This is a genomic window from Saccharopolyspora antibiotica, assembly GCF_047200635.1.
GTDB lineage: Bacteria > Actinomycetota > Actinomycetes > Mycobacteriales > Pseudonocardiaceae > Saccharopolyspora_C.
On the sequence record NZ_JBJZOI010000025.1, the window covers coordinates 1 to 56,193 of the forward strand.

A 56,193-nucleotide genomic window follows, 5' to 3' on the forward strand; every position below is an offset into this window, starting at 1 on the left:
GCAGAAAGAAATCTACACACCCCGCGAAACGGCCCGAACACCACCCCCCTCTTAACGTGAAAACCGCTGGTCATCACGCTTTCACCCGGATGGCGGCTTGTATGCGCCCGAGCGTTCGGCGGTCCGGGGCGACCACCTTCGAGTGATCACCCTGCGTTCTCCGGGTTGGGGCCGGTTCCCGCCGGTAACCTGCTCGCCGATGAAGAGGCAGGGGGTATCAGTGGACGCGACACCGATCTACACGGAGCTGCAGCAGCAGCTGATCGACCCGGAGGCCGACAACTGGGGCCTGAGCTCCCCACCGGAGTTCGCGGCGGCGCTCACCGAGAGCGCCGAGTCGGGCGCGGCCGCCGGCACCGAGCAGCGGACCGACGCGGGCACGCGCGCGAAGGGGCGCAGGCACCGCGCCGCCGACTGAGGTCCGGCGACCACCTCACCGGGCCAGCCGAACGCCTCGGCGTGAGGGCGCGACGCCCGTTGCGGGAGACCGGCGCCCGGCCGGCCGCGCGAATGCCTCCGCGCGGGAGCGCGCGAGGACGAGGTGCGCGGGCGGATCGGGGACACGCGCCCGGCCATGTGGCCGAACGGGTCAAGACGTGCAGAACCGCATCGCGGATGACCACGATGCGGTTCTCGTGTGCTCGGGTCCGAACGCCGAGCGCGGGTGTTCGCGGAAACCCCTCCCGTCCGGCGGCGACCTCTCGGTGCGCCTGGGCCCGGGACCGGGGATCCGGGTTTTCAGTCCACGGCGGAGGAGAATTGCGGCAGCGACACCGAAGGAACGGCGGCGTTCTGGCGCTCGTCGAGGGGTTCGGAACGCCGCTCGGAGATGACCTGTTCCGGCTCGCGATCTTCGAGGCGCACCGGGCTCGCGGAAGCGGAGTCGGCGGTGGGTTCCAGATCGTTCTGCTTGCTGAGCCGATCCTTGCTGCGTTGCGCCGCGCCGCGAATCTGTTCGGTCAGCTGGCGGTTCACCTGGCGGGCATCCCGATCTTCCCGTTCCGGGCGCTTCGCCGGGGCAGCAGCGGGTCGCTCCCGCTCCGGTTCCCGCGCGTGCTCGATGTATCGAGCGAACACCCCGCGCAGGCGCTGCGCGTGCCGTTCGCTCAAGTCGATTTCGTAGGTCACACCGTCCAGCGCGAAAGTGACGGTCTGCTGGGCTGGCGACCCGTCAATGTCGTCGACGAGTTCGACCTGAATCCGCTCGGCCATGATCACCTGTCTCGGGAACGTGCCCCGTCTCGATCCGCGACACCTGCAGGCGAGACACCTGCGACCCTGACCCACGTTGTAGCACGCAGCATCGCTGTTGTCTCGCGTCAACGATAGAACAGCACCACCGGCGGCTGAGAACCGCCGTGCGGGGGCACCGTCGACCCACGATCCCGGGCCACCGGGCGAACCACCCGCGACACACGGTAGCGGATCGGCCGCGAAATCGAGAAAGTAATCTCAGGCACAACGGGTCGGCACTTCCCCGTTCCGGTGCCGGTAGCAGCGTCTGGGAGACCCAGGGTGGCACATTTTCGCAACAACGGTTTATTGTTCTGATCGTTCTTCGTACGCTCTTGCGCGAAGGTCAGCAATAACGAACCGGAATCGAGGGTTTTCCAGTGGCGCAGAAGGTCACCGTGCAGCTCGTCGACGACGTCGACGGGTCGGAAGCTGAGTCGACGGTCGAGTTCAGCCTGGACGGCGTCGACTACACCATCGACCTGTCGGCCGACAACGCCGCCAAACTGCGGGACTCGCTGGCGTCGTACGTCTCCAATGCGCGCCGGACGGGCGGTCGCAAGCGCTCCGCGGGGAAGGTCGGCAAGGCCGCCGCGGCTCCGACGGCGGCCGACCGGGAACGCAACCAGGCGATTCGGGAATGGGCCCGGGAGCAGGGCATGCAGGTGTCGGATCGGGGACGCATTCCCTCGGAGATCGTGGACGCCTACGACAAGGCTCAGTGAGCAGGTCGGGATGCCGCGCGGTGCGGCCAGCGCGAGGCCGGACATTTCCGGTCCACGTGGCACCGCGCGGCATTCACGTCTTCGCTGCCGCCGCGGTCAGCCGCGCTCGTTCCGGAAGCGCGTGATCTCCTGCGCGGTCGGCATCGACGCCATGGCGCCGTGGCGGCCGACCGCCAGCGCCGAGGCGGCTGACGCCTCCCGCAGCGCGTCGAGGGCGTCGTACCCCGCCGCCCGCCTGGCCGCGAGGACACCGACGAAGGTGTCGCCCGCCGCGGTGGTGTCCACCGCCCGCACCTGGTGCGCGGGAACCTCCCGCACCTCGCCCGTCCGATCGCCGTGCAGCGCTCCGGCCGATCCGAGCGTGATCACGACTTCCGGAACCCGCCGCAGCAGTTCCGCCAGCGCGTCCCTCGGGCCCGCCCGTCCGGTGAGGACGGCCGCTTCGTGCTCGTTGGGCACCAGCAGGTCCACGTCGGCCAGCAGCCGGTCCGGCAGCTCCGCCGCGGGCGCCGGGGTCAGCACGACCGGCACTCCCGCGGCGCGCGCGGTCGAGGCGGCGGCCGCGACCCCGCTGAGCGGGATCTCCAGTTGCAGCAGCAGCACGTCCGCGCCCGCGATGAGTTCCGCGTCGCCCGGGGCCAGTCCGTCGACCGCCGCGTTGGCCCCGGGGACCACGACGATGGAGTTCCCGCCCTCGTCGTCGACGACGATGTGCGCGGTTCCGCTGCTGCCGGGGGCGGTGCGCAGGCCTCGGGTGCCCACTCCGTAGCCGCGCAGGGCTTCGCGGAGCGCTCCGCCGAAGTCGTCCTCACCGATCGCGCCGATGAGCAGCGACTCGGCTCCGGCCCGCGCGGCCGCGACGGCCTGGTTCGCGCCCTTGCCGCCGGGCGCGGTGCGGAATTCGCGGCCGAGCACGGTTTCCCCGCGTTCGGGCGCGGTTCCGACGTAGGCCACCAGGTCCATGTTGCAGCTGCCGAACACCGCCACCGTCGTCGTCACGCGGCACATGATCCCCCATTCAGCGCGGCGGCGGGTGCGTACCATGCCGAGGATCCGGGGAAGGAGAGGACGAGCAGCGGTGGACTACGTGGTGACGGCGGAGCTCGAACCGCCGGGGACTGTGCGGGGACTCGACGAGTTGCAGCAGCAGGGGGTGGTGGCGCTGCTGGACCGCAGGCTCGCGCTCGTGGAGGGCGTCACCGGCCCGGAGCAGGCAGACATCGACGTGCTGGACTACCGCATCACGCCGGCCTCGGACCGGGCGACCGTGGTGCTGGTGCTGGACTCGCCGTCGCTGGTGTCGGCGGAGTGGGCCGCGGCGACGGTGCTGGACGAGCTGCTCGGTGAGATCGAGCCGCTGAGCGGCTGGACGGTGGCGGACTCGAAGGTGCGGATCACCGAGGACGAGTTCAACCAGAGCCTCGCGGCCGCCGACGTGCTGGCCCCGGAGGATTCCAGCGCGCTGGAGGCGGCGGTGGAGGCCGCGCTGGAGGATTCGGCGGAGCCGGCGATGGAGTCGCGGCAGTGGCGGCGGACGCTGCTGGAGTGCGCGCCGCGGTTGCGGGCGTTCGGCACCGAGGCGTTCGCCGCGGCGGGCGTGGACGAGGTCACGGCCCGGCTGGCGGCGGGGGCGCTGGTGCACGCGGTGTGGGTGGTCACCGACGAGATCTTCTACGACGAGCTGTCGTTGTCGATCAACAACGCGACCGTGGACGAGGCGCGTGGCCTGCTGGTGCTGGAAGAGCTCCCGCCCTGCTACGACGACCGCTACGACTCGGCGTTCGCGCGGGCGTTCCTGCTGGCCTCGGCGGCGGTGACGACGCGGCTGGCGGATCCGGTGTGGACGCCGCCGCGCTGCGTGGCCGAATCGCTGGCGCTGCGGTTGGTGGTGCACGAGGCGCAGGTGCTGCTGGAGGCCGCGGAGTTGCTGGAGTGGTCGGAGAGCACGCCGATCTACGCGCGGTTCGCGGCGGCCGCGTTCCCCGGCGCCGCGCACGACGAGCTCTACGACGTCGACGTCCGCCCGGACGAGGGCTCGGCGGAGTCCGCGAGCGCGGCGGCGGGGGCGCGGTTGCGGGAGCGCGGGCTGGCTTTCGAGCAGTGGTTCGGCCCGAAGGAGGGGGCCGAGGGGCTGCACCCGTACCTGCAGTTCCTCTGAGTTGGCCGGGGCGATGCCGAGGGCCCGCCCGATCGCGCGGATCGGGCGGGCCCTCGGAGTCACTGCTCAGTCCTGGTTGCGCACCGAGTGCGGTGGGACGGTGCTGCCGATGAGGCTGGCGTCGTCGATGGTGCGCGGCTGGTAGGGGCTGTTCGGCAGGTTCTCCAGCATGAGGTTCGTCGGGTCGTCGACCGGTTCGGCGCGGCCGAACAGGAACGCCCACTCGTGCTCGTCGGAGCCGAAGTAGGTGACGGTCTCGAACACCGAGCGGAACCGGTTGTAGGCGCGGACGAGGGTCTCGTTGCGCCACACCGTCGGGCAGCCCGCCTGGAAGGCGACGACGCCGCCGGGGGCGAGGACGGTCTGGCAGCGCTGCAGGAATTCGAGCCCGTAGAGCCGGTTGTGCTGGCCGTCGGCGTCGTCGGCCCGCTCGTCGGGGAGATCGACCACGACGAGGTCGTAGCCCTCCGGCGGGGCCTGCTCCAGGAAGGCGACGCCGTCGCCGAAGTGCAGCGCGATCGGGCCCTCGCCGCGTTGCAGCGCGGGCAGTTCATCGGTGGTGTAGCCGTAGGGCAGGTGTTCGGCGCAGGCCCGGACGCACTCCTCGTCGATGTCGACGTGGTCGACCCGGGTGGCTCCGGCGGCGACGGCGAGCTGGCTGGCGACGCCTTCGCTGGAGCCGATGATGAGCACCCGGTCCAGCTTCGCGGCGAGCAGGAAGCCGGGGACCAGCATGGCCTCGTGGTAGACCAGCTGGGAGAACTCGGTGCTCTGCCGGTCGTCGTCGCAGAACAGCGACACGCCCTGCGAGGTGCGGGCGATGAGCACGTGCTGGTAGGCGGTGTCGCCTTCCCACACGACCTCGTCCACGCGCCACAGCCGCCGCAGGTCGGCGCCCAGGGGTTCGTCGACCCAACGCTGCCCGTCGATTTCGATCAACGGTGCTCCTCCTCGAAACGTCGCCCAGGGTGGGCAGGAACGCACTTCAGGTGTCCATTGTGGAGGGATTGCTCGCCGGCTCGCGGGTGCGCGAGCCGGCGAGCCGGTCACGACAGATCGGGATCGTAGTCCCGTCCGCGGCGGATGGTGCGGGTGTTCACCGAGCCGGGGCGCAGGGCCTCCGCGAGCAGCTCCACCGCGCGTTCGGGCTGCGCGGTGTTCCCGCAGGTGAACACGTCGATGAAGATCGAGCCCTCTTCCGGGTAGGTGTGCAGCGACGCATGGGATTCCGACAGCAATGCCAGCACGGTGACGCCCTGCGGCTCGAACCGCTTGGCGATCACCTGGCACACCGTGGCCTGCGAGCGGCTCAGCGCGCTGTGCAGGGTGTCCCGGAGGAACTGCTCGTCGTCGAGCAGCTGCGCGTCCACTCCGTCGAGCTCGGCGAGTACGTGCTGCCCGGTGAACAGACCGACGGGTTGCAGGGTTCCGGCATCAATCGACATCTATCGACCTCCCAACATTTCGCAGATTTCGCTAGGAACGTGCTCGTTCGAGGGCGGCGTGCGTCCGCTGCGGCGTGCGTCCGCAGCGGTCAGGATCGCTCGTGCCCGTCGATGCAGTAGGTCGGCAGCGGCGGGAAGCCGTTGAAGCCGACCGAGGCGTAGCTGGCGGTGTAGGCACCGGCGCTGAGCAGGTCCACCGCGTCCCCGGGACGCAGGGTCAGCGGCAGCTCGTAGCGGGTGCGCTGGTAGATCACGTCGTCGCCGTCGCAGGTGGGTCCCGCGAGCACGACGGGCCCGGTGGGATCTCCGTCGCGGGAGGTCCGCAGCCGGTAGGTGATGGCCTCCCCCTCGGTCTCGGCGAGCCCGTTGTAGCGGCCGACGTCGAGGTACACCCAGCGCCGGTCGGAGCCGGTCTCCTCGGTGACGAGCACGACCTCGCCGCGCAGCACGCCCGCGTCCCCGACGAGGCGGCGCCCAGGTTCGACCAGGAGCTCCGGGCGCCGCGCGCCGAACTCGCGGTCGAGCGCCCGCTCGATGCTCCGCGCGTAGTCCGCCAGCGGCGGCGCGGCGTCGGTGTAGTGCGCGGGCAGGCCGCCGCCGAGGTTCACCATCCGCGCGTCGACGCCGAGCTCGGCGAGGCCGCGGAAGACCTCGCCCGCGGCGCGGATGCCGTGTTCCCAGGCGGCCGTGTCGTGCTGCTGGGATCCGATGTGGAAGGACACGCCGAACGGGTCGAGCCCCAGCTCGGCGGCGCGGTGCAGCAGCCGGACGGCCGTCTCGGGCGGGCAGCCGAACTTGCGCCCGAACGGGGTGCGGGAGCCGGTGTTGTCCACCAGGACGCGGCAGAACACCTGGGCGCCGGGGGCCTCCTCGGCGATCGCGGTGAGGTCGGACTCGCTGTCGGTGGCGAACAGCCGGACGCCCAGCGCGTGAGCGCGGGCGATGTCGGCGCGCTTCTTGATGGTGTTGCCGTAGGAGATCGCGCCCGGGTCGGCGCCCTGCGCCAGGCAGAGGTCGATCTCGCCGGGGCTGGCGACGTCGAAGGACGAGCCGAGGGCCGCGAGGGCGGCGACGACCTCCGGTTGGGGATTGGCCTTGACCGCGTAGCAGATCCGCGCGTCCGGCAGCGCCGTCCGGAGTTCCGCGTAGCGCTCCCGCACCGCCGCCAGGTCCAGCACCAGGCAGGGGGTGCCGGGTCGGGCGGCGTCCAGGTGGGCCCGGACCCGGTCAGCGGAACGTGCCGCGGTTCCGGCGACGTCGCCGTCGCTCGGGCGGTCCGTCACACCGGTGGTGGCGGACAGGTCGGTCAATCCCGTTACCTCCGTGTTCTCCGGGCCTCGCGCGGCGTGCACCGCCGGGCCGGGTGGGTGGGCGGCCGAGGGCCGACCAAGCACGGTACCGGTCGACGCAGTGGATTACGAACCGATCGGGTGAAACACCCGGGGCCGCGGGGACGAATGTGACCACTCACACGAGAGGTGGGCCGGGCGCTGCAGGCGGGTCGTCGACGAGGTGCAGCGCGAGGTGGAAGTCGACCCGCGCCGGGAGGTTTCCCAGTTCCCGCCCGGTGATCTGCTCGATGCGGCCGATCCGGTAGCGCAGCGTGTTCACGTGCAGGTGCAGCGACCGGGCGCACCGGGACCAGGAGCCGGAGCAGTCGAGGAACACCCGGAGGGTGCGCACCAGCTCGGCGTCGTGGGCGGCGTCGTAGGCGACGAGCGGGCCGAGCAGCTTGTCCCGGTAGGACCGGCGCAGGTCCTCGGGAACGGCGGCGAGCAGCACCCGGTGGGAGGCGAGGGCGTCGGCGGTGACGACGCTGCCCGGGTCGTGCTCGGCGAGCTCGCGCGCCTGCCCCGCCTCCTCCAGCGCGGTGCGGAGCCCGGCGGCGGTGCCGGTGTCGCTGATGCCGGTGCACAGCCGGACGTCGGGGGCGGCGAGGGCGGCGAACTCGCGGAACAGCCCGGGCAGCGCGGCGAGCTGGTCCGCGCCCGCGGCGAACACGGCGGCGGCCGCGTCCCCGAGCGGCGTCGCGGCGGCGGGCAGTCCCGTGGCGGTGGCGAGCTCGCGCAGCACCGCCCCGGCTGCCGCGCCCCGACCGCCCGCGGGCGCGGGGTCGGTCGAGAGCCGCACCACGCGGAGGGGTTCACCGGCAGGCAGACCAGCGGCCTCCAGGCGGGCGGCGATCTCGGCCGCGCTCGCGCTGCCGTCGAGCAGGCCGCGCAGCGCGGCTTCCGCGGCTCGGCCGGCGAGCCGCCGGGCCTGGTCGACCCGGCCGCGCACGAGGGCGACGGCGGTGGCCAGCTCGGCGAGCGCGTCCCTCGGCACGGTCCCGGCGGGGGCGAGGACGAACCAGCGGACGAGGCGCGGTTCGCCGCGGTCGCCGACGACGTGGAACTCCGCGGCGCGCGGCGCGCCGGGCCCGCCCGGGGCCGGCACGGAGCCGGTGTCGGCGGTGGTGCCGTGCAGGGCGGACAGCAGAGCGGCGCGGTCCGGCGGATCGGGGGACCCGGCGAGCACGGCGCCGCTCCCGGACAGCACCCAGCAGCGGGTGCCGAGCTCGGCGGCGGCGAGGCCGAGCACCTGCTCCAGGTCGGCGCCCGCGGCGATCGCGGCGACCCACTCCCGCCCGGCGCCGCGGTGCGCGCCCATGACCCGTTCGGACAGGGTCCCGAAGCTCAGCGCGAGGGGGACCTCCACGAGCGGCAGCCCGTGCGCGCGGCAGGCCTCCACGAGGTCGGCGGGGGTGCTTCCGAGGTGCGCGGTGCCCGCGGCGATCGCGGCGACGCCCGCGTCGGCCAGCGCGGCGGCGAACTCGGCGGAGTCGGCCGGTCCGGTGCGCCACATCAGCCCGGTGAGCACCAGCTCTCCCCCGCTGAGGTAGCGGCGCGGGTCGAGCAGGTCGGTCGTGCAGACGCCGCGCACCACCCGGTCGGCGTCGCCGGTCAGCAGCGTCAGCCCCAGCGCCGGGTCGGAGAGCAGGTCGCTCAGGTGCACGCCGCTCACTGTGCACCTCCGCGGCGCGCCCCGGGAGGCCCGGGCGGATTCACCCGATCGTCATCCACCCGGGCGATCTTCGTAGGAACGCACGAGGGCGCCCCGGTCACCCGTCCGGCATTTCGGGTGTTCCGCCGCTGGTCCTGCCCGGCCCGGCGGTTGTGTACTGGGACCTGACGATCCCCCGACGGAGAGAAGGGCGCCGTGGACTTCCTGCGTCCGGCCTCGTGGCGCGAGGCCTTGGAGATCAGGGCGGCCCGCCCGGAGGCGACCGTGCTGGCCGGCGGCACGGACGTGCTCGTCGAGGTCAACTTCGGGCACCGGCGCCCGGAGGCGCTGCTGGACCTGACGGGGGTGGCGGAGCTCCGGGACTGGGCGGAGCCGGGCGGGCGGGTGCGCGTCGGCGCGGGCGTTCCCTACGCGCGGCTGATCGAGGAGCTGGGCGACCGGCTGCCCGGGTTGGCGATGGCGGCGCGGACCGTGGGCTCCCCGCAGATCCGCAACCGGGGGACGCTCGGCGGCAACCTCGGCTCCGCCTCGCCCGCCGGCGACGGGCATCCGCCGCTGCTGGCGGCGGGGGCGGAGGTGGAGCTGGCCTCGGTGCGCGGGACGCGGACGGTGCCGGTCGCGGAGTTCTTCACCGGCCCGAAGCGCAGCGTGCTCGCCGAGGACGAGCTGATCGCCGCCGTGCTGCTCGACCCGGCGGCCGGGCCGCAGCAGTTCTCCAAGGTCGGCACGCGCAACGCGATGGTGATCGCGGTGTGCGCGTTCGCGCTGGCGCTGGATCCCGCGCGCGAGCGGGTCGGCACCGGGATCGGCTCGGCCGGACCCGTCCCGTTCCGCGCCGCTGCGGCGGAGCGGTTCCTGGTCGGCGAGCTCACCGCGAGCGGGCAGTGGGCGCGGCCCCGCGCGCTGCCGGAACTGGTGGCGAACCGGTTCGGGGAGCTCGTCGCGGCCGCGGCGGCACCGATCGACGACGTGCGGGGCACCGCGGGTTACCGGCGGCACGCGCTCGGCGTGCTGGCGCGGCGCGCGCTGCACCGCACCTGGGACGAGCACCTCGGGAGGGGGCGGCGATGCGCGTGAACTTCACCGTCAACGGACGGCCGCGGCGGGCGGACGACGTGTGGGAGGGCGAGAGCCTGCTCTACGTGCTGCGGGAGCGGCTGGGACTGCCCGGTTCGAAGAACGCGTGCGAGCAGGGCGAGTGCGGCTCGTGCACGGTGACCCTGGACGGGGTGCCGGTGTGCGCCTGCCTGGTCGCGGCCGGCCAGGTGGAGGGCCGCGAGGTCGGCACCGTGGAGGGCCTCGCGGTCGGCGACGAGCTCAGCGACGTGCAGCGGGCGTTCCTGGACGCGGGCGCGGTGCAGTGCGGGTTCTGCACTCCGGGGCTGCTGGTGCAGGCCACGGACCTGTTGGAGCGGCGGCCCGATCCGGCGGACGCGGAGATCCGGGAGGCGCTGGCGGGCAACCTGTGCCGCTGCACCGGCTACGAGAAGATCATGGAGGCGGTGCGGCTGGCGGCGCGGCGGAGGTCCGGCGATGGCTGAGCGGATCGTGCTCGACGGCGCCGCGATCGCCACCGTGGACGGGCCGGAGCACGTCGAGGGGCACGTGGTGGTCAAGGGCGACCGCATCGCGGCGGTCGGCGCGGGCCGGGCGGAGCCGGGGCCGGGCGAGCGGATCGACGTGCGCGGCTGCCTGATCACTCCCGGCCTGGTCAACACCCACCACCACCTGTACCAGCACGCGACGCGCGGCTACGCGGCCGACGCGCCGCTGTTCGAGTGGCTGACGCGGCTGTACCCGGTGTGGGCGGGGCTGGACGAGGACATCGCGCACGCGGCGGCCGCCGCCGGGCTGGCGCGGCTGGCGCTGTCCGGGGCGACCACGGCCGCCGATCACCACTACGTGTTCCCGCGCGGCGGCGGGGACGTGTTCGGCGCGGTCGTGGCCGCGGCCGGGAGCATCGGGCTGCGGCTGCACGCGGTGCGCGGCTCCATGGACCGGGGCCGGTCCCGGGGCGGGTTGCCGCCGGACTCCCTGGTGGAGGACCCGGACGCGGCGCTGGCGGGCACGGACGCGGCGATCGGGCGGTTCCACGACCCGTCGCCGTCGTCGACCGTGCGGGTCGCGGTGGGACCGTGCTCGCCGTTCAGCGCGAGCGAGCGGTTGCTGCGGGACTGCGCGGAGCTCGCCCGGGCGCGCGGGGTGCGGCTGCACACCCACCTCGCGGAGACCGCCGACGAGCAGCGGCAGTGCCTCGCCGAGACCGGCCGCACCCCGGTGGAGTACGCCGACGACGTGGGCTGGCTCGGGCCGGACGTGTGGCTCGCGCACACCGTGCACCTGACGGCGCCGGAGGTGGCGCGGCTGGCGGGCACGGGTACCGGGTCGGCGCACTGCCCCGCCTCGAACGGCAGGCTCGGCGCCGGGACCGCGCCGCTGCGGGAGCTGCTGGACGCTGGCGTGCCGGTGGGGCTCGGCGTGGACGGGGCGGCGTCGAACGAGTCGGGCGGGCTCGGCGAGGAGCTGCGTCAGGCGCTGCTGACCGCCCGCGCCCGCGGTGGCCCCGCGGCCCTGTCGGTGCGGGAAGCGCTGCACGCGGCGACCCTGGGCGGCGCCCGGTGCCTGGGCAGGCAGGAGGAGATCGGCTCGCTGCGGCCCGGCAAGCTCGCCGACCTCGCGGTGTGGCGGCTCGACGGCCTGGAGCACGCCGGGATCGAGGACCCGGTCGCGGCGCTGGTGCTGGGTCCGCCGCCTCCGCTGCGGCTGCTGCTGCGCGGCGGTCGCCCGCTCGTCGAGGACGGGAGGCTCAGCTCGGTGTCCGAAGTCGACCTGGCCAGGGACCTGCGCACCGCGAGCACCGCGATCCGCGCCCGCGCCGAACGCCTGGAGGTGGCCCCATGAGCGGCCCGACGCGCACTCCGCAGCACCTCGACAGCGAGATCGGCGGTGGCATCGGGGAGTCCCCGCAGCGCCCCGACGGCGCGCTGAAGGTGCGCGGCGAGTTCGCCTACGCCTCGGACCTGTGGGCCGAGGACATGCTGTGGGGCGCGACGCTGCGCAGCCCGCACCCGCACGCCCGGATCACCTCGATCGACGTGGGTCCCGCGCTGCGCACCGCCGGGGTGCGCGCGGTGCTCACCGCCGAGGACGTGCCCGGGGACAACCGCTACGGCGTGAAGGAGCGCGACCAGCCGGTGCTGGCCGAGGACGTGGTGCGGTTCCGGGGTGAGCCCGTCGCGCTCGTCGCCGCCGACCACCCGGAGACGGCGCGGCGCGCGCTGGAGCGCATCGAGGTCGGCTACGAGGTGCTGCCCGCCGTCACCGACGCCGAGCTCGCGGCGCACGACACGACGCTGCCGCGGCTGCACGAGAGCGGGAACGTGGTGCGCCACCAGGTGATCCGCCGCGGTGATCCGGATGCGGCGGCCGAGGTCGTCGTCTCCGGCGTCTACACCGTGGGGATGCAGGACCAGGCGTTCCTCGGGCCCGAGGCGGGGCTCGCGCTGCCCGCCGAGGACGGCGGGGTCGACCTGTACCTGGCCACGCAGGACCTGCACTCGGACCGGGCGCAGACGGCGGCCGCGCTCGGGCTCCCGCCGGAGCTGGTGCGGATGACGTTGTCCGGCGTCGGCGGCGCGTTCGGCGGCCGGGAGGACCTGTCCATCCAGGTGCACGTGTGCCTGCTGGCGCTGCGGACGGGCCGGCCGGTGAAGATGGTCTACGGCCGGGAGGAGTCGTTCCACGGGCACGTGCACCGGCATCCGGCGGTGTTGCACTACGAGCACGGCGCCACCCGCGACGGGAGGCTCGTGTACGTGCGGGCCCGGCAGTACTTCGACGGCGGGGCCTACGCCTCGAAGACCCCCGTGGTGGTGGGCAACGCCACCACCCTCGGCGTCGGCCCGTACCGGGTGCCGAACGTGGACCTGGAGTGCTGGGGCCTCTACACGAACAACCCGCCGTGCGGCGCGATGCGCGGGCTCGGCGCCGTGCAACCGACCTTCGCCTACGAGTCCCAGATGGACCGGCTCGCCGAGGAGCTCGGCGTGGATCCGGTGGACCTGCGGATCCGCAACGCCGTCCAGCAGGGCGACGAGCTCCCCACCGGGCAGCGACTGGACTTCCCCGCGCCCGTGGCCGAGCTGCTGCACCGGCTGCGGGCGATGCCGCTGCCTCCGGAGCCCGCCGACCGCGATCTGCGGGAGCTGCCCGGCGGGGTGTCCAACACGACCCGCGGCGAAGGCGTGGTGCGCGGGGTCGGCTACGGGGTGACGATCAAGAACATCTGCTACTCGGAGGGCGCCGACGACTACTCCACCGCCCGGGTGCGGCTCGGGCTCGTCGGCGGCGAACCGCTCGCCGAGGTGCACACCGCCGCCGCCGAGGTCGGGCAGGGCCTGGTCACGGTGCAGCAGCAGATCGCCCGCACCGAGCTCGGCGTCGAGCGGGTCACCATCCACCCCAACGACACCTCGGTAGGCGCCGCCGGCTCCAGCTCCGCGTCCCGGCAGACCTACGTCACCGGCGGAGCGGTGCGGGAGGCCTGCGCGGCCGTGCGGGACGCGGTGCTGCTGCGCGCCGCCGAACTGCACGGGGTGGCGCCCGCCGCGCTGTCCCTGCACGGCGGGAAGGTCATCTCGGCGACGGCCGGGGTGCTCGCCGATCTGGCGGAGGTGCTCGGGGACGGCCCCGTCGAACTCACCCGGGAGTACCACCACCGGCCGACCTTCCCGATGGACGCGACCGGGGCCAGCGAACGGGTCCAGGTGCAGCACGCCTTCTCCGCGCACCGGGCGATCGTCGACGTCGACGTCGAGCTGGGACTGGTCAAGGTGGTGCGGCTGGATTGCGCGCAGGACGTCGGCAAGGCGGTCAACCCCGACGCCGTGCTCGGCCAGATCCACGGCGGCAGCGCGCAGGGTCTCGGACTCGCCGTGATGGAGGAGATCCAGGTTCGGGACGGGGCCATGCGCAACGCCTCGTTCACCGACTACCTCATCCCCACCGTCCTGGACATGCCGCCGATGGAGGTCGCGATCCTCGAACGCGGCGACCCGAACGCGCCCTACGGGGTGCGCGGCGTCGGCGAGCCGCCGACGATCTCCACGACCCCGGCCGTGGTCGCCGCGATCCGCGCGGCCACCGGCAAGGCCCTCACCCACGTGCCCGTCGCACCCCACCACCTCATCTGATCACCGCGACCTCCGGAGCCTCCCCTTGTCCACGACCTCCTCCGACTCCCGCTCGACCGCCGATGCCCGCTGGGCGGCGGAGGCCGTCGAACTCGCCACCCGCAACGTCGAAGCGGGCGGCGGGCCGTTCGGTGCCCTCGTGCTGCGGGACGAGCGCGTCGTCGCCCGCGGCACCAACCTCGTCACCAGCGAGCTCGACCCGACCGCGCACGCCGAGGTGACCGCGTTGCGCCGCGCCTGCCGGGAGCTGGGTTCGTTCAGCCTCAGCGGGTGCGTGCTGGTGAGCTCGTGCGAGCCGTGCCCGATGTGCCTCGGTGCCGCGCTGTGGTCCCGGGTGGACCGGGTCGTGTACGCCGCCGACCGGGACGACGCCGCGCGCGGCGGGTTCGACGACCGGGCCTTCCACGACCTGTTCCGCCACCCCGATCGGCCCTGGCCGACGACGGTCCGGCAGGTCGCGGTGGCGGACCCCGCCGCCCCCTTCCACCGCTGGCAGGCCACCCCCGACCGCATCGCCTACTGAGCGGGTTCGGGTGAGCGGACCGTTCGTCCAGCGGGACGGGACGAACGGTCCGTTCACTCGCGACGGCCCCGGCGATGCGGACTCCGGGGTGAACGGACCGCTGGTCCAGCGGGACGGGACGAACGGTCCGTTCACTCGCGACGGCCCCGGCGATGCGGACTCCGGGGTGAACGGACCATTCGTACGACGAGACTGGACGAGGGGTCCGTTCACTTCGGCACCGCTCCGGAGCGGGTTCGGGTGAACGGACCGTTCATCCAGCGGGATGGGACGAACGGTCCGTTCACTCAGTCGCCTCCCCGGGCGGGCTCGGTAGGGTCGGCGGGGTGCGGGTGGCGGGAGTGGTGCTGGCGGCGGGGGCCGGGCGGCGGTTCGGGATGCCGAAGGCGCTCGTCGAGTACCGGGGCTCGCTGCTGGTGGACCGCGCCGCCCGCGTGCTCGCCGAGGGCGGCTGCGACCCGGTGCTGGTGGTGCTGGGCGCCGCCGAGGCCCAGGTCCGGGCGGAAGCCGAGCTGCGCGGGGTCCGCGCGGTGTCCAATCCGGACTGGAGCACCGGCATGGGCTCCTCGTTCCGGACGGCGCTGACCGCGCTCGACGACGAGCCCGCGGACGTCGCGGCCGCCGTGGTGCTGCCGGTCGACATGCCGGGTGTCACGGCCGAGGCCGTGCGCCGCGTCGTCGCCCGCGCCGCTCCGGACGCGCTGGCCGCCGCTTCGCTGGCGGGCCGCCGCAGTCACCCGGTGTTGCTCGGCCGGGCGCACTGGCGAGGGGCCGCCTCCCGCGCGGTCGGGGACGCGGGTGCGCGCGGTTACCTCCGTGATCGGGCGGTCACCCTGGTGAGGTGCGACGGCATCTCGGAAGGTTTCGATATCGACCGTCCCGCAGACCTCGACCACCGCTAGCCCGTAGAGTCGGCTGTCACGCGTGAGGTGACGCCGAGCGGCACCGCCCGCGGCCGCGACGCCCGCCAGGCAGGCGCGCCGACCCGGGAACGGTGCGACGTCACCGGTCCGCAACAGCGCCGACGGGGAGGCAACATGGCAACCGGACACATCACGGCCAACTACGTGCCGGACGGCGACGACTGGTCGGTGACCGTCTCGACCGGGCAGAACACCCGCACTGCCCGGGCCCCGGGCCTCATCGCCGCCCGCGACCAGGCCGACCAGCTGATCGACCACTTGGCGCCGAACCCCAGCGGCCGCGTCGTGATCCACCTGCTCAACGGCGACGGATTCGCCTTCAGCACCGCGTACTTGCAGGCCCGGCACGGGTTGTCCGACGAGGCGACCCGGCAGGCCGCGGCCGCTGCCGACACCGCGAGCGCGCACGCCGCCAGGTGATCTCCGGCAGGGCCCTCCCGGTCCACCCCTTCTCACTAGGATGGTCGCCGTGAACGCACCGACCAGCAGCCTGCCCGACGGGAGCAACCGGTCTCCCGGCCGCGGACGCCCCCGGGACGCCACGCGAGACGCCGCGCTGCGCACGGCGGCGATGGAAGTGCTCGCCGAGGTCGGCTACCGCGCGCTGACCATGGACGCCGTCGCGGCGCGCGCCCGCGCGGGGAAGGCGACGATCTACCGGCGCTGGGAGTCCAAGCTGGACCTGGTGATCGACACGTGCAACGAGCTCGTGCAGCGCAACATCCCCGAACCGGACCTGGGCAGCGTGCGCGCGGACCTCGGTGAGTTCCTGCGCGCGTTCGCCGCGTTCCTCACCGGGCCCGCGGGCAAGGCCGCGCAGGCGCTGGTGGGCGAGCTGCCGCACGAGCGCGAGCTGGCGGCGGCGTTCCGGGAGTCCTTCCTGCTGCCGCAGCGCGATGTGCTGCGGCGGATCGTGGACCGCGGCGTGCAGCGCGGTGAGATCAGCGCGCAGGCGCCGATGGACACCGTGGTGGAGCTGGCCGGCGCGGCCCTGCTGCACCGGCTGATGCTCACCGGCGAGCCGCTGGACTCCCGCTTCGTCGATCACCTGCTGGACGACGCCCTGCTGCCCCTCCTGCACCGCGGTTGAGCGGGATGGCGCCGGTGCGCGGCAGCGTGGCCCGGTTGCACCGCTGGCCGGTGAAGTCGCTGCGCGGGGAGGCGGTGACCGCGGCCCGCTTCGACGAGCGCGGCATGGCGGGCGACCGCGCGCACGTGCTCGTGGACCTGCGACCGAACCGCGCGGGCAAGGTGCTCACGGTTCGGCAGAACCCGGCGCTGCTGCACTGGTCCGGCGCGTACGGGGAGGTCGTGGATCCGGGTGGTCCGCCGGTGCTGCGCGACCCGGAGGGGAAGGCCTGGCGGTGGGAGGACCCGGCGCTGCCGGAGGCGTTGACGTCGTCGTTGGGAATTCCGCTGAGCCTGCGCAGCGAGGTGGGCAACCAGGACCGCGGGCCCACGGTGCTCGTCACGCTGCGCTCCACCGCGGAGGCGTTGAGCGCGGAACTGGGCGACGAGGTGGACCTGCTGCGGTTCCGGCCGAACCTGCACCTGGACCTGGACGCGGCGCCGTTCGCGGAACTGGAGTGGGAGCCCGGCACGACCGTCGAGGCCGGGGAGGTCCGGCTGGAGATCGTGGGGCCGGACTCGGGGCCGTGCGTGCGGTGCGTGGTGCCGAGCTGGGACGCGGGCGGACGTGCGCGGTGGAAGGAACTCCAGACCCGGCTGATCCAGGGGCACGGCAACCGGTTCGGCACCATCGTGCGCGCCACCCGCGGCGGCACGGTGCGGCGCGGAGACGCCGTCGTGGTGCGGCGGCCGGGCTGACCGGGGCCGATCCGCCGGGCGCGGGCAGCGGTGCCCGCCGCCCGCGCGGCGCGCCGTTCGTCAGCGGAAGATCTTGCGCACCACGATGACGGCGACCAGCGCGCCGACACCGATCATCGCGTAGCGCACCCGCGGATCGTTCAACTTCTCCTGCACACTGGCCTTACCGGACTCCACGAACCGCTTCGGGTCCGCCTTGGTGGTCAACTCGTCCAGTGTCACGGCCAGCGAATCGCGCGCCTTCTCGATGTCGCGCTGAATGGCGTCCGGATCACGAGCCACGCCGTCCTCCTCATGTTCACCTGGCTGGTGACACCGTAGATCACACGCAGCGGAGCGACCCACCGACGGTTCCCCGAACTCGGGGATCGGGCCGCGGAGTGAACCACCCGGCCGAGGACACAACGGACATCACCACCCGTTAGGCTGGTCCGCACTGGGGGCCGTAGCCCAATTGGCAGAGGCACTAGGTTTAGGTCCTAGCCAGTGCGGGTTCGAGTCCCGCCGGCCTCACGCACGCCGGGGCGGCGGTGCTCTCGGGCAGCCGAGCACCGCGTGCCGGATCTCCGCTCACCCGTTGACGTAGGTGAGCACCGCCAGCACGCGCCGGTGGCCGCTGTCCCCCGCGGGCAGGTCGAGCTTGCGGAAGATGTTGCCGATGTGCTTGGACACGGCGCGCTCGGTGACCACGAGGGCGCTGGAGATCGCGGCGTTGTCGAGTCCCTGCGCCATCAGGTGCAGCACCTCCCGCTCGCGGTCGGTGAGCGCGGCCAGCGGGGAGCCCCGGTTCAGCAGCTGCGAGACCACTTCCGGGTCCAGGGCGGTGCCGCCCGCCGCGACCCGCTCCAGGGCTTCGAGGAACTCCTCGACCCGTCCCACCCGGTCCTTGAGCAGGTAACCGGTGCCTCCCGCTCCCGAGGCGAGGAGTTCGGCGGCGTAGGTCTGCTCGACGTACTGGGACAGCACCAGCACCGGCAGTCCCGGCAGCAGCCTGCGCACGTCGAGGGCCGCCCGCAGCCCCTCGTCCCGGAAGTGCGGCGGCATCCGGACGTCGAGGACGGCGAGGTCGGGCCGGTGCTCCAGCAGGGTGGGCACGATGGCGGGTCCGCTGGTGGCGATCCCGACGACCTCGTGCCCGGCGGAGGCCGCGAGCAGCGCGATCCCCTCCCGCAGCAGGGCGTTGTCCTCCGCGATCACCAGTCGCACGGCAGCACCGCCTCGATCTCGGTGCCGCCCCCGGCGGGGCTGGTGATCTCGACGGTGCCGTCGAGCGCGGCGAGCCTGCGGCGGATGCCGACCAGACCGCTGCCGCCGCCGGGGTCGGCGCCGCCCACGCCGTCGTCGCGCACGAGCACCCGGAGGCGGTCGCCGTCCGGTTCGACGAGGACTTCGGCGCGCCCGGCGGCGCTGTGCTTCGTGACGTTGGTGAGCGCCTCGGCGACGAGGAAGTAGGCGGCGGCCTCCACGGGGGCGGGCGGTCGCGGCAGCCGCTCGGGGATCCGCACCAGCACGGGAACGCTGCGCCCGCCCGCGAGCGCGTGCACGGCGCCGCCGAGGCCCCGGTCGGCGAGGATCGGCGGGTAGATGCCGCGGACGATGCCGCGCAGCTCGCCGAGCGAGTCCTCGATGCTCGTCCTGGCCTCCCGGAGCAGGGCGCGGGCCCCGTCCGGGTCGGCGCCGAAGGAGCGCTCGGCGAGTCCGAGCCGCACGGAGGCGGACACCAGCTGCGCCTGCACGCCGTCGTGCAGGTCGCGTTCGATGCGTCGCAGCTCGGCGCCGTGCGATTCGACCGCCTCGCTGCGGGTCTCGGCGAGCCGCCGCACCCGCTCCGCCAGCAGCGCCCGGCCCGTGGGCCGCAGCAGCGACGCCGACATCCGGGCCAGCGCGCGCGCCAGCCACGGCAGGCCGAACAGCTGGAGCAGCACGTACAGCGCCGCCTGCAGGAACGGCAGGGTGAGCGCCTGCGGCCAGGTCCGGACGTCGACGAACGCGCTCGCCGTGCCGGGTGGGAGCAGCCACCACCAGGCGGGCATCGTGAGGCTGTAGAGGATCGCGGGCGGGAGCCCGATCACGAGCGCCGCGACCGGGATGCCGATCAGGCCGTGCACCGGCAGCCACAGCAGGTCGCGCCACGTCGCCGGATCCGCCAGCGCGGTGCGGAATCGTCGCCACGGCCCGCCGGCCAGCTCCCGGTACGGCGTGGGGACCGGGACGCCGAGCAGCGCACCGACCCGGGCGCGTTCGAGGTCCGCGAGCGCGCGCACCGGCCGGGGCGATTCGGGCACCAGAGCCACCAGCAGGATCAGCAGCGGGGCGAACGGCGCCGCGATCAGAGCGGGCAGGGCGGTCCGCAGGGCGTCGAGCAGCACCCCTGCCGCCTCGGCGCTGCGCCTGATCGCTGCGTTCATCGTCTCCCCGGCCACTGCCGCCGTGACGTGCGGCGACATCGGCGAACTCTACCCGGCACCACCGGCGGGGTGTAGCTGGCTACACCCCGAACCGGGGAGCTGGAGCCGCTGTGCCGCAACGGGTTCCGCCCTAGCGTGGTGATCACCGCGGCGGGCCCTCCGCCGCGACGCTCCTCGCCGCGGGCCGATCTCGCCCGCGCCCTCCCGGAAGGAAGTCCACCGTGGTCGCGCTTTCCCCCGAGCGGCAGCGCTCGGGACTCGGCGGGTTCGTCGCCCGTCGCCCGATGCTCGTGTTCTTCGTCCTCGCCTTCGGGCTGAGCTGGGCGGCGTGGGTGCCCTACGTGCTGTCCGATCAGGGCATGGGGTTGGTGCACTTCCGCTTCCCGGAGCTGTTCGGCAGTCCGCAGCTGCTCTCGTTGCTGCCGGGTGCCTACCTGGGGCCGATCGCGGCGGCGTTCGCGGTGACCGCGATCGCCGACGGGCGGGCCGGGCTCCGGCGCTGGGCCGGGCGGTTGTTCCGGTGGCGGGTCAGCTGGGTCTGGTACGCGGTGGTGCTGCTCGGCGTGCCGCTGCTGCTGAGCCTGGTGAGCCTGCCGTTCTCCGGCTGGGAGGTGCGGATGCCCCCGGCGTGGGTGTTCGCGGCCTACGTTCCCGCACTGGTGCTGCAGCTGCTCACGACCGGGCTCGCCGAGGAGCCGGGTTGGCGGGACTTCGCGCTGCCCCGGATGCAGCCGCGCTTCGGTCCGATGCTGGGAACGCTGCTGCTCGGGGTGATGTGGGGGGCGTGGCACCTGCCGCTGTTCCTCACCGAGTGGGGCGGTTACCCGAACGTGCGCTGGACGCAGCCCTTCGAGTTCGTGCTCGCTGCCGTGGTGTTCAGCTTCGTCATGACCTGGGTGTTCAACCGCACCGGGGAGAGCCTGCCGCTGGCGATGCTCTTGCACGTGGGCGTGAACAACTTCTTCTCCGTCGCGTGGCTGGAGATGTTCCCCGGAGTGGACCCGCACGGCGATTCGACGCACATCCAGCTGATCGCCTGGTCGGCCGTCGGGCTGGTGCTGATCGTGGCGACCCGGGGTCGGCTCGGTTACCGGAGGGCGCAGGAGCGCGGGTGAGCCGCGGCGGCGGGGCCGCCTCGTCCCACGTCCCGGGCGACCGACCCGTGGTGCCGCCGGGCGGCGAGCTGGGCTCGGCCGCGAGGGTGGCGCCCCCGCTCGTCGCGGCCTCCCCGGTCATCCGCCGTACCGCTCCCCCGCGACGGCGGCCAGGTGCCCGAGGTGCACGACGGCCGGGGCCGCACCGCCGAGGGGGCGGTGGGCCCCGGCGGCGCGGGCGGGGTCGACGCCCCGGCAGGGCTGGTGAGCTGGGCCGATACGATGGCCGGGTGAGTGAAGCGGTGGACGAGAATCACGAGGACTTGCCGGAGCAGATGCGCATCCGGCGGGAGAAGCTGGACCGGCTGCGCGAGGCCGGGGTAGACCCCTATCCGGTCGGCTACCCGCGCACCACCTCGATCGGCCCCGTTCGCGAGAAACACGAGGGCTTGGAGCCGGACACGCCGACCGGCGACCGCGTCTCCGTCACCGGCCGGGTGCTGCTGTATCGCACCGGCGGCAAGCTGTGCTTCGCCACGATCCGCGACGACAGCGGCTCCATCCAGATCATGCTGGCGCTGGACAAGGTCGGCGCCGAGGCGCTGGACGCCTGGAAGTCCGATGTGGATCTCGGCGACCACGTGGGCATCACCGGCGAGGTGATCACCTCGAAGCGCGGCGAGCTCTCGATCATGGCCGACGAGTGGACCCTGACCTCGAAGTGCCTGCGGCCGCTGCCGGAGAAGCACAAGGGCCTGTCCGACCCCGAGGCCCGGGTGCGGCAGCGCTACGTCGACCTCATCGTCAATCCCGAAGCGCGCCAGCTGGTGCACCAGCGGGGCAAGGCGGTGCAGGCGCTGCGGTCGGTCCTGCTGGAGCGGGACTACCTCGAGGTCGAGACCCCGATGCTCCAGCAGGTGCACGGCGGGGCCACGGCCCGGCCGTTCACCACGCACATCAACGCCTACGACCTCGACCTGTACCTGCGCATCGCGCCGGAGCTGTTCCTGAAGCGGCTCGTGGTCGGCGGTGTGGAGAAGGTCTTCGAGATCAACCGCAACTTCCGCAACGAGGGCGCGGACTCCACGCACAACCCCGAGTTCACGATGCTGGAGTTCTACGAGGCCTACGGCGACTACGACACCGCCGCCGAGCTCACGGCGGAGCTCATCCGGCAGGCCGCGAGGGCCGTGTTCGGCGACTTCGTGGTGCGCCATCCCGAGCACGGGGACATCGACCTCGGCGGCGAGTGGCCGTCGATCACGCTGTACGGCTCGGTGTCCGACGCGCTCGGCGCGGAGATCACCCCCCGCACGCCCGTGGCGACCCTGCGCGAGCTGGCCGACGGGAAGGGGATCGCCTGGGACCCGTCCTGGGGCCCGGGCAAGCTGGTGGAGCACCTGTTCGAGGAGCTCGTCGAGCACTCGCTGATCCGGCCGACCTTCGTCCGGGACTTCCCGCTGGAGACCAGCCCGCTCACCCGCCAGCACCGGGAGGACCCGCTGCTGACGGAGAAGTGGGACCTGATCGGTTTCGGCATGGAGCTGGGCACCGGCTTCTCCGAACTGGTCGACCCGGTGGAGCAGCGGCGCAGGCTCACCGAGCAGTCGATGCTGGCGGCCGGCGGGGACGCCGAGGCCATGCAGCTCGACGAGGACTTCCTGCGCGCGCTGGAGTACGGGATGCCCCCCACCGGCGGGGTCGGCATCGGCATCGACCGGATGCTGATGGCCTTCACCGGCAAGGGGATCCGGGAGACGATCCTGTTCCCGATGGTCAAGCCGAACTGAATCCGAGGCTGGACGAACCCCCGGGGCCTGCGCGGCGCCGGGGGTTCGTCGTGCCGGGACCCCGATCCCCGCCGGTCAGCCCGGTTCCGGAGCGGGCGGTTGGCGAGCTGGCCGCTCGGGCACGTCGAACGCGAGGGGCGACACAGCGGATACGAGGCGCGGCACTCGTCGACGACGACTCCGCCGAGCCCGAGCAGCCGCTGCGCGTCCGGGACCGCGCGCTGTTCAGCCGCTGGTCGTCGGTCATCACCACGACCGCGTTCGGCTTCCGGACCCGCAGCGGCGAGCGCGCCGGGTTCGGGCCCGCGCCCCGGTCGGCAGCGCCCCCGGCGATGGCACCAACGCCAGCGGAATCCGGATTCGGGACGGGAGCCCAGCGCTGCGCCCCGCGTTCCCGGCGAATCGAGGTTCACCGGGAACGGGAGCTCGTTCAGGCGCGTCCGTTGGGGGACCTCGCGGCGCCGGATCGCTTCCGGCGCTCGATCAGTAGCCGTCGCCGCCGAAGAACATCTCCTCCACCTGATCCGCGGTGTCGGAGACGAGCTGCAGGGGGTCGACGAACTCGTTGATGTCCAGGTGCAGCAGCGGCAACGAGTGCCGCAGCACCACGTGTTCACCCATGATCACGGCGCCGCAGACGACGGAGGTCTCGCCGATCTCCTTGAGCAACCGGTGCAGGTCGACGTCGGCGACGAGACCGCAGACCGAGGCGATCTGAACCCAATCCTCGTGCCCGTCGAGGACCTCGCGACAGACGATGATGACCTGGCTTCGCTCGTCCTCGTACTCGATGAGGATGCGGATCTCGTCCCCGGAATCGTCGAGGACCCGGTATTCGGACCGGACGAAAGCGGCGATGTCCTCCCACGTGGCCAACGGAACTCCCGAGGTCGTCGGTTCTGCTGCCGCGAGACTAGTGCAGTGATCACCAACCGGAAACACGACGAGAGCGTGATCCGCTTGCCCCGAATGCCCGCCCGCGGACCGGACTTCCACCACTCCCCGTGCGCCCCGCACCCGCACCGGGTGAGGTGGGGTGGTTTTCCGAGTGAACGGACCGTTCGCCCAATCCCCTCGGACCAACGAGCCGTTCACCCGGCCTCACCACCCGCGACCGGTCGCGGTCCCGCGGTCGCGGAGTCAACGGACCGTTCGCCCAACCCCCTCCGACGAACGAGCCGTTCACCCGGTGCGCTGCGGGGAGGGGGAACCAGGTGAACGGACCGTTCGCCCAGACCTGTGGGACGAACGGTCCGTTCACTCCACCTCGGGCCCGCCCCGGCGCGGGGGGCGGGGTGGAGGGGGTCAGCGGTGGGAGGGGAATTCGACGACCTGCTGGTAGGTCGGCCGGTTCTGCCAGCTGATCGGGTCGTGCGCGATGCCGCCGATCTTGTTGTGCACGATCGCGTCGGCGCACCACTGATCGCCGGGCTCGCAGTCGGCGTCGCCGGGATAGGTCTGCGCGGCGGGAGTCGCGGCGGCGGCGGCGAGGCTGTCCACCAGCGCCTGCCGACAGGCCCCGAGATCGCCCTCCCCGCACAGCGCGGTGCCGAAGCCGCCGGGCACGTCCTCGCCGAGCGCCCCGCGCAGGTTCTTCGACACCTGCCCGTACCAGCCGGTGAGGAAGGCCGAACCCTGGTGCGACTGCCCGACGTGCTCGGCGGGATCGGCGTTCTGCCAGCCCGAGGGCGATTCGTTGATGTGCTCGGCCCCGGTCAGCGCCCGGTAGGCGTCCTCGCCCAGCGCCGGCTCGAAGGTGGCGCGCACCAGCAGCGGCCACCAGGCGTCCATCAGCTCGATGGCCTCGGCGTGCGCGTAGCGGTGGCTGCCGGGCTCGGTCTCGGTGCGCAGCCCGCCGTCGGCGAGCCAGTCGCGCAGCAGCCCGACGCGGGCGGCGAGCTCGGGATCGTCGGCGGGCTCGCTGTCGAGCACCCGCAGCAGGTCGGGCAGCACCCGCTCGGCGCGCAGGTCGGTGAGCCCGGCCTCGGTCATGGCCCGGGTGAGCGCGGCCCGGTCCACGCCGCCCTCGGCGACGAGACCGCGCACCCGGGAGTCGAGGAGGTCGCCGCGCTGCACCGCGCCCTTGCTCCACCCGGCCCCGCTGGTGCCGGGGGCCTGCTTGTTGTTCCAGCTGGTGAAGTAGTCCTGGTCCAGCGAGCGGGGGTGCTGCTCGAAGGGCGCGTAGTCGGCGGTGTTGCCGTCGGGCTCCCAGCCCCGCCAGTCGAACTCGGGGTCGGAGCGCACCGGCATCGCCGGGTCGACCTCGGGGTTGCGGACGACGTTGGCGCCGGAGTTGAAGTACGCGGTGTGCTCGGAGTCGGCGTAGAACCAGTTGAAGGTGTAGTTGACGTCGTGCGCGGCGGCTTGGAAGGCCTCGGGCGAGGTGATCTCGGCGGGGTCGTTGAACCGCTGGAACCCGAGGATGGAGTCGACCTCGTGCATGAAGGTGGAGCGCACGGTGCTGTAGGCGACCGGCTTGCCCTCGACGGTCGCGCGGTGCGTCACCGGCCCGTAGCGGGTGCGGAAGGAGACCAGCCGGTAGGAGCCGGTGGGCGTGTCGTCGCCGAGGCTGGGTTCCCAGGCGTTTCGCCGCTCGACCTGCTGCATGGGCAGGCAGTCACCCCGGAACAGGTAGTGGTCGGAGTCCTTGGTGACCGGCCCGCCGCCGGGTTCGCAGAGCTCGACCGCGTAGGTGTCGATGATGTCCTGGGCCGCGGTGGTGGCGCTCCAGGAGTAGTCCTGCCCGCGTCCGAGCAGCGTGTAGAAGCTGAGCCCGGCGAACGAGGCGCCCTTCGAGGAGATCCCGGGGCCCTGCAGCTCCTGCAGGGTGAGCAGCTGCGGGGCGAAGTAGCCGGTCTGCGGCCCGAAGACGGCGATGGGGTTGCCGCTGGTGGTGTGCGCGCCGGAGACGAGCAGGGCGTTGGACATGGCGCGCGGTTCGGCCATGTCGGCGGGGGCGACGCCGTCGTCGAAGATCCCGCGCAGCGCCTCGACCTGGTCTCCCCCGGCGCGCGGTGCGGGGCGCGGGGTCTGGCGCTGGTCAACGGGCTCCGCGGGTTCGGCGGCGGATCCGGTGGCGTCGAAGACGAGCTGCTGCTCGGTGACGGAGCCGGGGTCGGGCATGGCCGCGCCGCGCGGGTTCTCCGGGGAGGTCGCGTAGGGGAAGGAGCTGCCGTCGTGCACGGTGGAGACCGCCTCGGGGTCGTTCTCCGCGCGGAAGGTGCGCCAGACCTGCTCGCCGCGCTCGGGGCCGAAGCGCTCGTGCAGCGACATCCGGGCGACGGCCTGCTGCACCTCGTTGCCGCCGCCCCCGCCGAACTGCGCGCCGACGAGCGAGGCGAGCACGACGAGGTCGGTGAGCTCGAACGGTTCGATCTCTCCGGCGTTGGTGATCGGGTCCACGTGCCCGGTGGCGACGTACTCGCCGGGGAAGTAGCGGCCCTCGTGCGCCTGGCGGAGGTAGGCGTTGATCCCGTCCACGTAGGACTGGGCGTCGGCGAGGGCCTGCTCCCCGCGGGGTCCGCGCCGGCCGGCGGTCGCGATCTGCTGCTCCAGCTCCTCCTCGGTGTAGGGGGAGGTGGCGAAGAAGCCCTGCTCCAGTTCGCGGTTGGCGGGTGCGCCGCCCGCGAACGAGGTGACCTGCCCGCGTCCGGCGCGGCGCATGACGTCCATCAGGAACAGCTTGTCCTCGGCGGTGGTGTACCCGGCGCCGAAGGCGGTGCCGGCGCGGGTCGTGCCGTAGACGTGCGGGACGCCCGCGGTCTTGTCCCGCACGACGGTGACGTCCGCGCGCGGCTGGTAGGTGCGCTCGACGTCGTCGGGCTGGACGCCGAAGGAGTTGTCGCGGAAGAACTCGCCGATGGTGCTGGTGGTGAGCTGCCGGTAACCGGTGGCGAGCTCGTCGTAGGGCTTGAGCTGGTCGTCGGAGTGCGCGGGCTTGGTGCCGAGCAGCAGGTGCCCGGCGAGCTCGGCGAGCGTGGCGTTGCCGTTCTGCCCGGGCGGGAGCACCTCGTGGCACTGCCCGCCGCAGTGGTCGGGGATCGGGGGCACGTCCGGGGCTTCGGGTGCTGCCCCGGCCGCCGGGGCGAGCAGGAGCGAGCCGATGACGGCTCCGACGCTGAGTGCGGCCAGAATGCGCTGCCCTGACATCGGCGGGTCCTCTCCTCGATCTCGGGCGGACGCTAACCGAAGCCAGACGTAAATGAAATGAATTCACGTTCTTCCCCCGGGCGAGTTGGGCTGTCCGAGTGAACGATCCGGCGCCGTCCGCACGAACGGAGCACCCCGCTCCGGCGCAACACCCCACGGCATCCGGCCCCGGCTCACCGGAGATCACCGGGCGGCGCCCCCGGACCGCCCGGTTCGGCAGCGACGAACCCGGTTCCGCTCAACCGCCCGCGGTGGACCGGTCCGGCGAGCGCTCGCGCCACTCGGAGTGCTGGCGCTGCAACGCCTCCCACAGCCGGTTCAGCGGATGCCCGGCGTCGTGCCGCCGCAACTCCCCGGCCCGGGCGAACGCGCCGACGAGCACCTCCAGCTTCGGCTCCAGGTCGCCGAGCACGTCCAGCGCCCGCAGTCCGCGCCCGTCCGGCAGCCGGCCGTCCACCGCGGCCTCCGCGACGCCCCGGGTGACCAGCATGCAACCGTGCACCAGCCCGGAGCTCAGCAGCTCGAAGCCGTAGCGCACGTCGTCCACCTCGGCCACGAGGTTCAGGGCTCCCCGGTAGTCCGCGCCGAACCAGCCGCGCAGGAACTCCGCCACCAGGCCGCTGCCCGCGACCACCAGCGGCAGCCGAGGCAGCGCGGCGGCCCGCACCGCCGATCCCGGCACCAGCCGCCGGTCCAGGTTCGTGACCAGGGTCAGCCCGCTGCGCCGCCACTCCAGCACGTCCAGGCCCGGCGGTGCCGACCCGACGTCGGTGAGGGTGCTGCCGCAGACCAGGTCGACCTCGTTGGCGCGCAACGCCTCCAGGAGGTTCCGGGTCCGCAGGTGCACCACCTTGAGGTCGACGCCCTCGGTCCGGAAGTCCGCCGAGACCCGCTCCACCGCAGGGGTGAGGAAGCCGAGGGTGAAGCGCGTGGTGCCCACCCGCAGCGAGCCGCCCACGCGGCGCCGCGAGTCGGTGACGGCCTCCAACCAGTCGTCCAGCGTGTCGCGCGCCCGCTCGACCAGCGCCTCACCGGTCTCGGTGAACAACGCGCTCTTGCCCCGCCCCTGCTTGAGCACGAGCGGCTCGCCGCACAGATCCCGGAAGTTGCGGTTGAGGGTGTCCAGCTGCTTCTGCACGCTCGACTGCTCGCGCCCGAGCAACCGGGCGGCGGCCAGCGCGGTTCCCTCCTGGTGCACCACGACCAGGGTGCGCAGCTGGTCCAGCGTCGTGTCCAGCAGGGGTTGCGGGGTGCGCACCCTCCGGTGCTCGGACTCGTCCGCTGCGATCTCGGGGGATCCGGATAACGACATGCGTCCTTCCACGGGTGCGGCGATCGCCCGCTCCTGGTGCGACGACCGAGCACCGGGCGGCTGGCAGATCCTCCCCGGGGGAAGTCTATCCCCGGGAACTGATCTCGACTGCACGCCACATGTTCCCCGGGATTGTTGGCCGATCCGCTGGAAACGCGGAACTCCGCCGTGCCAATCTGATCGCAGCGGCGCCGGGGGACGCCGCCGGGCATCCGGGGGGTCGGATGGCCTGGGGGATGCGCGGGGGCCCGGATTCCGGGTCCCCGCCTCCGCTTTCCGCTCCGGTCCGCGCATTCTCTCGACTCCGGAGACCGTGCCGGGACTGCCACTACTACCTGATCGAGCGACGATTTTTCCGGAGCGGAACCATATTCTGACGATCATGTCGAACTCTCCTCGTGCCCGAGCACTGGCGGCCGAGGTACGCAAGGTGCGCAAGGACAGAGGGATCTCGCAGGGCGTGCTCGCCGAGCAGCTGGGCTGGAGCATCGCGAAGATCAGCAGGATCGAAACCGCCCAGCGCGGCATCGAGGGTCCGGACCTGGCGGCCGTGCTCGGTGCGCTGCGGGTGCGCGGCAAGCGTCGCGACCAGTTGCTGACGATGGCCGAGGAACTGGGCCGCCCGTCCTGGTGGGAGGCGATGGCCGGGCTGTCCGCGCACACCCGCGCCTGCATCGACGCCGAGCAGCGGGCCGCCCGGCTCGCCGAGCTCAGCCTGGGCTACGTGCCGATCCTGCTGCAGACCCGGGGCTACGCCACCGCGGTCTGCGGCGCGGCGGGCGGGAGCACCGGCGAGGTCGACGAGCAGGTCAACGTGCGGCAGGTGCGCCAGGGAATCCTGCACAAGGCGACGCCCGCCGAGTTCACCGCCTTCCTCGACGAATCGGTGCTGACCCGGCCGGTCGGCGGACCCGCGATCATGAGCGGGCAGCTGCGGCACCTGCTGCGCTGCGCGGACACCGCCACCATCGCGGTCCGGGTGCTGCCCACCTACCTCGGGGTGCACGCGGGGCTGGCCGGGCCCTTCACGCTGATCGAGTTCGCCGACGGGGTGGCGACGGTGCTGGTCGAGAGCCAGGAGTGCGGGCTGCTGCTGGACGCCGAGGAGAAGGTCGCGGCGTTCCGGGAGTCGATCGACCGGTTGAGCCGGGTCGCGCTGAGCGCGGCGGACTCCCGCTCGTTGATCGCGGGTTACGCCGCGAAGTTCGAGGACCGCGTCGTGCGCCAGCCCGCCTGAACCGACGAAGCGGGGGCGATCGCTCAGGACCGCCCCCGCTCGAAGACCGCTGATCAGCTGTTGATCTGCTCGGTCAGGACGTCGTTGTAGGCACCCACGCGGGCGTAGACGCCGGGCTTGCCCGGACGGGCGCAGCCCTCGCCCCAGGAGGTGACGCCGATCAGGCGGCCGTCGGCCACGATCGGGCCGCCGGAGTCGCCCTGGCAGGCGTCGACGCCGCCCTCGGGCAGGCCCGCGCACACCATCGAGTCGGGGCTGTACTCGGCGTACCCCGCGGAGCAGTCGGCGTCCGAGCTCACCGGCACGGTCGCCTTCTGCAGGCTGTCGGAGGTGGAGCCGCCCTCGCTGGTGGTCCCCCAGCCGAGCACGGTGGCGTCGGTGCCGGCCTCGTAACCCGCGTCGTCCTCGGTCGCGAGCTCGACCGGGGCGCCGTCGACCGGCTCGGCCAGGGTCAGCACGGAGACGTCGAAGCCCTGGGTGGCATCGGTGTAGTCGGGGTGCACCCACACGTCGCTGACCTCGGAGACGGTGCCGCCGCTGCCGCTGATGTCCGTCTGGCCGCTGAGCACGTTGATCTCGCTGGGCTGCGAGCCCGTGGTGCAGTGCGCGGCGGTGACGACCTTGGTCTCGGAGACCAGCGAACCACCGCAGAACTGCTGCCCGTCCGGTGTCAGCAGCGCCACCACGAAGGGGTGGTCGGCGATGTCGGCGTCCTCCCCACCGACGACGTACGGGGTGACGTCGGCGGGTTCGGCCTGGGCGGCCGAAACGGAGACGCCGGCGGCGGCGGACAGGGCGACGGCGGTGATCCCGGCGAATCGGGCCAGGCGACGGGCAGCGAGCATCTTGAACTCCTCGATCTCGCGTCCGGGACGATGGGGCGGCCCGGACGTCATCGGTTGTCGGAGGGCCGGCGCGAACGGCCCCTCGGATTCCTCCACGAAACGGACTCGCCGGCCCGCCCCGCTGCCAAGAGGAATCTGGACCGCACCATAGGCATAACGGCATTCGGCTCAACAGTGCCGGTATTTGCCGTTTTCACAGTGGCCGTTCAGCAATGGCCAATTCGCCCGGACGGCGGTATTCCCCGGATCGGCGAACGCCGAATCTGCGGGAGAGGCGGCCGCGCGTCGCGGCAACAATCGGGGAATGTGCGGCCGCGGCCCCGGCGCGCCCCGAACGCACCGGGGCCGCGGATCCACCGCGGCCGGTACTCCCGCCGGCCGCGGCACAGCCACCGGTCCCCGGACCGTGGCGAGCGCGCCCACCGGGCCCCGACAGCCACCGTGGCGAGCGCGCTGGCTCCGGTGTACCGAATGACCGCTGGAATATTCCAGAGCCATTCGGGCGAGCGCGCAGGGGCCGCGCGCCGCACCGGCCGGGCGACACCACCGCTGAGCAGGCCGAGCCCGGAAGATCACAGCTTGGTTGCAACACCGGCCGAAGACCTTCCCGGGACTGCTGCCGCCGGGGCCGGCCCGCCGTCGGCGCAGCGGTCTAGCACAGCGCGGACCGCAGCGGCACCCCGCACCGAGCCGACGCGGAGGAGCGCGGGGAATCCCCCCGGAAAATCGCCTCCCGCGGAACGGGAAACGTGATGATTACGTTTTCTCGCCGCCCACTCCTTGACATCGACCCATAGATCAAATCACTATTCGTCGGACTTCTCCGGACGGGCCGCGCCGAAACGCGCGGGCCCCGCGCGGAGATGCGACGCCGCGGGCAAGACGGGAAGGCCGATCGTGACCTCAATTGTTCACCAGCTTTCTCTGAACGAGAATTTCGCGCCCGCGCTGCCCGGTGTCCGGGAGGCCGCTGAGGGCACGCTGGGAACGCTGCACCTGACGCCGGATCCGTTCTCCACCGAGCTGGTGAAGCGGATCGCGGCGCACCACGAGATCTCACCCGACCAGGTGCTGCCCGGCGTCGGCTCCGGCGCACTGCTGCAACAGTTCCTGCAGGTCAACGCCGGGCCGGGCAGCGAGGTCGTGCACCCGTGGCCGTCGTTCGAGATGTACCCGCTGCTGATCCGCAACGCCGGGGCGACGGCGGTGGGGGTGCCGCTGCGGGAATTCGAGCACGACCTGGACGCGATGGCGGCCGCGGTCACGGAACGCACCCGAGTGGTTCTGCTGTGCAATCCGAACAACCCCACCGGCGCGGTGCTCTCCGCCGAGCAGATCACCGACTTCCTCGGCCGCATTCCCGAGGGCGTGCACGTCGTGCTCGACGAGGCCTATCTCGACTTCGCCGATTCCGGGACGATCGCGAACGGCTTGGAACTGCTCCGAACGGACGAGCGGTTGACGATCGCCCGGACCTTCTCCAAGTCCTACGGCCTGATCGCGCTGCGCGTCGGTTACCTCGTCGCGGCGGAACGGGTGCTGGCCCCGCTCAAGCCCGGCGCGATGTTCTTCCGAGTGAGCGCCCCCGCCCAGGCGGCGGCCGCAGCCGCGCTGGAAGCGACCGCGGTGATGCGCCGGCAGTGCGCGGAGGTCGCCGCCGAGCGCGACCGGTTGCGCGCGGGCCTGCGGGAACTCGGATTCGACGTACCGCCCAGCGGCGGGAACTTCCTGTGGCTGCCGCTCGGCGCGGACAGCGAAGCGTTCGTGCGGCACTGCGCGGCCGCGGGCATCGGGCTGCGCGTCACCGCGGAGCGGGGCGTGCGGCTCACCGTCGGTACCCGGGAGGTCGACGACCTCGTGCTCGAAGTCGCGGGCGCGTTCGCCGCCGAGCGCGACGGGGCCGCCCGATGACGGCCGGGACGCCGGTGAGCCCGGCGGAGCTGCTGGCGAGTTCCGCCATCGCCGCCGAGCTGCGCGCCGAGCTGGAGCGCCGCTGGCCGGCCGAGGCGGACCACCTGGACGAGGTCTCGCGGTACGCGCTGCTGGCACCGGGGAAGCTGCTGCGGCCGGTGATGCTGGTCGCCACCGCGGAAGCCGTCGGCGGGGACCGCGCGGAGGTGCTGGCTCCGGCCCTGAGCGTGGAGTACCTGCACGTGGCCTCGCTCGTGCACGACGACATCATCGACGGCGACGAGCTGCGCCGGGGCCGCCCCTCGGTGCCCGCCCGGTACGGCGTCCCGGACGCCATCGTCACCGGGGACGCGCTGATCCTGAGCCTGTTCGCCACCCTCGCCGAGTCCGGCTCGACCGCCGACCGGGTGCTCGCGGCGGTGCGGGCCGTCGCCGAAGCCGGGGTGGACCTGTGCCGCGGGCAGACCCTGGAGGCCGAGCTGCTGCGCGACGCGTCCTGCCCGCCGGAGCGCTACCGGCGGATGGCGGCGCTGAAGACGGGCGCGCTGTTCCGGGCCGCGTGCCGGGCGGGCGCGCTGCTCGGCGGTGGCACGTCCGAGCAGGTGGCGGCCGCCACCGGGTTCGCCGAGCGGGTAGGCGCGGCGTTCCAGATGCGCGACGACCTGCTGCCGTACCTGGCGGACGAGTCGGTCACCGGCAAGGGGGCCAGCAGCGACGCGGGCAACATGCGGCCGACCTTCCCGGTGATCGTCGGCTACGGGATGGCCGGCGCGGCGGATCGCGCGCTGCTGGCAGACGCGCTCAGCGGAGACCGCTCCCCCGCCGAGTCCTTCGCGCTGCTGCGGGAAGTCCTGGAGCGGCTGGGCGCGCTGCGCCGGGCCACCGAGCTGGCCGCCGACGAGATCCGGCTGGCGCACGAGGAGCTGGCCGCGCTCCCGGACTCGGAGGGGACCCGGTTGCTCGCGGCGGTGGCGACGCTCGCGATCGACCGGGACCGCTAGCCGTGGCCGCGCCGGAGTCCTCCCCCACGACTTCCGCGCTGCGCGCCGGTCTCCGCGCGCACGTGGAGACCTGGCGGCCCTACACCACCTGCTACCCGGCGCTGGTCGGCGCGGCCGGGGCCGCGGTGGCCGGTGGCTGGGGCGTTCCGGCGCTCGCGGCGGCGGTGGTGCCCGCCCTGGGCTGGCTGTCCGGGCACTACCTGGGCGACTACTTCGACCGCGAGCTGGACGCCATCAGCAAGCCGCAGCGGCCCATCCCGTCCGGGCGGTTGTCGGCGCGCGCCGCGCTGGGCGGCGGCCTCGGGTGCGCGGCGGCGGCCGCGGTGCTCGCGTTGCTGGTGAACTGGCGCGCGGTGGTGCTGGTGCTGGCGGCGCTGGCCGGGATCGTGGCCTACAGCCGGTTCTGCAAGGCGCGCGGGCTCTCTGGGAACCTGGTGCGCGGCGCGCTCACCGCGTTGGCGCTGGCCACCGGATCGCTGCTGGCCACCGGTGGGGTCACCGGTGCGGTGCTGGTGTTCGCGCTGGTCTTCCTGGTGCACGACGCGGCGTCGAACCTGGTCGGCACGATCCGCGACGTGGACGGCGACCGGGCGGGTGGCTACGGCTCGGTGGCGGTGCGACGCGGGGTCCCGGCGGCGGTGCGGATCGCGTTCGGTCTGTACGCGGCGGGACTCCTGGCGGTGCTGGCGATGTCGTCGACGATGCTGGAGCAGGCGCCCTACTACGTGTTCACGACGCTCGCGGCCTGCGCGGGGACGGCTGCGTTCTCGTTGCTGTTCGAGCACATCCGGGCGGTGCCCCCGCGCAAGGCGTTGCGGGCGCACGAGATCCTCGTCGCGGAGCGGTTGGTGCTGGCCGGGGCGCTGATCGCGGGCAGCGCCGGGTGGTGGGCCGCGCTGGCGGTGCTGGTGCCCGCTCTGGTGTTCAGCCTCGGCACCCAATCGGCGTTGCGCGGCGGGCACGAGTTCCCCGCGGAGCGGGAGGCGGCCCGGCCATGACGACTTCGCGGGCGGAAGAGGTCTCGCACGCGATCGACACCGCGGCGGAGGCGGTGTTCGAGGCGCGCCGCCCCGACGGCGTGTTCGACTACGGCCGCCGCGCCTCGACGCTGAGCACGGCGAGCGCGGTGACCGCGCTGCACTGCTGCGATGCGCGCGGCTCGGCGGACCTGGTCGAGCGCGGGGCGGCCTGGCTGCGCGCGGCGCAGTCCGCCACCGGCGGCTGGAGCGCGCTGCCCGGCGGTCCGGACGAGGCGGGGCCGACCGCGGTGGCCTGCGCGACCCTGCAGCTGGTGGCTCCGGAAGCCGCGGCGAACCCGATCGCGGCCGGGCACCGCTGGATGCTGGAGCACGGCGGGCTGGACGCGCTCGCGCGCTCCGACATCGCGGCCTGCTGCCGCTGGTTCTACTCGCTCGTCGGCTGGCTCGACCCGGACCGGGTTCCCCTGGAACTGGTGGTGCCGCCCAGCAGGTTCCACCGCGCGCTCGACCTGCGGACGCCGGTGGCGTGCGCGCTGGTCCTGGCGCGGGCCGCGCGCGGGAACCAGCTGGAACGGCTGCTGGCGCGGGCGGGCGCCCCGCGTGCGGTGTCGCTGCTGCGCGGGCTCCAGGAGCACGTCGGCGGCGGATGGCACGAGGACCCGTGGGTCACCGGCCTGATCTGCGCGGGACTCGCGCGCGCCGGGTTCGGCGGTGAGCTGTTGCCCGGTGCGGTGGCCTGGCTGCGGGCGCGGGTGAACGCGGACGGTTCCTGGAACGACGCGGCGCCCGAGCTGACCTGGACGGCGGACGCGGCGAGCGGGCTGCTCGAAGCGGGCTTCGGCACCGACGAGCGGCTGGTTCCCACCCGGGAGCTCCTGCTGCGCGATCAGCAGGACCGCCCGTGCCCCGCGTTCGGTTGCCCGGCGGGCTTCTGGGCCAGCTCGGGGCCGCGCGACTGGCCCGCCGCTCCGGAGACGGGCGCGATCACCTCGGTCCTGCGGCGGTTCCCCGGCGACCGATCCCGGGAGGCGGTGCGGCGCGGGGTGGAGTGGCTGTCCGCCCAGCAGGATTCGCGCGGTTCCTGGGGTCCCGTGCGCAACGCCCGCGTCCCGTGCCCGCACGTCACGGCGCAGTCGCTGGAGGCGCTGCTGGACTCCGGCGTGCCCGCCGAGGACCGCCGGGTGCGCCGGGCGGTGCGCTGGCTCCGCCGCGCCCAGCGGCCCGACGGAGGCTGGGACTCGCGCCGGTACCGGCCGCGCACGGCCACCACCTCGGCGGTGCTGCAGGTCCTGGTTCGCACCGGGCCGGAGGCGTCCACCGCCGTGCGCGCGGCGCGCGGCCTGCTGCTGCGGGCCCAGCTGCCCGACGGCTCGTGGTCCACCGGCGGCGGCGAGGAGCCGGGCACCGCCGAGGAGACCGCGTGGGCGCTCGGGGCGCTGCTGGCCGCCGGGGTCGCCCCCGAGGGAGCCGAGATCCGGCGCGGGGTGCAATGGCTGCTGGACGCCCGCCGCCCGACCGGGTCCTGGTCGGCGGCGCCCGTGACCGAGGGCGCGGGCCTCGGTGCGCGCCGCGCGAACCGCGCACTGGCCGACGGGTTGGCGCTGCGCGCGCTGGCCCGCTACCGCGACGCCGCTGGGAGGAACTGATGGACGCCGACGTGGTGGTGTGCGGGGCCGGGGTGGCCGGGCTCGCCGCGGCCTGCGCGCTGAGCATCCGGGGGCTGCGGGTGCTGCTGCTGGAGAAGCAGGCCGAGCCGACCCGGATCGCGAAGGGCGAGGTGCTGCAGCCCGGCGCGCTGGGGGTGCTGCGGGAGTGGCACGTGGCGCAGCGGCTGGAGCTGCGCGGCGCCCTGCGGCTGGACCGGCTGGTGGCGCGGGATCCGGCGGGGACGCCGCTGATGGCGCTGGAGTACGACCGGCTGCGGGACCAGGAGCGGTGCCTGCTCGCGCACGACTACCCGGTGATCCTGGAAGCGCTCGAGGACCGGCTCGACGACCACGTGGAACTCCGCCGCGGGGTGCTGGTGCGCGACGTGCTGCGGGAAACCACCGGCCGCGTCGCCGGGGTGCGCATCACCGAGGGCGGGCAGGAGCGGGAGGTGCGGGCGAAGCTCGTCGTCGCCGCCGACGGCCTGTCCTCCCGGCTGCGCAAGGTCGCCGGGATCGAGGTGCGGCGCGAGGAGTACCCGCACCGGCTGGCCGCCTTCGACATCGCCGACGCGCCCGAGGTCGAGCAGGACTTCTCGGCTTACGTGAGCGAACGCGGGCTGCGGCTGCGGTATCCGCTGCCCGGCGGCCGGGTCCGGCTGTACGTGCAGGTGGAGCCGGACGAGCTGCGCGGGCTGGGCCGGGACGCGATGGCGCGCTGGATCGACGAGCTGGTGCGCGACACCCCGGCGCTGGCTCCGCTGGCCGGAGCGCTGCGGGCCAGCGCGGCGAACCGGCAGGTGTTGCCGGTGTCGCGCTTCCTCGCCCCGCAGCTGGGGGTTCCCGGCCTGGCGCTGGTCGGCGAGACCGGGCACGCGGTGCACCCGATGGCGGCGCAGGGCATGAACACCTCGATCACCGATGCGGAGTGCCTCGCCCGGCACCTCGGCGGCGAGCTCACCCCGAGCTCGGTGGACGCCGCGGTCGGCGCTTACCAGCGGCAGCGGTTGCCCGAGCTGGTCCACATCGGGCAGACGAGCCACAACGCGGCGCGCATGATCACTGATCTGTCCTGGTCCGGGCGGGTCGTCGGGCGCCGCGCGCTGCGCTGCACGGGTGGCAACGAGCGGCTGCGCTACACGGTCATGCACAACATGGCCGGGCTCGGGCAGCACCGGCTGACCGTGCTCGACCGCCTGCATCAGATCGGCGTCCTCCCCGACCCTCGCGCCCACCGCCTCCCGACGTGGGCCTGAGCGCCGGTTCCGGTGAACGGACCGTTCGTCCCGAAGCCCTGGTCGAACGGTCCGTTCACCACCCGGTGCGCCGGGAACGGCCGGAGCGCTCCGGGGTGAACGGCCCGTTCGTCCCATCGCACTGGTCGAACGGTCCGTTCACCCGGAACCGGCGCGCGGCGGGGTGAACGGACCCCTCGACCAACGGGTTCGGACGAACAGACCGTTCACCCACCGAACAGCCCTCCCGAAGCGCCGAACGGGACGGGGTGAACGGACCCTTCGTCCAACGGGTTCGGACGAACGGGCCGTTCACCCGGAGGAGGTGCTGGTCAGCCGGCGAAGGAGTGGGAGCGGAGGCCGGTGCCGATGCCGGGCAGGACGAGGACCGCGCCGTCCTCCGACGCCGGGTCGGCCAGGCCTTCCCGGGCCGTGGTGACGTAGAGGTCGGTGAGGTCCTCCCCGCCGAAGCAGCACCCGGTCGGTCGCCGCGCGGGCAGCGGCACGGCCAGGTCCAGCCGCCCGTCCGGCGCGTACCGCCGCACCTCACCGCGGTCCCGCACCGCGATCCACGCCGCCCCGGCCGCGTCGGTGCACAACCCGGCGGGCGTGCCGTCCACCTCGAACGCGGTCCGGCGTCCGGAGGCGCTGCCGGACACGGGGTCGACCGCCAGCACCTCGACCCGCCGGGTGGTGCTGTCGACGAGGTAGAGCTGAGCGTCGTCGGGCCCGAAGGCGAGTCCGTTGGCCGCCCGGAGCCCGCTGAGCACGACGTGCGCCGTCCCGGCCGCGTCCACCCGGACCAGCCAGCCGTCGCCGCTCTCGTCCTCACGCACCGTGTTGGCCCAGAGTCGCCCGCACGTGTCGACGGTGCTCTCCCCGGCCCGCACCCCGGGCCGCGCCCAGAAGGTCAGCCAGGTGCGCCGCTCCCCGTCGGCGTCGTAGAGCGCGACCCCGTCGTCGAGGTGCAGCAGCAGTCCACCGCGCGAGCGCGGCTTGGCGGCGGCGACCTGTTGCGGGACCTCCATGCAGTGATCGGCGTCGTCGGGCGCGTAGCGGTGCACGGTGCGGGACCGCAGATCGGTCCACAGCAGGCTGGCGGTGCCCGCGTCCCAGGTGGGCCCGTGTCCGAACGCTGCTTGGGCGAGCACGGCCGGTTCGGCCCGTGCGGTGGTGGGCACCGCGGCTCCCTCCGGGGATCGGCTTGGACGGTCCGGGAGCCTATCGCGATCATCATCGAGTCACCCTCCGCCCGATTCGCGTAATCTCGACCGGGTGACGAACCAGCCCGCCCGGCAGCGGCCGCGCGTCCTCCCGCAGAAGCCGATCAGGGCCGCGATCCAGATGTCGATCATGGTCGCCGTCCTGTGGGTCATCGAGTTCTGGGACCAGGCCACCGGTGAGCACCTGGACGCGAACGGGATCGTGCCGCACCGGCTCGACGGGTTGGACGGCGTGCTCTGGGCGCCGCTGCTGCACGCGGGCTTCGCGCACCTGATGTCGAACACCATCCCGCTGCTGGTCCTGGGCTGGCTGCTGCTGGCCAACGGGGTGCGGCAGTTCGTCGCGGTCACGGCGGTGGTGTGGCTCGTCGCGGGCCTGGGCACCTGGCTGATCGCCACCGGGCCCTCGACGCACGTGGGCGCCTCGGGGGTGGCGTTCGGCTGGATGGTGTTCCTGCTGGTGCGCGGCTTCTTCGCGCGCAGCTTCGGGCAGATCGTGGTGGCGGTCGTGCTGTTCTTCTACTGGGGCGGCATGTTGTGGGGCGTGCTGCCCAGCTCCCCGCTGGTCTCCTGGCAGGGCCACCTCTGCGGCGCGCTCGGCGGGCTGCTCGCGGCCTGGTTGGTGGCGCGCGGCACTCGTGAGCGGACCCGGGGGAGCACGCCTGGCACACTGGCCGCGTGACGAACGCGCCGATCGGGATCTTCGACTCCGGGGTCGGTGGGCTCACCGTCGCCCGCGCCGTGCTCGACCAGCTTCCGGGCGAGGCGATCCGCTACGTGGGCGACACCGCGAACGCCCCCTACGGCCCCCGCCCGCTGGCCGACATCCGCGCCCGCACCCTGGCGTTCACCGACTCGCTCGTCGAGGGCGGGGTGAAGGCGCTGGTCATCGCCTGCAACACGGCCTCGGCGGCCTGCCTGCGGGATGCCCGCGAGCGCTACGACATCCCGGTCGTGGAGGTGGTGCTGCCCGCCGTGCGGCGCGCGGTCGCCACCACCCGGAACAACCGGGTCGGCGTGATCGGGACCGAGGCCACCATCCGCTCGCTGGCCTACGACGACGCCTTCACGGCCGCGCCGCAGGTGCGGCTGACCACGGCCGCCTGCCCCCGGTTCGCGGACTTCGTCGAGCGCGGCATCACCAGCGGGCGCCAGGTCCTCGGGCTGGCCCAGAGCTACCTGGACCCGTTGCAGCGCGCCGACGTGGACACCCTGGTGCTGGGCTGCACGCACTACCCGCTGCTGACGGGTGTGCTGCAGCTCGCGATGGGTGACCAGGTCACCCTCGTCTCCAGCGCGGAGGAGACCGCGAAGGACGTGGTGCGGGTGCTCACCGAGCTCGACCTGCTGACCGAGCGGGACGACGAGCCGGAGCACGAGTTCCGCGCCACGGGCGATCCGGACCGGTTCACCAGGTTGGCGCGGCGCTTCCTGGGGCCGATGGCCGCGTTCGGGTCCGTCGAGGCGTTCGCCGTGGCAGGCTCGTCGCTGTGAAGCTGACGATCCTCGGGTGCTCCGGCAGCCTGCCCCGGCCGGACTCGCCCGCATCCGGCTACCTGGTCGAGTCGGGCGGAACGCGGATCGCGCTGGACCTGGGCAACGGCACCGTCGGTGCCCTGCAGCGGCACCTGGACCCGTTCGAGCTGGACGGGTTGTTCCTCAGCCACCTGCACCCGGACCACTGCTCGGACTTCGGGGCGCTGACCGTGCTGCGCCGCTACCACCCCGATCCGCCGCGCGACCCGGAGCGCAGCAGGCTCCCCGTGTTCGGCCCGCCGGAGACCGAGCAGCGGCTCGCCCGGCTCTACGCGCCGAACGCGGCGGAACTCGCCGAGGCGGACCTGACCGACGTCTACGAGTTCCGGAGCTTCGACGCGCCCGCCGAGGTGGGAGATTTCCGGGTGACGGCGCTGCCGGTGGACCACCTGTGCCCGGCCTGGGGCTTCCGGGTGGCGGCCGAGGGCCGGGTGCTGGTCTACACCGGTGACACCGGCCCGTGCGCGGCGGTGGAGGAGCTGGCGCGGGACGCGGACGTGCTGCTCTCCGAGGCCTCCTGGACGGATTCCCCGGAACGCCCGGACGGCGTGCACCTGTCCGGCAGGCAGGCGGCGCGCGTCGCCAAGCGGGCGGGGGCGCGGCAGCTGCTGCTGACCCACCTGCAACCGTGGACGGACCCGGAGGAGATCCTGCGGGAGGCGACCGAGGAGTTCGACGGGCCGGTGCGGGTCGTCGAAGCGGGCCAGCACCATTCGATCTGAGTGAACGCGGACGTTCGCGCTGGAAGGGGCAAGGATGACGATCACGGCCGTGTGGTCGATCGCGTCGACGGCGGATGCGAACGCGGGTGACGGGCTCACCCTCACCGAGCCCGGCGAGGTCGACGAGCTGGTGCGGCGGCTCGCGGAGCCGGGCGCGGGCCCGGCGACGATCTGGCACGAAGGCCGGGAGCTGGCCGACTCCGCGACGCAGATGCTCGACCACGATGTGATCGCCGCGGTGTCCGGGGGTTACGGCTACCTGAGCCACTTCGACGCCGATCACGACTTCGCGGTGCTCGCGGGCGATCCGGAGTCACCCGCGTTGAGCAGCGAGGACGTCGAGTTCCCCGCGGGCAGCGGGGTGGCCCCGGAGGTGCTGGCGGCCGCGCTGCGCGACTTCCTGGACACCGGGCGGCGACCGCGCGCCGTGGAGTGGCGCAGCGTCGACTGGTAGCCGACCCGCCGCGCGAAGCGGCCGTCAGCGGGCGGTTAGGGTGGGCGCGTGGCGAGAGCGGACGGGCGGAGCGACGACGCGCTCCGGGAAGTGCGAATCACCCGCGGCTACCAGGACTGGCCCGCTGGCTCGGTCCTGGTCGAGTTCGGGAAGACCCGCGTGCTGTGCGCGGCGAGCGTGCAGGACGGGGTGCCGCGCTGGCGCGCCGGTTCCGGCCTCGGCTGGGTGACCGCCGAGTACGCGATGCTGCCCTCGGCCACGAACACCCGTGGCGTGCGCGAGTCCGTGAAGGGCCGCATCGGCGGCCGCACCCACGAGATCAGCAGGCTCATCGGCCGTTCGCTGCGCGCCTGCATCGACCTCGCCGCGCTGGGCGAGAACACCATCGCCCTGGACTGCGACGTGATCCAGGCGGACGGCGGCACCCGCACCGCGGCGATCACCGGTGCGTACGTGGCGCTCGCCGACGCGATCACCTGGCTGAGCGCGGCGCGCAGGCTCTCCGACCCGAAGCCGCTGTCCTGCTCCATCGCCGCGGTCAGCGTCGGCGTGGTGGACGGCCGGGTCCGGTTGGACCTCCCCTACGAGGAGGACTCCCGCGCCGAGGTGGACATGAACGTGGTCGCCACCGACCACGGGACCCTCGTCGAGGTGCAGGGCACCGGGGAGGGTGCGACCTTCCCGCGCTCCACGCTGGACACGATGCTCGACTTCGCGCTGGACGGCTGCGCCGAGCTGGCCCGCAAGCAGACCGAGGCGCTGGCCGCCCCGTACCCCGGCGAGCTGCCCGGCGGTGCCCGGTGACGCGCCTGCTGCTCGCGACCCGCAACGCGAAGAAGCTCGTCGAGCTGCGGCGCATCCTCGAAGCCGAGGGCGTCAGCGGCGTCGAGGTCATCGGGCTGGACGAGGTCGCGGAGTTCCCGGAGGCCCCCGAGACGGGTGCGACCTTCGAGGAGAACGCCGTGGCGAAGGCCGCCGACGCGGCCCGCGCTTCCGGGCTGCCCGCCGTGGCCGACGACTCCGGTCTGTCGGTGGAGGCGCTCAACGACATGCCCGGGGTGCTCTCCGCCCGCTGGTGCGGCAGGCACGGCGACGACCAGGCGAACCTGGAACTGCTGCTGGGCCAGGTCAAGGACGTGCCCGACGAGCGGCGCGGTGGTGCTTTCGTGTCGGCGGCCGCCCTGGTGCTGCCGGACGGCACGGAGACCGTGGTTCGCGGCGAGTGGCCCGGCACCGTGACCCGCGCACCGCGCGGCGAGAACGGCTTCGGCTACGACCCGATCTTCGTCCCGGAGGGCGAGACCCGGACGGCCGCGGAGCTCTCCGCGGAGGAGAAGGACGCGGACTCGCACCGGGGTCGGGCCTTGCGGTTGTTGTTGCCGACGCTGCGGAAGCTGGCCGAGCAGGAGCAGTAGGCGGCGCGCGCGTGGCGGCCGGGGATCGCTTCGCTCCGGGAACCCGTTCCGGTCTCGTCTTCTCGACGGCCATCTCCGCCCGCACCCGCACCACGTGATCGTCCGCGGGCCGGTGGCGCCCCTCGATGAGCGGCAGGACCTCCGGTCCCGCGCCGCGCCCCCAGCGATCGTGCAGATCCCGGCCGGGCTCTGCGACAGCGCCGCCTCCGCGATCCGGTCCGGCGCGCGCACCAGCGGATCGCGGTCCGGGCTCCGCGCTGGTGCGCTGCGGGTGAGGCCGCGAGGCGACGTCCCGGCGCGCACCGGACGGGCCGCCGCGCCCGGCACCTCGTCCCGCCGGCCCGAGAACTTCCGCCCGGCGCTGGCCACCTTGCCCTCCGCCGCAGCGCGCTGACCCCACGGCCAGCGGTCCACGTGACGACCGCGCGGGAGCGCAGCGGCCGTCCGGCGAGGGCTCCGCCCGGTTCCGCCGGACCCGCGCCTCGATCCGCCCGCGTCCAGCCGGGGCCTCCAGCTCTCCGGAACCGGCGTGCTCCGGGGAGGGGCGTTGGCGTCGCCTCGGCCGAACCGGGTTGCCGCCAGGTGGGGCAGTGCGGCGCGGGCCCTCTGTGACCTGGGACGGGTCCGCCGGGCGGGGCGTAACGGCGGTGGGCGGTGCGACGAAGTGCCGAGTGGGGCCGCCGAGATCGATGCTCGGAGCCCGGCCCACCCCGCGGCCGGATGGGCACGACGCGGGCCTGGCCCTCGCTGATCCGCGCGAGGCGCCCGTTCGACGCATCGCCGAGTCGCCGCCGCGCGGCTCACCCGCGAACCGCCCCGGCACGGCTCGCGACCCAACTCCGCCCGTCGAAGGAGAAACGTCGATGAAGCCCTGGTTCGTGTGCGCCTCCGTCGGTGTCGCGTCCGCCGCCGTCACCTTCAGCGTCCTCACCGCGCTGCACGCCGCGAACTCGCTCGGTGCTCCCGCGCCGCGCGTTCCGCCGGAGCCCGGGCGGACCGAGCCGCGCCTCGTCCAGGTCTGATCCGGAGGCCCCCGCCACTGTGACGGGCGTCGCCCCGCACCCCGGTGCGCGGTCGGCAGCGGTTAGGTTCCGCTGGTGTTCAGCGAATGGATCGAGCTGCTGGGACTGATCGTCGTGGGATTCCTCTCCGGGGGGATCAACGCCGTGGCGGGTGGCGGATCGCTGCTGGTGTTCCCCGCCCTGCTCGCCACCGGGATGCCGCCGCTGGTCGCCAACGTGACGAACTCCGTCGCGCAGGGGCCGGGGTTCGTCGGCGCCGCGATCAGCCAGCGCGCGGACCTGGGGGGCGCGCCACAGCGGCTGCGGTGGACCTCGATCGCGGCGGCCGCCGGCGCGGTGATCGGCTGCGTGCTGCTGATGGTGCTGCCCGGCTCGGTGTTCGACGCGGTGGTGCCCGCGCTGGTCGGGCTGTCCGCGGTGCTCATGGCCTTCCAGAACACGATCAAGCGCTGGCTCCGGCACCCGGAGGGCGGTGGACCTGACCGGTTGGTGGCGCTCACCGCCGGGATCTTCTTCGCCTCGATCTACGGCGGCTACTTCGGCGGGGCGCGCAGCGTCATCCTCATCGCGATCCTGGCCGTCGCGGTGAACGACTCGATGCGCAGGCTCAACGCGCTCAAGAGCTGGCTGGGGTTGATCGGCAGCGCGGTGACGTTCGTGGTGTACGCGCTGATCGCGCCGGTCGACTGGGTGGCGGTGCTGACATTGGTGCCGACGACGGTGCTCGGCGGGTACGCGGGCGGCAAGCTGGCGCAGCGGTTGCCCGCGACGCTGCTGCGCTACCTGGTCGTCGTCATCGCCGCCGGCGTCGCGGTCTACCTCGTCCTCGACTGATCCGGAGTGAGCGGACCGTTCGTCCAAGCCTTCGGGACGAACGGTCCGTTCACCCGCTCATCTCCACCGGGTGAGCGGACCGTTCGTCCGACGAGATGGGGCAAAGGGTCCGTTCACTCCTCGACCGCGCCCACCGGGCCCGGGCTCAAGCGGATTCAGGTGAGCGGACCGTTCGTCCAACGAGATGGGACGAACGGTCCGTTCACTCCTCAACCGCGCCCACCGGGCCCGGGCTCAAGCGGATTCAGGTGAGCGGACCGTTCGTCCAACGAGATGGGACGAACGGTCCGTTCACTCCTCGACCGGAGGCGGTGGGGGCGGCCCGGGGAGTGGGCGGTTGCCGCGCGGTGCGGCCTCAGACGCCGAGTTCCTTGCGGAGGCGGTCGACGTGGCCGGTGGCCTTGACGTTGTAGAGCGCCTTGTCGATCTTCCCCTCGGGGCCGACCACGAAGGTCGAGCGGATCACGCCCCGCACGACCCGGCCGTAGTTCTTCTTCTCCCCGAACGCGCCCCACTCCGCCATCACGGTCTTGTCCGCGTCGGACAGCAGCGGGAAGGTGAGCCCCTCGGCGTCGCGGAACTTCGCGAGCTTCTCCGGCCCGTCCGGGGAGATGCCCACGACGTCGAATCCGGCGTCGTCGAGCGCGGCGAGGCTGTCGCGGAAGTCGCAGGCCTGCTTGGTGCAGCCCGGGGTGCTCGCCGCCGGGTAGAAGTACACGACCAGGGAACGGCCCCGGTAGTCGCCCAGTGCCACGGTCTTGCCGTCGGCGTCCGGCAGGGAGAAGTCGGGCGCGGTGTCACCCGGGGAAAGCCGCTGCGGTTCGCTCATGTCCCAGGACGGTAGTGCAAGGGCCCGTTCGCCTGGGCGGCCACCGACCGCCCAGGCCGCCACGGGTCAGCGCAGCTGCGGCGCGGTGTCCGGCACGGTCTGCGAGACGGTGTTCACCGACACCGCTTCATCCTGATCCTCCGAGGCGATGAACCCACCGAACAAGAGCCCGGCCAAGGCCGAGGCCGTCACGGATAGCGCGCAAACGGTGTAAAGGCGCAGGCTCACCGTTTTCCCTTCACTGAATGGGGTTTTCGAGGAGCGTCGACGTCGACGCTCACATGATCGCCGTCGGAACCGCAGACGTTACCCGACCCACCTGAACGGGTGAAGAACGCGGCACGGCCGTCCGGAGTTGCGGCCCCCCACCGCCCCGCGTAGAGCGGAGGGGACCAGCACCGCCACTCACCGGGAGCGCCCATGCCGACCGTTGCCGACCAGTTCATCGAAGTGCTCGTGCAAGCAGGCGTGCAACGGATCTACGGCATCGTCGGGGACAGCCTGAACCCGGTCGTGGACGCGGTGCGCCGAACCGAGGGCATCGAGTGGGTGCACGTGCGCCACGAGGAGGCGGCGGCCTTCGCGGCGAGCGCGGAGGCGCAGCTCACGGGACGGCTCGCGGTGTGCGCGGGCAGCTGCGGCCCGGGCAACCTGCACTTGATCAACGGGCTGTACGACGCGCACCGCAGCGGCGCGCCGGTGCTGGCGCTCGCCTCGCACATCCCCTCCGAGCAGATCGGCACGGGCTTCTTCCAGGAAACCCACCCCGAGGAGCTGTTCAACGAGTGCAGCCACTTCTGCGAGCTGCTCTCGCAACCCGAGCAGATGCCCCGCCTGCTGCGCAGCGCCATGCAGACCGCGGCGGGCCGGCGCGGGGTGGCGGTGCTGGTGCTGCCCGGCGACGTCGCGCACAAGCCCGCCGCCCAGCCGACCGGCGCTGGTGTGGTGGCCTCGGAGCCGCCGATCGTGGTGCCCTCGCCGAGCCAGGTGGATCGGCTGGCGGAGTCGTTGAACTCGGCGGAGCGCGTGATGTTGTTCTGCGGTGCGGGGACGCGCGGCGCGCACCGGGAGGTGATGCGGTTGGCCGAGACGATGCAGTCCCCGGTCGGTCACGCGCTGCGCGGCAAGGAGTGGATCCAGTACGACAACCCCTACGACGTGGGGATGAGCGGGTTGCTCGGCTACGGCGCCTGCCAGCAGGCGATGCAGAAGGCGGACCGGGTGGTGCTGCTGGGCACCGACTTCCCGTACGACAACTTCCTGCCGCAGGCGAACACGGTCCAGGTGGACATCGATCCGACGCACCTGGGCAGGCGCACGGTGCTGGACCTGGCGGTGCAGGGCGACGTGCGGGAGACGATCCGCGCGGTGCTGCCGAAGCTGCGGCAGAAGACCGACCGCTCGTTCCTGGACCGGATGCTGCGCGAGCACGCCGAGCGGCTGGAGCAGGTGGTCGACTCGTACACCACGAACGTCGGCGACCAGGTCCCGATCCACCCGGAGTACGTGGCCGACGTGCTCGACGACCTCGCCGCCGAGGACGCCGTGTTCACCGTCGACACCGGGATGTGCAACGTGTGGGCGGCGCGCTACATCACGCCGAACGGGCGACGCCGGGTGCTGGGCTCGTTCGTGCACGGCTCGATGGCGAACGCGCTGCCGCAGGCGATCGGGGCGCAGCTCGCGGCCCCGGGGCGGCAGGTGATCTCGATGTCCGGCGACGGCGGGCTCTCGATGCTGCTGGGCGAGCTGCTGACGGTGCGGACGCAACGGCTGCCGGTGAAGCTCGTCGTGTTCAACAACTCCTCGCTGGGCATGGTGAAGCTGGAGATGCTGGTGGACGGGCTGCCGGACTTCGGCACCGACTACGACTCGATCGACTACGCGGCGATCGCCGCGGCCGCCGGGGTGCGCTCGGTGCGGGTGGAGCGGCCGGACCAGGTGCGGGAGGCGCTGGCCGGGGCGCTGGCGCACCCGGGACCCGCGCTGGTGGACGTGGTGACCGATCCGAACGCGCTGTCGATCCCACCGCGGATCACCGGAACCCAGGTGAAGGGCTTCGCGCTGGCGGTGAGCCGCACCGTGCTCTCCGGTGGGGTGGGCAAGATGGTGCAGCTGGCGCGGAGCAACCTCCGCAACATCCCGCGCCCCTGAACCGCGCCTCACCCGTTCCGGGCTCCTATACCCACCCCTGGTCGCTGAGCGTGAACACATCTCGCGGCCGTGCGGCCGGAGGTCGTCCGGCGGGGTGGATCATGGCGGGCCGCGACCTCGGGCCGCGACTTGCCTGGGCGCGACCGCCAGGGCGGGAAACCGGTGCTGGCGCGGCTCGGTTCCTGCCGCCGCGGCGGCGCCGGCGGACCCGGTGCCGCGTCGGCGGATCGCTCGATCTCCCCGGCCCGATGTCGGTTTGGGTGATGCCGTGGTGACGCTGGGTTCGCAGGGGGGACACTGATCTCCATGACAGTGAGTCCCACGGTGCGCCGTCGCCGCCTCGCCGCCGAGCTGCGCAGACTTCGAGGAACAGCGGAGGTCACCCAGCAGCAGGCCGCTACCCATCTCGGCTGCACCCAGGCGAAGATCGGCAGATTCGAGACCGCCAAGCGCTCCCCCTCGATCGGGGACGTCAGCGCCCTGCTGGACTTCTACGCCATCAACGGTGCCGAACGCGAACAACTGATCAACCTGGCCAGGGACGCCCGCAAGCGCGGCTGGTGGCACTCCTACAGCGACGTGCTGCCCGAGTGGTACGAGACCTACGTGGGCCTGGAGGCCGAGGCCTCCTGCATGCACACCTGGGAATCCGAGGCCATTCCCGGCCTGCTGCAGACCGCCGAGTACGCCTACGCCATCACCCGCTCCACCCTGATCCGGGCCAACGAAACGGAGATAGGACGCCGCGTCGAACTCCGGATTCAGCGCCAGGACCGGGTCACCGGTTCCCAGCCTCTGGACCTGTGGGCGGTGATCGGCGAGACCGCGCTGCGGCGTTGCGTGGGCGGCCCGGCCGTGCTGCGCCGCCAATTGGAGCACGTGCTCGCGCTGGCGGAACTCCCGAACGTGACGTTGCAGGTCATGCCCTTGGACGCGGGCGCTCACCCGGCGCAGGCGGGTCCATTCGTCATCCTGCGCTACTCCAACCACGTGGATCCCGACGTCGTCTATTTGGAAACCCACGTGGGAGGCCTTTACCTCGAACGCGATAACGAGCTGTCCAAATACGTGACGATGATGGACCATCTACGCGCACACGCGATCGACCCGGAAGGGTCCATTCAAGTGATTCACGAGCGCATAGGAGAGCTGTAGATGGAATACCTCACGGGTTGGCGAACCAGCACCCGGAGCACGCACGCAGGACAGTGCGTCGAGGTCGGGTTCGGTGCCGCACGGGTTGGCGTGCGCGACACGAAGGACCGGCCGGGTGGGCACTTCGCCGTCGATCCCGCGCGGTGGGAGGACTTCCTCGGAAGCCTCAAGCGCGGCGACTTCGACCGCTGACCCCGATTGATCCCGCGCTCACCGGCTGGTGCGGCCGCGACGCGGGAGCGAACTGAAGAACCGAGCGGGACGCAGGTTCCGCGCCCGCTCGGCCCTGTTTCTCCAGCTTGGAATAATCCGTCAAGCGATCGTCGATTTCCGGTATTGCGCCAGGCAGCCCGGCGCTCCGCCGAAAAAATGCGAACCGCATCTCACCCGAACGGTCCTACGCCTCCCCCGTATTAATCGCGGGACACGGGTTCGAGGAATGGCGTCAGCAGCCCCGGCACCGCCTCGTCCGCGAAGACCAGCCCGTCGCCGAGCAGAACGTCCGGCACCGCGCAGCGGCCGGAGCCCGCGGCGGTGGTGGCCACCACGTCGACCAGCCCGGCCCGCCGCTGGAACACCGACCGCTCGAAGCGCCAGCCGATGATCCCGTCCCGCTGCAGCGCCACCGTCCGGCGAACTCCCGTTCCGCGCCTGCTCACCAGGTACCGGCCGTGCAGCCGGTGGCCGAGGCCGCGGTAGGCGTCCACGCCGGCACCGACCCCGATCACCACCGCCAGCAGCGCCACCGCACCCGCGAGCCCGGCGGGCAGCCAGCCGGCCGCCGCGAGACCCGCGGCGGTCGCCGCGAACGGCAGCGCCGCCAGCGCCCCCCAGGTGACCCGCCGCCGCAGCGCCGCGCGCGGGTGCCCGGTGAGCCCGGCACCGGGGAACTCCCGCTCCCGCAGCACCGCCGCCCCGACCCGGGCGGCCTGCCCGCGCGGGGCGGGCGGCAGCAGCGTTTTCGCGTCGGGTTGCTTTCCGTCGGCGCTCTCGCTGAGCCCGGTGGCGAGCGCGTGGGTGCGGGCACCGCCGACCCAGCGCAGCAGCAACGGCTCGGAGAGCTCCACGCCCCGCAACCGCTCCTCCTCCAAGGAGATCGACCGCTGGGTCAGCAGTCCTCGCCGCACCCGCAGGGTGCCGGTGCCTTCCCGGGTGAGGGTGAAGCCCCACCACAGCTCCACCGACAGCAGCAGCGAGCCGAGCACCCCGGTGCCCACCGCCGCCAGCAGCGGGAGCCCGATCCCCAGCCACAGCGGGGCGGCGCGGAACTCCTCGCCGATCGTCCGGTACACGTCGAACTTCCGGAGCACCTCGGAGAACGACCCCACGGTGGAGCCGATCGCGCCCCACACCGCGAGGATCAACGAGGCCGTCGCGCCGGAGTAGAGCAGCCAGGCCGGGCGCAGCCGCGCCAGCTCCCCGCCGTCCTCCGGAGCGTCCGAAGTGGAGTCCCGCAGCAGCAGCGCCGCCCGGATCCGCTCCGCGTCCGGACGGGCGACGCCGTCCAGCTTGAACTCGTCCTCCCCCTGCGCCCCCGTGCCGATCTTCACCACGGCCAGCCCGAGCAGCCGGTGCACGGGATCGGCGGTGACGTCGACGCTGCGGATCCGGTCCCTCGGCATCGATCGGCGGCTGCGGGACAGCGCGCCCTTGCGCAGCTCGACCCGTTCCTCGCCGATGCGGTAGCTGGTGAACCACCAGTCGAGCGCGGACAGTCCGGCGAGCAGCGCGGCGGCGGCGAGCCAGCTCCCGGTCGTGATGGCCAGCGGCACGAGCCCGGCCCCGGCCAGCAGCATCACCGCGACGGTCGGCACCAGCGGCGCCAGCACCAGGATCAGCAGCGCCAGCACCACGCGACCGTCGAGCCGCCGCCACTCCAGCGGGCCGCTCACGTCGCGTCCCCGCGCACGGCCTGCGTCGTGGCGGTGAGCCGCTCCACGAGCTCCTCGGCGACGCGGTGGTCCAGGCCGTCGATGCGCAGCGCACCCGCCGCCGAAGCGGTGGTGACGGTGACGCTGGCGAGGCCGAACGCCCGCTGCAGCGGCCCGCGCACGGAGTCGACGGTCTGGATCCGCGACATCGGCGCCACCCGCCACTCCTGGCGCACCCAGCCCGCGGCGGTGTAGACCGCGTGCTCGGTGCTCTCCCAGCGGTGCACCCGGTACCGCCACCGCGGCATCACCAGCAGGTAGGGCAGGCCGAGCAGGACCACCACCAGCAGGCCCAGCAGCAACCAGGGCCGGGCGGGGGCGATCAGCGCGGCGAGCACCGCGAGGACGACGACCGGCGGGACGACCAGCACCGCGGCCTGGGCGGACCACCAGCCGACGGCGCGCCGCTCGACCCGGTGCCGGGGAGGGCGCAACCGCACCGGGGCGCCCGCTGAACTGTCTTGCGTGGACACGTCGTGTTCTCCGATCAGGTGATGTTCGCGCTCGCATCCTCGCAGCGGGTCATCGCAGGCTCCGGACCTGCTCCCACACTCGCGCCCAGGGCTCTTCGCGGCCGCTGAGCAGCCACACCGGGACGTCCGAGCCACCCACCCCGCGGACCTCGGCGAAGTGCGCCCGCCACGGGGCCGGGTCGCCGCCGACGAACAGCACGTCCCGCGCGCTCTCCGGGGGCGGCCCGAACGGCCCGTACCCCCGGTGGCCGCTGTGCGCCAGCGGCAGGCCGTACTCGTCGGAGTGGGCGTCGAGCATCGCCGCGAGGATGTAGCTCTCCCCCACCACGGCGGTGTGCTCGCGGGTCGCGGCGGGCAGCGCCCGGTACGCGGCCGAGACGTCCCGGGCGAGCGCGCGGTCCGCGGGCACCCCGAAGGCCGTCGTCACCGCCATCGACATCCACACCACCCCGCCCGCCGCGAGCACCGCGAGCACCCCGGCCGACCAGGCGATCCAGCCGCGGCCGCGGGTACCCGCCCGGGCCCGCGCCTCCCGGCGGCGCTGGAAGCCCACCGCTCCCGCGGCGACCAGCACCCCGTACATCCCGATGACGTAGTAGGGCCGCCCGCTGGCAGCGATGTAGAAGACGTACTGCACGAGGGCCGCGGCCCCGATGAACCGGTACGGGCGGAACTCCTCGGCGCGCAGCAGCCGCGCCACCCCGAACACGCACAGCGGTGCCCCCAGCACGCCCGCGTACAGGACCATCTGGGTGGCCGCCCCCGGACGACCACCGCTGAGGACCGGCGTCTCCGCCCGCACCACCTCGCTCATCGCGAGCTGCGGCCACCCGTGCGCCGCCTGCCAGATCAACGTCGGTGCCGCGATGACCAACGCGATCCCGGCGCACCCCCAGAACATCGGGCGTCGCAGGAGGTCGCGCGGACCGAACACCAGCAGGCAGCCCAGCAGCGCCGCGCAGAGCACGGCGACGTGGACCTTGACTTGCATCGTCACGCCGATGACGACGCCCAGGGCGAGCAGCAGCCGGTCGTCGGCCCGCCCGTCGGCGTGCTGCCGGCACCAGCGCACCAGCAGCCAGCACGCCAGCATCCACAGCGGGACCTCCAGCGTGTACGGCGTGATCCAGTGCGCCACCAGGCTGACCCACAGCCCGGTCGCGTGGGCCAGCCCCGCGAGCACCTGGCCGCGCCGGTCACCGCCGAGCTCGTGGGCCAGCAGCCCCGCGAGCAGCACCCCGGACGCCGAGATCAGCACCGCGGGAATCCGCAGCACCAGCGTGGAGTTCGGCGCCAGCCACTCCATCGCCCCCGCCAGCAGCGGGGCCAGCGGCGGCTGGTCCACGTACCCCCAGTCCGGGTGGTACCGGCCGATGGCCAGCATGTAGACCTCGTCGATCCAGTACCCGCCGAACGGGCTCACCGCCAGGTGCACCGCGCCGAACACCACCGCGATGAGCAGCAGCGGCCCGATCGCGAAGCGCGGCGCTGCTCCGGCGGTGACCGGCGGTGCGGCGGTGGTCGCCACTGCCTCTCGCATCGTCTCCCCCAAGGAATTCCCGTGACCCCGCACAGCTCACCGCATCGCCGGGTCGCACCGCGACGCCGAACGGTGGTGATCTCGGACGACGGAAGTCGTGTCGTGATGCGACTTTCGCAGGGTCCTGCCCCCCGACGGGCCGCGCGGGAGGCCGGGCCGGCGCCGCCGCGGGCTACGGTGGCCCGGTGCCACGCCCGCTGTGGCGACAGCTGTGGGACTCCCCGCGCTCCGCGGTGTTCGACGTGCTGCTGGTCGCCGTCCTGATCCCGCTCGGCCCGATCCTGGCGTCGTTCTACCCGCCGGACGTGCCGCCGGAGGTCGCCGACCACAGCTGGATCGGCGGCCGCGCGGTCGCGGACTCGATCTCGCTGCTGTGCGCGCTGGCGCTCGTGGCTCGCCGCCGGTTCTCGGTGCCGCTGCTGGCCGCCGGGGTGGCGCTGAGCGCGGTGCACGCGGTCACGTTCTCGGCCGGGATCGGGCCGCTGCTGCCGATGAACCAGCGCACCGATCCGTGGGTTCCCGCCGAGCTCGGGTTCGCGATCTACGCCTTCACGGCCTACGAGACGCGGCGCGCGCACCGGATCATCGGCTGGGTCCTGCTGGTGGCGGCGGTGTTCCTCGCGATGCGGCCCTGGACGGCACCGGAGGGCGAGACGCTGAACAACGCGATCTGGTGCACCGCGTTCCCGGCCGTGCTCGGGTTGTGGATCGGTGCTCGGCGGCGACTCGTCGGGGCCCTGGAGGACCGGGCCGACCGCGCGGAGCGCGAGCAGCACCTGCTGGCCGAGCGGGCGCGCGCGGACGAGCGGGCGAAGATGGCCACCGAGATGCACGACGTGGTCACGCACCGGGTGAGCCTGATGGTGCTGCGGGCGGGAGCGCTCGGGGTGACCGCACCGGACGAGCCCACCCGGGCCGCCGCCGAGGAGCTGCGCGCGGGCGGTTGCCAGGCGCTCGACGAGCTGCGCGACTTCGTCGGCGTGCTGCGCTCCGGCACCGGGCAGCGAGCCGGGGGCGCCGCCGCGGAACCCCTGCCGGACCTGTCCGGGTTGATCGCCGAGACCGAGGCCGTGGGGATCCCGGTGCGGCTGACGGAGTTCGGCAGCGCCACCTCGGTGTCGCCCTCGGTGGGCCGGACCGCTTACCGGGTGGTGCAGGAGGCGCTGACGAACGTGCACAAGCACGCGCCGGGCAGCGAGGTCGACGTGCACGTGGAGTACGCACCGGACCGGGTGCGGCTCGCGGTGCGCAACTCCCGTCCGGCTCCCGGCGGGCGCGGCGAGCTGGCCGGGCTCGGTTCCGGCTCGGGGCTGCTGGGGCTGCGGCAACGGGTGGAGCTGGTGGGCGGCAGCTTCCGATCCGGTCCGAACGGCGATGGCGGTTTCGAGGTCGGTGCCATACTTCCGGGGTACGTGCCCACGGCCGAAGCCGGAACCGGCTAGCGCCTTGGCGAACGGGGACTCCGGGTTGAGCGAACCGATCCGCGTCGTGCTGGTCGACGACGAGCCGATGGTGTGCGCGCACCTGCGCACGATCCTCGGTTCGGCGCCGGACATCGAGGTCGTCGGGGACGCGCAGGACGGTGCGGCGGCGGTGGAGGCCGTGGTGCGGCACCGGCCGCGGGTGGTGCTGATGGACCTGCGGATGCCGGGGGTGGACGGGCTGATCGCGACCGAGCGGATCCGCGAACTGCCGGAGCCGCCCGCGGTGGTGGCGCTGACGACCTTCGACGCGGACCAGTACGTGCTGCGGGCGCTGCGCGCGGGCGCCTCCGGTTTCCTGGTGAAGTCCACGCCGCCGGAGGACCTGATCGGTCTGGTCCGGGTGGCCGCCGACGGGCACACCGTGCTGTCGCCGGAGGCGGCCAAGCGGCTGGTCGCGGCCTCCGCCGGGCAGAGCGCCGGGCAGCGGCGCGCGCTGGCGGCGATCCGGGAGCTCAGCGAGCGCGAGCGGGAAGTGCTGACCGGGATCGGCGAAGGCCTGTCCAACGCCCAGATCGGTGAGCGGCTGTTCCTCTCCGAGGCCACGGTGAAGGGCTACGTCTCGCGCACCCTGGTCAAGCTGGAGTGCGCGAACCGGGTCCAGGCGGGCTTGATCGCCCACGAGGCGGGCATCACCCGCCGCTGAGCGCGGGGCGCCCGGCGCGGGTGCTCAGCGACTCCGTCGCGGGGGCGACCGTTCCGCCACGCGCCGAGCGCGCGCGGCAGAGGCCGCTCCTCCGCCGAGGGAGCCGCTGAGCTCCCGCCACCGGCACCGGCGGGCGAGCCCGGACCGAAGACGCCGGGTCAGGCCCAGAGCTGTCCGTCGAGGCGCTGCGCGGCCTCGTCGAGGGTGCCGCCGTAGGCGCCGGTGGAGAGGTACTTCCAGCCCGCGTCGGCCACCACGAACACGATGTCCGCCGCTTCCCCCGCGGCAGCGGCCTTTTCCCCGATGGTCAGCGCCGCGTGCAGCACGCCCCCGGTGGAGATCCCCGCGAAGATGCCCTCCGATTCGAGCAGCTGCCGGGTGCGGCGCAGCGCGTCGTAGGAGCCCACCGAGAACCGGCGGGACAGCACGGAGGGGTCGTAGAGCTCCGGCACGAAGCCCTCGTCGAGGTTGCGCAGCCCGTACACCAGCTCGCCGTAGCGCGGCTCGGCCGCGACGACCTGCACCCCGGGCTTGTGCTCGTGCAGGTACCGGCCCACCCCGACGAGGGTGCCGGTGGTGCCCAGCCCGGCGACGAAGTGGGTGACCCCGGGCAGGTCCCGCAGGATTTCCGGCCCGGTCCCCCGGTAGTGCGCGTCGGCGTTCGCCGAGTTGCCGTACTGGTAGAGCATCACCCAGTCCGGGTTCTGCTGGGCCAGCTCCTTCGCGACCGCGACCGCCTGGTTCGAGCCGCCCGCCGCGGGCGAGGACACGATGCGCGCGCCGAAGGCCTGGAGGAGCTGCCTGCGCTCCTCCGAGGTGTTCTCCGGCATCACGCACACCAGGCCGTAGCCCTTGAGCTTCGCGGCCATCGCCAGCGAGATGCCGGTGTTGCCGGAGGTGGGCTCCAGGATGGTGCAGCCCGCGGTGAGCCTGCCCTCCTTCTCCGCGGCCTCGACCATGGACAGCGCGGCGCGGTCCTTGATCGAGCCGGTCGGGTTCCGGTCCTCCAGCTTAGCCCACAGCCGCACGTCGGCGGCGGGCGAGAGGTTCGGCAAGCCCACCAGCGGGGTGTCACCGAGCGCGTCGAGCAGCGAGTCGTACCGGGCCACGACGAGCCTCCAGTCTCAGCGGGAGATCAGCGCATACCGCCGGCGACGGCGGGCAGGATCGTCACGCTGTCGCCGTCGGCGACCCCGGCCTCCAGGCCACCGGCGAAGCGCACGTCCTCGTCGTTGACGTAGATGTTGACGAAGCGGTGCAGCGAGCCCTCCTTGACCAAGCGGTCCTTGAGCCCGCCGTGCTTGCTGTCGAGGTCGTTGATGACCTCGGCGACGGTGCTGCCGCTGGCCTCGACGGACTTCTGCCCGTCGGTGTGGCTGCGCAGGATGGTGGGGATCGAGACCTTGACTGCCATGGTTGGAACCTCCCTGTCCACGAGGACTGCTGAACGGAACTTGCGCGCGCGCCGGGACCGCCGCGCGCGGGGGCGGCGGAGCGGGCTCAGCCCTGGTCGGGCACCTCGTCCGCGCCGGTGTGGGCGAACATGTAGGACTCCACGATCTCCACCGGCTCCTCGGTCACCGCGCCGTCGAGGATGCGGTACGAGCGCAGCTCGTGGGTCTGCGGGTCCCTGGTGGAGACGAGGACGTAGTGCGCGCCGGGCTCCGAGGCGAACGAGACGTCGGTGCGCGACGGGTACGCCTCGGTGGCCGTGTGGGAGTGGTAGATGACGACGGGCTCCTCGTCGGCCTCGTCCATCCCGCGCCAGACCTTCAGCTGTTCGCCGGAGTCGAAGCGGTAGAAGGTCGGCGAACGCTCCGCGTTGATCATTTCGATGAACCGCTCGGGCCGGTCCGACCCCTCCGGCCCCGCGATGACGCCGCACGCCTCGTCGGGATGATCCCGCCGAGCATGCTCGACCATCGCATCCACGAGGTCGCGTCGAATCACCAGCACGGGCACCATCCTACTGAGTGGGGCACCGGTGTCCAGAATGCGGAACGCGAATCGTCCGGTGCCGTTTGCGTGGTCAACGTCGGCTCACGATCGTTCATTCCCGCGCCGAGGGGTAGAGGCTCGTGTAGGACGTCACCTCGCCGATCGGCTCGGCCGCGAGCACGGCCCGCACGATGGCGCGGCTG

Annotated in this window: 56 protein-coding genes and 1 tRNA gene (1 of these 57 only partly in view); 34 read left to right on the top strand and 23 right to left on the bottom strand. The window is 73.3% G+C overall.

The features are described 5' to 3' along the window. Positions 1–199: 199 nt before the first annotated feature. A complete protein-coding gene (locus ACL03H_RS20005) occupies positions 200–418 on the top strand; it encodes a hypothetical protein (RefSeq protein ID WP_412812807.1) in 219 nt (72 codons plus the stop codon). A gap of 320 nt (positions 419–738) precedes the next feature. Here ACL03H_RS20005 and ACL03H_RS20010 read toward each other — a convergent pair whose 3' ends face one another. Further along, a complete protein-coding gene (locus ACL03H_RS20010; RefSeq protein ID WP_412812808.1) occupies positions 739–1,212 on the bottom strand; it encodes a histone-like nucleoid-structuring protein Lsr2 in 474 nt (157 codons plus the stop codon). A 401-nt stretch (positions 1,213–1,613) separates the two neighbouring features. Between ACL03H_RS20010 and ACL03H_RS20015 the strand changes: the two genes are divergently transcribed. After that, on the top strand, positions 1,614–1,958 hold the full coding sequence (locus ACL03H_RS20015; protein WP_412812809.1) for a histone-like nucleoid-structuring protein Lsr2: 345 nt from the start codon (positions 1,614–1,616) through the stop codon (positions 1,956–1,958). Positions 1,959–2,054: 96 nt separating this feature from the next. Here ACL03H_RS20015 and ACL03H_RS20020 read toward each other — a convergent pair whose 3' ends face one another. After that, on the bottom strand, positions 2,055–2,957 hold the full coding sequence (locus tag ACL03H_RS20020; protein WP_412812810.1) for a ribokinase: 903 nt from the start codon (positions 2,955–2,957) through the stop codon (positions 2,055–2,057). A 79-nt stretch (positions 2,958–3,036) separates the two neighbouring features. On the opposite strand from ACL03H_RS20020, the gene ACL03H_RS20025 reads away from it, so the two are divergent. Next, the gene (locus ACL03H_RS20025; RefSeq protein ID WP_412812811.1) at positions 3,037–4,116 is read left to right on the top strand and encodes a hypothetical protein; all 1,080 of its coding nucleotides are present in this window, start codon (positions 3,037–3,039) and stop codon (positions 4,114–4,116) included. A gap of 66 nt (positions 4,117–4,182) precedes the next feature. Here ACL03H_RS20025 and ACL03H_RS20030 read toward each other — a convergent pair whose 3' ends face one another. From ACL03H_RS20030 to ACL03H_RS20045, 4 genes are all read right to left on the bottom strand, one after another. After that, positions 4,183–5,055 (bottom strand): spermidine synthase, encoded by an 873-nt coding sequence (locus tag ACL03H_RS20030; protein WP_412812812.1) that lies wholly within the window; start codon positions 5,053–5,055, stop codon positions 4,183–4,185. A gap of 107 nt (positions 5,056–5,162) precedes the next feature. Next, positions 5,163–5,561 carry an adenosylmethionine decarboxylase gene (gene speD / locus ACL03H_RS20035; RefSeq protein ID WP_412812813.1) on the bottom strand — a complete coding sequence of 133 codons (399 nt, stop codon included), beginning with the start codon at positions 5,559–5,561 and terminating at the stop codon, positions 5,163–5,165. An 89-nt stretch (positions 5,562–5,650) separates the two neighbouring features. Then, complete coding sequence (locus ACL03H_RS20040; protein ID WP_412812814.1) at positions 5,651–6,871, bottom strand: type III PLP-dependent enzyme; 1,221 nt, start codon at positions 6,869–6,871, stop codon at positions 5,651–5,653. Positions 6,872–7,028: 157 nt separating this feature from the next. Beyond that, the gene (locus ACL03H_RS20045; RefSeq protein WP_412812815.1) at positions 7,029–8,564 is read right to left on the bottom strand and encodes a helix-turn-helix domain-containing protein; all 1,536 of its coding nucleotides are present in this window, start codon (positions 8,562–8,564) and stop codon (positions 7,029–7,031) included. A 195-nt stretch (positions 8,565–8,759) separates the two neighbouring features. Between ACL03H_RS20045 and ACL03H_RS20050 the strand changes: the two genes are divergently transcribed. From ACL03H_RS20050 to ACL03H_RS20090, 9 genes are all read left to right on the top strand, one after another. Next, on the top strand, positions 8,760–9,641 hold the full coding sequence (locus tag ACL03H_RS20050) for an FAD binding domain-containing protein (RefSeq protein ID WP_412812816.1): 882 nt from the start codon (positions 8,760–8,762) through the stop codon (positions 9,639–9,641). Further along, positions 9,632–10,105 carry a (2Fe-2S)-binding protein gene (locus tag ACL03H_RS20055; protein WP_412812817.1) on the top strand — a complete coding sequence of 158 codons (474 nt, stop codon included), beginning with the start codon at positions 9,632–9,634 and terminating at the stop codon, positions 10,103–10,105. Before ACL03H_RS20050 ends, ACL03H_RS20055 begins: the two co-directional genes overlap by 10 nt. Then, a complete protein-coding gene (locus ACL03H_RS20060) occupies positions 10,098–11,465 on the top strand; it encodes an 8-oxoguanine deaminase (protein ID WP_412812818.1) in 1,368 nt (455 codons plus the stop codon). The genes ACL03H_RS20055 and ACL03H_RS20060 overlap by 8 nt, the downstream gene beginning before the upstream one ends. Next, entirely contained in the window at positions 11,462–13,756 is a 2,295-nt protein-coding gene (gene pucD, locus ACL03H_RS20065; RefSeq protein ID WP_412812819.1) for a xanthine dehydrogenase subunit D, read from the top strand. Before ACL03H_RS20060 ends, pucD begins: the two co-directional genes overlap by 4 nt. 25 nt (positions 13,757–13,781) lie before the next feature. Next, the gene (locus tag ACL03H_RS20070; RefSeq protein WP_412812820.1) at positions 13,782–14,279 is read left to right on the top strand and encodes a nucleoside deaminase; all 498 of its coding nucleotides are present in this window, start codon (positions 13,782–13,784) and stop codon (positions 14,277–14,279) included. A 326-nt stretch (positions 14,280–14,605) separates the two neighbouring features. Further along, positions 14,606–15,181 carry a nucleotidyltransferase family protein gene (locus ACL03H_RS20075; protein ID WP_412812821.1) on the top strand — a complete coding sequence of 192 codons (576 nt, stop codon included), beginning with the start codon at positions 14,606–14,608 and terminating at the stop codon, positions 15,179–15,181. Positions 15,182–15,316: 135 nt separating this feature from the next. Continuing rightward, positions 15,317–15,622, top strand: a complete 306-nt coding sequence (locus tag ACL03H_RS20080; protein WP_412812822.1) for a hypothetical protein — start codon at positions 15,317–15,319, stop codon at positions 15,620–15,622. A gap of 49 nt (positions 15,623–15,671) precedes the next feature. Next, entirely contained in the window at positions 15,672–16,292 is a 621-nt protein-coding gene (locus tag ACL03H_RS20085; protein WP_412812823.1) for a TetR/AcrR family transcriptional regulator, read from the top strand. 14 nt (positions 16,293–16,306) lie between these two features. Then, positions 16,307–17,029 carry an MOSC domain-containing protein gene (locus tag ACL03H_RS20090; protein WP_412812824.1) on the top strand — a complete coding sequence of 241 codons (723 nt, stop codon included), beginning with the start codon at positions 16,307–16,309 and terminating at the stop codon, positions 17,027–17,029. Between the two features lie 60 nt (positions 17,030–17,089). On the opposite strand, the gene ACL03H_RS20095 is transcribed toward ACL03H_RS20090, so the two are convergent. Next, positions 17,090–17,311: a DUF3618 domain-containing protein gene (locus tag ACL03H_RS20095; RefSeq protein WP_412812825.1), complete on the bottom strand. Its 222-nt coding sequence runs from the start codon at positions 17,309–17,311 to the stop codon at positions 17,090–17,092. 157 nt (positions 17,312–17,468) lie between these two features. Between ACL03H_RS20095 and ACL03H_RS20100 the strand changes: the two genes are divergently transcribed. After that, positions 17,469–17,542, top strand: a tRNA-Leu gene (locus ACL03H_RS20100). A 57-nt stretch (positions 17,543–17,599) separates the two neighbouring features. On the opposite strand, the gene ACL03H_RS20105 is transcribed toward ACL03H_RS20100, so the two are convergent. Together ACL03H_RS20105 and ACL03H_RS20110 are read right to left on the bottom strand one after the other, a co-directional pair. Beyond that, the gene (locus tag ACL03H_RS20105) at positions 17,600–18,235 is read right to left on the bottom strand and encodes a response regulator transcription factor (RefSeq protein WP_412812826.1); all 636 of its coding nucleotides are present in this window, start codon (positions 18,233–18,235) and stop codon (positions 17,600–17,602) included. Continuing rightward, positions 18,223–19,476 carry a sensor histidine kinase gene (locus ACL03H_RS20110; RefSeq protein WP_412812827.1) on the bottom strand — a complete coding sequence of 418 codons (1,254 nt, stop codon included), beginning with the start codon at positions 19,474–19,476 and terminating at the stop codon, positions 18,223–18,225. Before ACL03H_RS20110 ends, ACL03H_RS20105 begins: the two co-directional genes overlap by 13 nt. Before the next feature lie 182 nt (positions 19,477–19,658). Here ACL03H_RS20110 and ACL03H_RS20115 point away from each other — a divergent pair, with 182 nt between their 5' ends. Both ACL03H_RS20115 and lysX read left to right on the top strand, forming a co-directional pair. Further along, positions 19,659–20,552: a CPBP family intramembrane glutamic endopeptidase gene (locus ACL03H_RS20115; protein ID WP_412812828.1), complete on the top strand. Its 894-nt coding sequence runs from the start codon at positions 19,659–19,661 to the stop codon at positions 20,550–20,552. Positions 20,553–20,821: 269 nt separating this feature from the next. Beyond that, complete coding sequence (gene lysX, locus ACL03H_RS20120) at positions 20,822–22,321, top strand: bifunctional lysylphosphatidylglycerol synthetase/lysine--tRNA ligase LysX (protein WP_412812829.1); 1,500 nt, start codon at positions 20,822–20,824, stop codon at positions 22,319–22,321. Between the two features lie 483 nt (positions 22,322–22,804). Here the strand turns inward: lysX and ACL03H_RS20125 are convergent, their stop codons facing one another. The 3 genes from ACL03H_RS20125 to ACL03H_RS20135 all read right to left on the bottom strand — a co-directional run bounded on the left by ACL03H_RS20125 (position 22,805) and on the right by ACL03H_RS20135 (position 27,782). After that, entirely contained in the window at positions 22,805–23,197 is a 393-nt protein-coding gene (locus ACL03H_RS20125; RefSeq protein ID WP_412812830.1) for a hypothetical protein, read from the bottom strand. A gap of 429 nt (positions 23,198–23,626) precedes the next feature. Continuing rightward, positions 23,627–26,470 carry a penicillin acylase family protein gene (locus ACL03H_RS20130; RefSeq protein WP_412812831.1) on the bottom strand — a complete coding sequence of 948 codons (2,844 nt, stop codon included), beginning with the start codon at positions 26,468–26,470 and terminating at the stop codon, positions 23,627–23,629. 238 nt (positions 26,471–26,708) lie between these two features. Beyond that, the gene (locus tag ACL03H_RS20135; RefSeq protein ID WP_412812832.1) at positions 26,709–27,782 is read right to left on the bottom strand and encodes a LysR family transcriptional regulator; all 1,074 of its coding nucleotides are present in this window, start codon (positions 27,780–27,782) and stop codon (positions 26,709–26,711) included. A 382-nt stretch (positions 27,783–28,164) separates the two neighbouring features. On the opposite strand from ACL03H_RS20135, the gene ACL03H_RS20140 reads away from it, so the two are divergent. Further along, positions 28,165–29,019 carry a helix-turn-helix domain-containing protein gene (locus tag ACL03H_RS20140; protein ID WP_412812833.1) on the top strand — a complete coding sequence of 285 codons (855 nt, stop codon included), beginning with the start codon at positions 28,165–28,167 and terminating at the stop codon, positions 29,017–29,019. A 53-nt stretch (positions 29,020–29,072) separates the two neighbouring features. On the opposite strand, the gene ACL03H_RS20145 is transcribed toward ACL03H_RS20140, so the two are convergent. After that, a complete protein-coding gene (locus tag ACL03H_RS20145; RefSeq protein ID WP_412812834.1) occupies positions 29,073–29,864 on the bottom strand; it encodes a S1 family peptidase in 792 nt (263 codons plus the stop codon). An 897-nt stretch (positions 29,865–30,761) separates the two neighbouring features. On the opposite strand from ACL03H_RS20145, the gene ACL03H_RS20150 reads away from it, so the two are divergent. The 5 genes from ACL03H_RS20150 to ACL03H_RS20170 are packed head-to-tail and all read left to right on the top strand — an operon-like array spanning position 30,762 to position 36,658. Further along, the gene (locus ACL03H_RS20150; RefSeq protein ID WP_412812835.1) at positions 30,762–31,775 is read left to right on the top strand and encodes an aminotransferase class I/II-fold pyridoxal phosphate-dependent enzyme; all 1,014 of its coding nucleotides are present in this window, start codon (positions 30,762–30,764) and stop codon (positions 31,773–31,775) included. Next, positions 31,772–32,776, top strand: a complete 1,005-nt coding sequence (locus ACL03H_RS20155; protein ID WP_412812836.1) for a polyprenyl synthetase family protein — start codon at positions 31,772–31,774, stop codon at positions 32,774–32,776. The genes ACL03H_RS20150 and ACL03H_RS20155 overlap by 4 nt, the downstream gene beginning before the upstream one ends. 2 nt (positions 32,777–32,778) lie before the next feature. Further along, the gene (locus ACL03H_RS20160; protein WP_412812837.1) at positions 32,779–33,774 is read left to right on the top strand and encodes a UbiA family prenyltransferase; all 996 of its coding nucleotides are present in this window, start codon (positions 32,779–32,781) and stop codon (positions 33,772–33,774) included. Further along, positions 33,771–35,402 (top strand): prenyltransferase/squalene oxidase repeat-containing protein, encoded by a 1,632-nt coding sequence (locus tag ACL03H_RS20165; RefSeq protein WP_412812838.1) that lies wholly within the window; start codon positions 33,771–33,773, stop codon positions 35,400–35,402. The genes ACL03H_RS20160 and ACL03H_RS20165 overlap by 4 nt, the downstream gene beginning before the upstream one ends. After that, positions 35,402–36,658 (top strand): FAD-dependent oxidoreductase, encoded by a 1,257-nt coding sequence (locus ACL03H_RS20170; protein ID WP_412812839.1) that lies wholly within the window; start codon positions 35,402–35,404, stop codon positions 36,656–36,658. Before ACL03H_RS20165 ends, ACL03H_RS20170 begins: the two co-directional genes overlap by 1 nt. A 311-nt stretch (positions 36,659–36,969) precedes the next feature. Here the strand turns inward: ACL03H_RS20170 and ACL03H_RS20175 are convergent, their stop codons facing one another. Further along, positions 36,970–37,818: an SMP-30/gluconolactonase/LRE family protein gene (locus tag ACL03H_RS20175; protein ID WP_412812840.1), complete on the bottom strand. Its 849-nt coding sequence runs from the start codon at positions 37,816–37,818 to the stop codon at positions 36,970–36,972. A 94-nt stretch (positions 37,819–37,912) separates the two neighbouring features. On the opposite strand from ACL03H_RS20175, the gene ACL03H_RS20180 reads away from it, so the two are divergent. The 8 genes from ACL03H_RS20180 to ACL03H_RS20215 all read left to right on the top strand — a co-directional run bounded on the left by ACL03H_RS20180 (position 37,913) and on the right by ACL03H_RS20215 (position 43,843). Continuing rightward, positions 37,913–38,542, top strand: a complete 630-nt coding sequence (locus ACL03H_RS20180) for a rhomboid family intramembrane serine protease (protein ID WP_412812841.1) — start codon at positions 37,913–37,915, stop codon at positions 38,540–38,542. Next, on the top strand, positions 38,539–39,354 hold the full coding sequence (gene murI, locus ACL03H_RS20185; protein ID WP_412812842.1) for a glutamate racemase: 816 nt from the start codon (positions 38,539–38,541) through the stop codon (positions 39,352–39,354). Before ACL03H_RS20180 ends, murI begins: the two co-directional genes overlap by 4 nt. Then, entirely contained in the window at positions 39,351–40,118 is a 768-nt protein-coding gene (locus ACL03H_RS20190) for an MBL fold metallo-hydrolase (RefSeq protein WP_412812843.1), read from the top strand. Before murI ends, ACL03H_RS20190 begins: the two co-directional genes overlap by 4 nt. A gap of 34 nt (positions 40,119–40,152) precedes the next feature. After that, a complete protein-coding gene (locus tag ACL03H_RS20195; protein ID WP_412812844.1) occupies positions 40,153–40,572 on the top strand; it encodes an Imm1 family immunity protein in 420 nt (139 codons plus the stop codon). 48 nt (positions 40,573–40,620) lie between these two features. Next, complete coding sequence (gene rph / locus ACL03H_RS20200) at positions 40,621–41,376, top strand: ribonuclease PH (RefSeq protein WP_412812845.1); 756 nt, start codon at positions 40,621–40,623, stop codon at positions 41,374–41,376. Next, entirely contained in the window at positions 41,373–41,987 is a 615-nt protein-coding gene (gene rdgB / locus ACL03H_RS20205; protein WP_412812846.1) for an RdgB/HAM1 family non-canonical purine NTP pyrophosphatase, read from the top strand. The genes rph and rdgB overlap by 4 nt, the downstream gene beginning before the upstream one ends. An 863-nt stretch (positions 41,988–42,850) precedes the next feature. Further along, the gene (locus tag ACL03H_RS20210; RefSeq protein WP_412812847.1) at positions 42,851–43,009 is read left to right on the top strand and encodes a hypothetical protein; all 159 of its coding nucleotides are present in this window, start codon (positions 42,851–42,853) and stop codon (positions 43,007–43,009) included. 75 nt (positions 43,010–43,084) lie between these two features. After that, positions 43,085–43,843 (top strand): sulfite exporter TauE/SafE family protein, encoded by a 759-nt coding sequence (locus ACL03H_RS20215; protein ID WP_412812848.1) that lies wholly within the window; start codon positions 43,085–43,087, stop codon positions 43,841–43,843. Positions 43,844–44,198: 355 nt separating this feature from the next. Here ACL03H_RS20215 and bcp read toward each other — a convergent pair whose 3' ends face one another. Then, positions 44,199–44,672, bottom strand: a complete 474-nt coding sequence (gene bcp, locus ACL03H_RS20220) for a thioredoxin-dependent thiol peroxidase (RefSeq protein WP_412812849.1) — start codon at positions 44,670–44,672, stop codon at positions 44,199–44,201. Between the two features lie 66 nt (positions 44,673–44,738). Then, entirely contained in the window at positions 44,739–44,900 is a 162-nt protein-coding gene (locus ACL03H_RS20225) for a hypothetical protein (protein ID WP_412812850.1), read from the bottom strand. Between the two features lie 192 nt (positions 44,901–45,092). Between ACL03H_RS20225 and ACL03H_RS20230 the strand changes: the two genes are divergently transcribed. The 3 genes from ACL03H_RS20230 to ACL03H_RS20240 all read left to right on the top strand — a co-directional run bounded on the left by ACL03H_RS20230 (position 45,093) and on the right by ACL03H_RS20240 (position 48,173). Next, positions 45,093–46,826 carry a pyruvate dehydrogenase gene (locus tag ACL03H_RS20230; RefSeq protein ID WP_412812851.1) on the top strand — a complete coding sequence of 578 codons (1,734 nt, stop codon included), beginning with the start codon at positions 45,093–45,095 and terminating at the stop codon, positions 46,824–46,826. 306 nt (positions 46,827–47,132) lie between these two features. After that, positions 47,133–47,981: a helix-turn-helix domain-containing protein gene (locus ACL03H_RS20235; RefSeq protein ID WP_412812852.1), complete on the top strand. Its 849-nt coding sequence runs from the start codon at positions 47,133–47,135 to the stop codon at positions 47,979–47,981. Next, positions 47,982–48,173, top strand: a complete 192-nt coding sequence (locus tag ACL03H_RS20240; protein ID WP_412812853.1) for a DUF397 domain-containing protein — start codon at positions 47,982–47,984, stop codon at positions 48,171–48,173. A gap of 221 nt (positions 48,174–48,394) precedes the next feature. On the opposite strand, the gene ACL03H_RS20245 is transcribed toward ACL03H_RS20240, so the two are convergent. From ACL03H_RS20245 to ACL03H_RS20255, 3 genes are read right to left on the bottom strand one after another with little or no spacing between them, the layout of a single operon-like run. Further along, positions 48,395–49,873: a PH domain-containing protein gene (locus ACL03H_RS20245; protein ID WP_412812854.1), complete on the bottom strand. Its 1,479-nt coding sequence runs from the start codon at positions 49,871–49,873 to the stop codon at positions 48,395–48,397. Next, entirely contained in the window at positions 49,870–50,385 is a 516-nt protein-coding gene (locus ACL03H_RS20250) for a PH domain-containing protein (RefSeq protein ID WP_412812855.1), read from the bottom strand. Before ACL03H_RS20250 ends, ACL03H_RS20245 begins: the two co-directional genes overlap by 4 nt. Before the next feature lie 49 nt (positions 50,386–50,434). Further along, positions 50,435–51,925 (bottom strand): ArnT family glycosyltransferase, encoded by a 1,491-nt coding sequence (locus tag ACL03H_RS20255; RefSeq protein ID WP_412812856.1) that lies wholly within the window; start codon positions 51,923–51,925, stop codon positions 50,435–50,437. Between the two features lie 185 nt (positions 51,926–52,110). Here ACL03H_RS20255 and ACL03H_RS20260 point away from each other — a divergent pair, with 185 nt between their 5' ends. Both ACL03H_RS20260 and ACL03H_RS20265 read left to right on the top strand, forming a co-directional pair. After that, complete coding sequence (locus tag ACL03H_RS20260) at positions 52,111–53,367, top strand: sensor histidine kinase (protein WP_412812857.1); 1,257 nt, start codon at positions 52,111–52,113, stop codon at positions 53,365–53,367. Positions 53,368–53,392: 25 nt separating this feature from the next. Then, positions 53,393–54,052, top strand: coding sequence for a response regulator (locus ACL03H_RS20265; RefSeq protein ID WP_412812858.1), 660 nt, complete (start codon positions 53,393–53,395; stop codon positions 54,050–54,052). 158 nt (positions 54,053–54,210) lie between these two features. On the opposite strand, the gene ACL03H_RS20270 is transcribed toward ACL03H_RS20265, so the two are convergent. The 4 genes from ACL03H_RS20270 to ACL03H_RS20285 form a co-directional block, all read right to left on the bottom strand. Next, positions 54,211–55,161, bottom strand: a complete 951-nt coding sequence (locus tag ACL03H_RS20270) for a PLP-dependent cysteine synthase family protein (protein WP_412812859.1) — start codon at positions 55,159–55,161, stop codon at positions 54,211–54,213. A gap of 26 nt (positions 55,162–55,187) precedes the next feature. Continuing rightward, positions 55,188–55,466 carry a MoaD/ThiS family protein gene (locus tag ACL03H_RS20275; protein WP_412812860.1) on the bottom strand — a complete coding sequence of 93 codons (279 nt, stop codon included), beginning with the start codon at positions 55,464–55,466 and terminating at the stop codon, positions 55,188–55,190. A gap of 86 nt (positions 55,467–55,552) precedes the next feature. Then, the gene (locus ACL03H_RS20280; protein ID WP_412812861.1) at positions 55,553–56,008 is read right to left on the bottom strand and encodes a M67 family metallopeptidase; all 456 of its coding nucleotides are present in this window, start codon (positions 56,006–56,008) and stop codon (positions 55,553–55,555) included. A gap of 94 nt (positions 56,009–56,102) precedes the next feature. Beyond that, positions 56,103–56,193: the end of a P1 family peptidase gene (locus ACL03H_RS20285; RefSeq protein WP_412812862.1), read on the bottom strand. Its footprint extends 947 nt past the window's final position; 91 of the gene's 1,038 nt are visible here — the last part of the coding sequence; the start codon falls outside the window, past its right edge; its stop codon occupies positions 56,103–56,105.

Coding starts and splice junctions, on each gene's coding strand:
- ACL03H_RS20005 (WP_412812807.1), top strand. CDS start 200: ATGAAGAGGCAGGGGGTATCAGTGGACGCGACACCGATCTACACGGAG.
- ACL03H_RS20010 (WP_412812808.1), bottom strand. CDS start 1,212: ATGGCCGAGCGGATTCAGGTCGAACTCGTCGACGACATTGACGGGTCG.
- speD (WP_412812813.1), bottom strand. CDS start 5,561: ATGTCGATTGATGCCGGAACCCTGCAACCCGTCGGTCTGTTCACCGGG.
- ACL03H_RS20055 (WP_412812817.1), top strand. CDS start 9,632: ATGCGCGTGAACTTCACCGTCAACGGACGGCCGCGGCGGGCGGACGAC.
- ACL03H_RS20060 (WP_412812818.1), top strand. CDS start 10,098: ATGGCTGAGCGGATCGTGCTCGACGGCGCCGCGATCGCCACCGTGGAC.
- pucD (WP_412812819.1), top strand. CDS start 11,462: ATGAGCGGCCCGACGCGCACTCCGCAGCACCTCGACAGCGAGATCGGC.
- ACL03H_RS20080 (WP_412812822.1), top strand. CDS start 15,317: ATGGCAACCGGACACATCACGGCCAACTACGTGCCGGACGGCGACGAC.
- ACL03H_RS20110 (WP_412812827.1), bottom strand. CDS start 19,476: ATGTCGCCGCACGTCACGGCGGCAGTGGCCGGGGAGACGATGAACGCA.
- ACL03H_RS20130 (WP_412812831.1), bottom strand. CDS start 26,470: ATGTCAGGGCAGCGCATTCTGGCCGCACTCAGCGTCGGAGCCGTCATC.
- ACL03H_RS20135 (WP_412812832.1), bottom strand. CDS start 27,782: ATGTCGTTATCCGGATCCCCCGAGATCGCAGCGGACGAGTCCGAGCAC.
- ACL03H_RS20140 (WP_412812833.1), top strand. CDS start 28,165: ATGTCGAACTCTCCTCGTGCCCGAGCACTGGCGGCCGAGGTACGCAAG.
- ACL03H_RS20145 (WP_412812834.1), bottom strand. CDS start 29,864: ATGCTCGCTGCCCGTCGCCTGGCCCGATTCGCCGGGATCACCGCCGTC.
- ACL03H_RS20155 (WP_412812836.1), top strand. CDS start 31,772: ATGACGGCCGGGACGCCGGTGAGCCCGGCGGAGCTGCTGGCGAGTTCC.
- ACL03H_RS20165 (WP_412812838.1), top strand. CDS start 33,771: ATGACGACTTCGCGGGCGGAAGAGGTCTCGCACGCGATCGACACCGCG.
- ACL03H_RS20170 (WP_412812839.1), top strand. CDS start 35,402: ATGGACGCCGACGTGGTGGTGTGCGGGGCCGGGGTGGCCGGGCTCGCC.
- ACL03H_RS20195 (WP_412812844.1), top strand. CDS start 40,153: ATGACGATCACGGCCGTGTGGTCGATCGCGTCGACGGCGGATGCGAAC.
- ACL03H_RS20210 (WP_412812847.1), top strand. CDS start 42,851: ATGAAGCCCTGGTTCGTGTGCGCCTCCGTCGGTGTCGCGTCCGCCGCC.
- bcp (WP_412812849.1), bottom strand. CDS start 44,672: ATGAGCGAACCGCAGCGGCTTTCCCCGGGTGACACCGCGCCCGACTTC.
- ACL03H_RS20230 (WP_412812851.1), top strand. CDS start 45,093: ATGCCGACCGTTGCCGACCAGTTCATCGAAGTGCTCGTGCAAGCAGGC.
- ACL03H_RS20235 (WP_412812852.1), top strand. CDS start 47,133: ATGACAGTGAGTCCCACGGTGCGCCGTCGCCGCCTCGCCGCCGAGCTG.
- ACL03H_RS20240 (WP_412812853.1), top strand. CDS start 47,982: ATGGAATACCTCACGGGTTGGCGAACCAGCACCCGGAGCACGCACGCA.
- ACL03H_RS20255 (WP_412812856.1), bottom strand. CDS start 51,925: ATGCGAGAGGCAGTGGCGACCACCGCCGCACCGCCGGTCACCGCCGGA.
- ACL03H_RS20275 (WP_412812860.1), bottom strand. CDS start 55,466: ATGGCAGTCAAGGTCTCGATCCCCACCATCCTGCGCAGCCACACCGAC.